A 57,671-nucleotide genomic window follows, 5' to 3' on the forward strand; every position below is an offset into this window, starting at 1 on the left:
TCTCCCTGTCAACTCAATGGCACGCACGATGGTTTGATCCGGCCCCACTTGAACAGTGACGCCGCTCTTGACCAAGAAGACCTCAAAAGCACCATCCGGCAGGTCGCGCGGGGCGGTTTCGGGGGCTTTGAAGTGTTCGCAATGCACGGCATCTTGGGGCCAATGGGCACTCGCCTGAGCGCAAGCCGACATGAAACCCGCGGGACCGCAGTAATACACATGCGTGCCGGAGGTGTGCTCTTTCAGCAAAGCTTGAATGTCTAAGCCTTTGCTGGGCTCGCCCTCATCGAAGTGAAAGTGCAAGCAACCTGTTGGAACGATGGCTTCTAAATCTTTGGCAAATGCCACATGACTGGCACTGCGCGCGCAGTAATGGAGCTCGAAAGAAGCGCCGGATGCCGCCAAGGTATGCGCCATCGGTTTGAGGGGCGTGATGCCAATACCGCCAGCCAACAGCACCGTGTGTTGGGCTTGGTCTGCCAACGCAAAGGCGTTGCGCACCGGCCCCACGTCCAACACATCCCCCACACGTAGCTTGTCGTGCATGGCCGATGAACCACCTTGGCTCTTGGGTTCGCGCAGCACACCCAACAACCAGTGCGTAGTGTCCTTCGGGTCTCCTGCCAGCGAGTAAGACCGCACCAGCCCACCCGGCAAATGCACATCCACATGCGCACCTGCCTCAACCGGTGCAAGCGCATGGCCTTGTGGGTCTGCCAGCTCGTAAGAGCACACGCCCTTGGCTTGCCAACGGATGGCCCGCACCATGAGCTTTTGGGTCATCAACGCATCACTCATGCATTGCGCTTGGCCAACACGTCTTGTTGCAAAGCTTCCATTTTGGTTTGAACAAACGCTGCGCGCTCCTTACCTTGGAGCTTGTCGGCTTCCGTGATGATCGCCACCACCTGCTTGGCCAACAGGCGGCGCAGCGTGACCTCCTCCTCAGTGGTGCGACCCACGGGCAATTCAAAGACGTTGCCTGAGCAATAGCTGTTGGGCTGGCCCGCGCAATCGCGCAACCATTGGGCGAATTGTTCAGGCCCCGCGTTGGGGTTGGAACCCCGCACAGCATCACGCAACAATTTGCGGAACATGTACAGACCGGCGTCAAACTTGGTGGGGTTCTCTAGGGCGTGCACAGCAATCGGGCGCTGGCTGATGATGGCCTCGTAGTCGCCGGGCGCATATTGGCAATCTTTGTAATTCGCGCGTGTGCGGTGGTCGGTGTGGATGGGCGGCATGTCTTTGAGTTCGTACTGACCAAAGCGCTCAGGCCGGCGCATCGACACTTGGCCTTCTAAGAAGTCAATCGTTTCATAGCCCACCATACCCTTGTCACCCACGCCACGCGTGTCAATGCCAGGGCCCATCACGCGCCAGCCCATCATCTTGCTGTTTTGGTCATCCACGGGCACGGTCCAACGAATCATGTGAAAGCGGCTGAACAGTTTTTTCTTTTTGCCGTCTTCTGAGGTGTAGGCATGCAAGCTGAAATTGGGCAGCACTTGGTGCTGCACACGGATGAACATGTGGCCATCATCTGCGCGACGCGCACCGGCCGCAGCCAAACCTCGGCCTTGATGCACGGGCATGAAGTGCATGTCGGGCGGCACCTCCATCGAGGCCGCACCCACTTCGTCAAACGTGGTGCCTTGGTAGTGCTCCCCCGTGACTTGGCGCTTGGCATGCAACGCCATGGTGTGGTAGTTGTCGGCCGAGTTGTCTTGCACCTGCAACCAGTTGCAGTGCTGGAAGTTGCTGTAGGGCACCAACTCGTCGCCTTCGGCCACCGTGAAATTGGACTCCCACTCAGGAAATGGCGGCTCTTGGTCAGGCGGCCCCATGTAGGCAAACACCAAGCCATGGCGCTCAAACGCTTTGTAAGCGCCTTGACGGATGGAGCAACGGTAACGTTCGCCCTCTTCTTCTTCGCCTTGCGGGAAGGGCACTCTCAGGCAAGTACCGTCAATGTCAAACACCATGCCGTGGTAGCAGCACGAGATGCCGTTGTGCTCGATCTTGCCGTACTCTAGGGAGGCGCCACGGTGCACACAGTGCGCATGCAACAAGCCAATGCGGCCGGCGCCATCGCGAAACGCCACCAACTCCTCACCCAAAATCTTGAGAAATCGCGGTGTATCGGTGAGCTCCATCGACATGCACACGGGATGCCAGAAACGACGCATGTACTCGCCCAGCGGTGTGCCAGGCCCGCATTCGGTGAGCTCGGGGTCATGGCCCGGCACACGGTTGGCGTAATAGCCACCAAAGGGAACGAGCTTCTTTTCTGTCGAATCTTCAGCGTGTGTTGTTTTGTCGCGCGTGTTCATAGATGTGCCTTTCAACCGAAAAATGAGGGCGCCCAAATATTGGACTCCGTATTCTGTATACAGAGATTAACGGGGAATTGATGTCATTTAAATAGGGATAACCCGTGGATGGTGCTTAAAAACTGGCTTGCAAGCCCAGCTTCAAACTACGTCCCGCCAGGGGTGGCGCGTTGGTGCCCAGGGTTTGGGTCAAGACCGAGGTGGACGAATACGCCAGCTTGTTGGTGATGTTGTCGAGCTTGGCAAACGTCAACCAATGCACGGCGCCGGTGTGCATGTGGTGGTTCAAACCCGCATTCCACAGGGTATGACCTGCGGTGGTGATGCCTGGCTCAGCGCCGTTGTTGGGCACGCGGCTTTGTGCAGCGGCATGCATGAAACCCAAACGTGCCCCCCAAGCATGGCGTGACCACACCGCATCAGCGCCCACACGCATGGGGGCGATGCGGGGCATGGGGCTGTTGTGGGTCAAGTCTTGGGCGCGCACCACATCGGCGCGCAGCTCTAAGTCCATCGCGCCGTGGGCCGCGTTGGGCGTCAGCAGCGCGTCTTGACCGCTGACGAGCCGTACTTTCGCGTTGGTTTCGACGCCATAAAAACGGGCGCGTACACCTTCGAATTGATAAGTGGGCAGGCCGCTGGTATCAAAACCCATCGATTGCAACGAGATGTAATTGGAGAACTGCGAAGCAAATCCGATGACGCCAAATTTATGCGCTCCTTGCTTCCATTCGCCGCCCACATCCAACTGCGTGCCTTTTTCTAATTGGAGATTGGGTTGACCAATTTCATAAGTGGCAGTAGCAGCATGTTCTCCGTGGGCAAACAGCTCATAGTCTTTGGGGGCACGCTGACTCGCGCTTAAGTTGCTCGTCAGCTGCCAACCATTTTGTGCGTCACCCACGCGCAAGTTGCGCATCGCACCGAACGCAACGTTGAGCGGTTTGAATTTTTTGGATCCTGCCAAATTGCCTGGATGGTCCTCCAGTGCCAACACCTCCACCGATTCAGCGCGAGCTCCTGCACTGAGTTGACCCCATGGTGTTTTCAAAGCTTGGTAGGTAAACACCCCTGTGCTGCGCGTTCGACTCGGTGGCAACAGCGTGTTGGCGCCATCGTTGGCCTTCGCTTGCAAGTTGTTGCGCTCGCTTTGAATACCAATCACACCATTCAGCTGCAAACCATGGCTCAAAGGCATGGCACGCTGGCGTCCCTCCAAACGGAAATCAGTGCCTTTGTTCTTAAACGTGGACTCTGGACTGGCGTTCGCAAACTCGGTGTGCGTGTAATGGGTTTGTCCCCATTGAAATTTCACGTTCTCAAACGCCCCGACCTCGCGCCACACACCTTCCATCACATGGTGGCGACGCAGCAAGCCAATGGCCACATCAGGCTCGGCCACCGTGCCGTACGTGCTGCGGTATTCGCTGGTGGACAGGCCAAGGTAGCCACGGTCAAACAGCAGCGTGCCGCCGACGGCACCTCCCTTGCTGTTGCTGGCCGAGTTACACACGCGCCGGCCATTCGATGGCCCCCCTTCACCGCAGGTCATGGTTTTGGGCACGCGCAAGTTTTGGGTGCTGCGCTCAAACGCGTCCACATGCAACACAAATTTGTCGCTGCCTGCCTCCACCATGGCGCCTGTGCTCCGCTCGTTGGCTGCGCCACCGGCACGTACTTCAACTTTGCCCATCACGCCGCCTTGGTCGTCAAACGTGCGCTCACGCGCAATGCGGTTGTCAATCACGTTCACCACGCCACCGATGGCACTGCCGCCGTAGAGCAAAGTGGCAGGGCCGCGCAGCACGTCAATGCGTTCGGTGGTGAGCGGGTCAATCGGCACGGCATGGTCGTTGCTCAAGCCAGACACGTCCATGTTCGCACCGCTGTTTTGCAGGATGCGAATCCGGTCGCCATCCATGCCGCGAATCGTGGGTCGCCCCACATTCGGACCAAACGAGCTGTTGGCAATGCCGGGCAAGTTGTCGAGTGTTTCGCCCAAGGTACTGCCTTGGCGCTGGGTCAGTGCTGCACCCGAGAGCCGCTGTGCGGGCACCCACACACCGCCGCCTTCTAGGTTGCGCGCGGTGACGGTGACCTCGTCCAAGCGGTGAACAGCAACGTCTTGTGCAGTGGGTGGGTTTTGAGAGGTTTGTGCCCAAGCGTTGCCAAGGGTCAGGGAAAGAAATGCATAGGCTGCAGCGGCCAAGGCGCTGCGTTGAAAAACGTCTGTCATGAGAAGGTTCCTGCGAGGCGTGTATGACGCCTCATGTGTGTTTTGCAAAGACATGCCAGCGTGCCAGCGATCAAGCTTGGCGAGCCGACTCAGAGATCAAAGCAAAACAGCAGGGGGCCCTCGGGCCGCGTAAAACCGCTCAAAGAGTGCAAAGCGTTCGTGCAACGTGGCAACCAGCCAGCGATGCGCAGGCATCACGGGCATCACCACAAGCACAGGTAGGTGCAGTACATCTGGACAGCTTTGATCAAACAGCTGACAGTCCACCGCGTTGCTGTGGTCGCCCCACAAGCGCTGCAAACCAGCCATGAGGTCTTGGCCGGAGCTTCGCGCTGTCACAGATTCAACCGTCACCGCGCTGTGCGAACCGTGCGCATGGGCCACACGGTGCAGCACGCCCACCGTTTGCACCAACACCAAAGCCGTCAGCAGCAGCAAAAGCGCACGCCGCACACTGAGCCAACCCAGCGACAGAGGCAGCCAGCGCTGCAAGTTAGGCATGCCGGACCTTGTCGGCAAACGTCTTCAAAAACTTTTGCACTTTGGGCGCCACCACAAATGCGCAATAGCCTTGATCGGGGTTGTGCTCGAAATAGTCTTGGTGGTAGGCCTCGGCGGCTGAATAATTGTGCAAGTCTTGCAACTCAGTCACGACCCGGCCATTCATGGCGGCGTTGACCTCGTTCAACACCTGCTGCGCCACCGCACGGTCGGCCTCGTCGCTGAGGTAAATGCCGCTGCGGTATTGCGTGCCCGAATCATTGCCTTGGCGGTTCAAGGTGGTGGGGTCGTGGATCACAAAGAAAATCTCGAGCACCTCATGCAAGCTGATGACCTGCGGGTCGTACACCAAGCGCACCACCTCGTTGTGCCCCGTGGTGCCCTCGCACACTTGGCGGTAAGTAGGGTTCAACACATGACCGTTGCAGTACCCTGACTCCACATCGAGCACACCCTTGACGCGCACAAAAACGGCTTCCGTGCACCAAAAACAGCCTCCCCCCAAAGTAATGACGCGGGAGGATGGCAAAGCGGCTTGGTGGGTCTGAGTCATAGTCGCGATTCTATGAGCGCTTTGTCACGAGAAAAACCGCCTCAACATGGCCGATCGGCTATATTGCTAACCGATTAGTCATTAACCACCTTGACCCTAGAAACACCCTCCCCCCTTCTCGAGTCGGCGCCCAAACGCGAGCGCCGAAAAGAAGCACGCCCACGCGAACTGCTAGACGCGGCATTGGCACTGTTTGTCGAAAAAGGCTTCACCGCCACCCGGTCGGAAGAAGTGGCGGCCCGCGCCGGCGTATCCAAAGGCACTTTGTTTTTGTACTTTCAAAGCAAAGAGGACCTGTTCAAAGCCGTCATCCGCGAAAACATTGGCAGCCTTTTCCCTGCGTGGTTTGAAGAACTTGACACCTTTGAAGGCAGCACCGCCGAGATGGTGAAGTACGCCATGAACGTCTGGTGCGAGCGCGTCGGCAACACGCCAGCCAGTGGCATCGCCAAACTGGTGATCAGCGAAGCCCAAAACTTCCCCGACGTGGCGGCGTTTTACCAAGCCGATGTGGTGGTGCCGGGCACGCAATTGCTGCAACGCATCTTGCAACGCGGCGTCGACAGCGGCGAGTTTCAGGCCATGAACACCCACAAAGCGGTGTACGCCCTCATTGCCCCCATGATTTTCTTGATGATGTGGAAGCACTCCATGGGCGCCTGTGCGGCGTCGGCCCAAATCATCGATCCCCAAGAATTTATCCACATGCACATCGACATGCTGCTCAACGGCATGCTCACGCGGAAGTCCCCATGAAACACAAAACCCGTTGGATCATCATCGCTGTGGTCGTCTTGGCTTTGGCCGCCGGCATTTGGCGTGCCTTGGCTGCCAAACGGGTACAAAAAGAAGCAGCGGCGGCCCCTGCGGTGGTGCAGAGTCACATTGAACTGGCCCGCACTGACGTGCTGAGCGTCGACCTGCGCGACATCACCCAAGGGCTGGCCATTTCAGGCACGGTCAAAGCGCTGAGCTATGCCGTCATCAAGGCCCGTGTGGCGGGTGAGGTGAAAGAAATCACGGTGCGCGAAGGCGACGTCGTAGCAGCAGGGCAAGTGCTGGCTCGCATCGACCCCACCGAGTTCCAACGCCGCTGGCAACAAGCCCAAGAGCAAGCCTTGGCCGCCAAAGCGCAAATGGACATTGCGCAACGCCAATGGGACAGCAACAAAGCCTTGGTGGAGCAAGGCTTCATCTCTAAAGCGGCCTCCGACAACTCACTCGCCAGTTACCAAGGCGCAGTGGCCAGCCACAAAGCCGCCATCGCCGGTGCCGATGTGGCACGCAAGTCGTTGGACGACGCGACCTTGGTGGCCCCGTTCTCCGGCGTGATCGCCTTGCGCGCCGCACAACTGGGTGAGCGCGTGAGCATCGATGCCAAGGTGCTGGAGTTGGTGGACTTGAGCCAACTCGAAGTCGAAGCGCCACTCAGCCCCAGCGAGTCAATCGACGTGCGCGTGGGCCAAGTGGCCAATTTGCAACTGGAAGACCGCACCACCTTCGTGAAGGCCAAGGTGCAACGCATCAGCCCCAGCGCACAAGCCGGCAGCCGAAGCGTGATGGTGTATCTGCGCCTAGATCCAGCCCAAGGTCTTCGACACGGCTTATTTGCCAAAGGCATGTTGGGCTTGGGCAGTCGCCAGGTGATCGCGGTGCCCCTGTCTGCCGTGCGCAGCGACCGCGCCCAGCCCTATGTGCAGGTGGTTGAAAAAGTGGGCGACTCCTTCCAAGTGGCGCACAAAACCGTGGTGGTGGGCGTGACGGGCACTGACTTGGCCCAGCCCGAGTCAGAGCCCCTGGTGGGCGTGACGGGGCTCGAAGCCGGTGCCACCGTGATCAAAGGCCAAGTCGGGGCCTTGCGTGCTGGGCTGGCGGTGACTTACACCACCCCGAAAACTAACTAAAGCGCACCATGTGGTTCACCAAAGTCAGCCTTAAAAACCCGGTCTTTGCGACCATGGTGATGCTCGCCTTTGTGGTGCTAGGCCTGTTCTCTTACCAGCGCCTCAAGATCGACCAGTTCCCCAACATCGACTTTCCAGTGGTGGTTATCACCACCGAGTACCCAGGCGCATCGCCTGAGATTGTGGAGAGCGAAGTCAGCAAGAAGATCGAAGAAGGTGTCAATTCGATTGCCGGTATCAGCACCCTCACCTCACGCAGCTACGAAGGCATGTCGGTGGTGGTGGTTGAGTTTCAGCTCTACATCGATGGTCGCAAAGGGGCCGAAGATGTGCGGGAAAAAGTGGCGACCTTGCGGCCCTTGCTGCGGGCCGACGTGAAAGAGCCCAAAGTGCTGCGCTTTGATCCGTCAAGCAAAGCCATTTGGTCGCTGGCCGTGGTGCCTGACGTGCCCATGACAGCAGGCGGCGCCAGCGACAAAGCCAAAGCCTTGCAAGCGGTTGAACTGACCAACTGGGCCGACCAAGTGCTGAAAAAACGTCTCGAGAACGTGCGAGGCGTGGGCTCGGTGTCATTGGTGGGGGGCACCAAGCGCGAGATCAACCTGTACCTGAACCCGCAAGCCATGGAGGCGTTGGGCATCAGCGCAGATCAAGTGGTCAATGCGGTCAGAACCGAAACCCAAGACTTGCCCGTGGGCAGCTTGCGCTCGCTGCAACAAGACCGCGTGATTCAAATCCAAGGCCGCATGCTGCGCCCCGAACAGTTCGGCGACCTCATCGTGGCGCGCAAAGGGACCACCCCCATTCGCCTGAACCAAGTCGCCACCGTCAACGATGGTGCGCAAGAGGTGGAGAGCTTGGCGCTGTACAACGGCCAACGCACGCTGTTGATGACCGTGCAAAAGTCACAAGACGAAAACACCATTGAGGTGGTGGATGGTTTGAACAAAACCGTGGCCGAGATGCAATCGCAATTGCCGCCAGGCGTTCGCTTGGAGCAGGTGCAAGATGGCTCACGCCCGATTCGCGTGGGGGTGGCCAACGTGCGTCAAACCCTCATCGAAGGTGCTGTGCTGACGGTGTTGATCGTGTTCTTGTTTTTGAACTCGTGGCGCTCCACGGTCATCACGGGCCTGACCCTGCCCATTGCCATCATCGGCACGTTTTTGTTCATGTACTTGTTTGGCTTCACCATCAACATGATCACGCTCATGGCTTTGTCGCTGTGCGTGGGCTTGCTGATCGACGACGCCATCGTGGTACGCGAGAACATCGTGCGGCACGTGCAAATGGGCAAAACACCCTACCAAGCCTCGCTGGACGGCACGCAAGAAATTGGCTTGGCGGTGCTGGCCACCACCTTGTCCATCGTGGCGGTGTTTTTACCCATTGGCTTCATGGGCGGCATCATCGGCAAGTTCTTCCACGAGTTTGGCTTGACCATCGTGGCGGCGGTGCTGATTTCGATGTTCGTCAGCTTCACGCTCGACCCCATGCTGTCGTCCATCTGGCACGACCCCACCATCCATGCCCACGGCAAGCCCAGCACCTCAAACAACTTTTATGACCGCACGATAGGCCGCGTCACCGCTTGGTTTGACCGCAGCACCGACACCTTGATCGCGCTTTACCAACAGATCTTGCGCTGGTCGCTGCATCACAAACGTGTCACTGTGGCAATGGCTGTAGGCACATTTGTGGTGAGTGTTTTCATGGTGCCGCTGCTGGGCACCGAGTTTGTCCCCAAGGCTGATTTTTCAGAAACCAGTGTGAGCTTTTACACACCGGTGGGCTCCTCGCTGGACGTGACCGAAGCCAAAGCGCAGCAAGTCGAAGCCATTGTTCGCGAGTTCCCCGAGGTGCGCTACACCCTGGCCACCATCAACACAGGCTCGGCCAACGGCAAAATTTACGCCACCATCTATGTGCGCCTGGTCGATCGCAAAGACCGCAAACGAAACGTGGACCAAATGTCCGCGGTGCTGCGCACCCGCTTGCTGGATGTGCCAGGCATCACGGTCACCCATGCAGGCTTGCTCGACGCCGTGGGAGGCAACAAACAAGTGGAGTTCTCCTTGCAAGGCCGAGACTTGCGCGAGCTCGAACGGCTGACTGTGCAAGTGATGGCGAAAATTCGCACCATCCCAGGCTTGGTCGACTTGGACTCCAGCATCAAGCCCAACAAACCCACCGTCGATGTGCAAATGCAGCGCGAAGCCGCCAGCGACTTGGGGCTGTCACTGGGTGCCGTAGGCAACCAACTGCGCACCTTGGTCGCGGGCACCACCGTGACCAACTGGCGCGCCGATGACGACCAAACTTATGACGTCAACGTGCGCTTGAACCCCAACGCCCGCAACGCCCTGCAGGACATGGAACGCCTGCCCTTCATCATCGGCACACAAGCTGACGGCAGTCCACGCGTGGTGCGTTTGAATCAATTTGCCAAAGTGGTGGAAGGCACAGGCCCCAACCAAATCAACCGGCGCGACCTCATGCGCGAAGTGGCCATCAACGGCAACGTGTTCAATCGCTCTGCAGGCGAGGTCTCGGCAGACATTCGCAAAGTGATGGAGGGCATTCAGTTGCCGCCCGGCTATCGCTACCAGTTCAGCGGCTCCACCAAAAACATGGCCGAGTCGTTTGGCTACGCCCTCTCTGCCTTGGTGCTGGCGATTGTGTTCATCTACATGATCTTGGCCAGCCAGTTCAAAAGCTTTTTGCAACCCTTGGCGCTGATGACAGCCCTGCCGCTCACGCTCATTGGCGTGGTGCTGGCTTTGTTGATGTTTGGCTCGAGCATGTCCATGTTCTCGGTCATTGGCATGGTCATGCTGATGGGCTTAGTCACCAAAAATGCCATTTTGTTGGTCGACTTTGCCATCCGCGCCCGCGAGCCCCAACCACAAGCCGACGGCACGATCAAGCCTGGCTTGGGCCGCAACGACGCCCTGCTGCTGGCCGCCGAAGTGCGTTTACGCCCTATTTTGATGACTACCCTCGCCATGATTTTTGGCATGGTGCCACTGGCATTCGCCTTTTCTGAAGGCTCAGAACAGCGCGCGCCCATGGGTCAAGCGGTGATTGGTGGCGTCATCACTTCCTCCCTTCTGACCTTGGTGGTCGTGCCCGTGGTGTATTGCTATTTGGACGATTTGGCCCAATGGCTGAGGCGCAAGTGGGCGTTAGGCGCCGACAGCACCGCCCGTTAAAATTTAGCCCAGCTTTTCCCTATCGATTTTGGAGTTTTGAGATGAATACCCAAGCACAAGCCCGCTTCAACATGGTCGAGCAACAAATTCGCCCTTGGCAAGTGCTCGACAAAGCCGCTTTGAACGTGCTGTCGCAGCTGCCTCGCGAATTGTTTGTGCCCCAGGCCTACCAAGCCCTGGCCTACACCGACACGGAAGTGCCCTTGGCCAACGGCCACAGCATGCTGCCTCCCCGCGTGGATGCCCGTTTGATGCACGACCTCGAGCTGACTGGCACCGAAAAAGTGTTGGTCATTGGCGTGGGCAGCGGCTATTTGTGCGCGCTTGTTGCAGGCCGCGCTCAACGCGTGATTGGCTTGGAGATGGACACCGAATTGGCAGCCACCGCCCGCGACAACCTGCAACGTGCGGGCGTGAGCCACGTGGATGTGCGCGTGGCCAACGGCAACCAAGGTGCTGCAGGCGATGCCCCTTTCGACGCCATCGTGCTCGGTGGCTCGGTGGCTGAAGTCCCCCAAGCTTTGCTACAACAACTCAAAGTGGGCGGCCGCCTGTTGGCCATCGTGGGCCAAGACCCTGTGATGTGCGCCACCTTGTTCACCCGCACCGGCGACGCCGCCTGGAACAGCAAGGCCTTGTGGGATACCACGGCGCCACGTTTACAAGGCTTTACAGAGCCCAGCCGTTTCCAGTTCTAAAAGTTCGGCATGATCGACCAAATTCAACCCGCCCAGCTCTCAGACTGGATCGCTGCCCACGCCGCCGACGGCCCTACCGTTGTGCTGGATGTGCGTGAACCTTGGGAAATTCAAACCGCTTGTGTGACCGCGCAAGGGTTTGAGTTGGTCAAGATGGTGATGCACACCATTCCCGCTCGGCTGGATGAACTCGACCGCGACCGCCCCATTGCTTGCCTGTGCCACCACGGTGCGCGCAGCATGCAAGTGGCCGCTTTTTTGGCCCAACAAGGCTTTGCCCATGTGGCCAACATTGCGGGCGGCATTGACGCTTGGTCGGCGCAGGTGGATGCCACCGTGCCCATGTATTGATTGACAGAAAGACACCTATGAAGCTCTCGCGCACCCTGTTTCGCACCTTGCCCCTCGCCGCTGCGGCCGCCTTGACATTCGCCAGCGCCGCGCAAGCCCAAAGCTTGGTCGACATGTACGAGGCAGCGCGTGGCTACGACGCCAGTTTCATTTCGGCCAAAGCCCAGTTTGAAGCCAACTTGGCCAAGGCCAACCAAACGCTGGGCGGCGTGCTGCCGAACATTGCGTTGTCGGCGAGTGTGTCGCGGACTTACTTTAATTTCCGCCCAGATACGCCTTTCACCCATCCGACAGACCCCACTAAATCTTTATTAGCTTCTGAGCGTTTTTACGGCACAGGTTCCGCCTCCCTCACGTTGACCCAACCTATCTACCGCCCTGCCGCTTGGGCCGCCTACAAACAGGGCGGCCGTTTGCTTGAGCAAGCCGCTGCGCAATACGAAGCCGCCGAGCAAGACCTGTTGGTCCGCGTTTCGCAAGCCTACTTTGATGTGCTGACCAGCGAAGACAGCTTAGCGTCGGTCAAAGCTCAAAAAGAAGCCGTGCAAGAGCAACTGGCCTCAGCCAAACGCAACTTTGAAGTGGGCACCTCTACCATCACCGGCGTGCGCGATGCACAGGCCCGTTTTGACCTGAGCACCGCCCAAGAAATTGCCGCTGAAAACGACCTGCGCATCAAACGCTTAGCGCTGGATTTGGCTGCAGGTGTGAGCAACGCCAAACCCAAAGGCCTTGCCAAAAATTCGACCTTGATTGCTGCGCCCGCAGAAGATGTCAGTGTTTGGGTCAGCCAGTCTGAAGCAGCCAGCCCCGCTGTGCGCCAAGCGCAGTTGGCTTTGAGTGTGGCGTCACTTGAAGTTGACAAAGCGCAGGCTGGACACAAGCCCACATTGGATGCACAACTGTCCTACTCAGGGGTGCGTAACGATGGGGGCAACGTCACCGGCACCGTGTCGTCACACATCTACAACCCCTCTGCTGCCCTCGTCTTGAACGTGCCCATCTTCGCGGGCTTCTCTACGCAATACCGCATCAAAGAAACCGTGTCTTTAGAAGACAAAGCACGTTCCGACTATGAGAACGCACGCCGCAACACCGCCCAAGCCACACGCACCGCCTACTTTGGTCTGGTCGCGGGTTTGAGCCAAGTCAAAGCGCTGGAAGCCGCCGAAGCCTCCACCCAAAGTGCGTTGGATGCCAACAAACTGGGCTACTCGGTGGGCGTGAACATCAACATCGACGTGTTGAACTCACAAAGCCAGCTTTACCAAACCAAACGTGACTTGGCCAAAGCACGCTACGACGTGTTGGTGGGTAACCTCAAACTGCGCCAAGCCAGCGGCACCTTGACGCCGAAAGACTTGCAGCCGATCAACGCTTTGCTGGCCCCTTAAACGCTCGTCTTTACGCCCCTAGTCAGCGCCCAAACCCAGCGTACAAAGCGCTGAAGCGTAATCAGGGTGCGTTGAGGTAAGGCCGTAGCGCCTGAGCCGTGCGCTGTGCTGCGCCTTTGTGCGCTTGTGAAAACGCCCAGCACGCTTGCACATGCGCGTTTTCATCAGCCGCTGACGCCACCATTTGCAAAGCCGTGACCACGGCCTCGGCCATATCGGCCACACGCAACGCTGCGCCCGCGGCCTCGGCCAACTCGGCCGCTTCGGCAAAGTTAAAGGTGTGCGGGCCCATCACCACGGGGCAGCCGCAAGCCGTGGCCTCAATCAAGTTTTGCCCACCCAAGGGCGCAAAACTGCCGCCCAAAAGCGCCGCATCGGCCAAGCCGTAATACAACGCCATTTCGCCCAAGGAATCACCCAACCAAATGGGGTCATCGGCTTGGGCCACATCGGGGCCATTCACCCAAGCACTGCGGCGTGACACCACAAACCCACGTTGTGTGATGAGCGCGGCCACCTCGTCAAAGCGCTGCGGATGACGCGGCACCACCAGCCAATGCACAGCATGAAAGTGGTGCTGTGCATCCAGCGGCGCATCTTTGAGGGCTTGCAAGGCATCCAACCACATGAGCTCTTCGCCCTCGCGTGAGCTGGTAAGCAACACCACCGGGCGCGTGAGACCTTGCTTCCAAGCCGTGGCTTGCAGCAGTTGCTGCGCATCGGGCTTGGCGTCAAATTTCAAATTGCCCAACACGCCGTCGACCTTGGCACCCAGTTGCCGCAAACGCTCAGCATCGGCTTGGGTTTGGGCAAACACCGCCGTCAAGCCTTGGTAAGCCGGACGCGACAACCAAGACAAACGCTGGGCTTGGCGCATGCTTTTCTCACTCATGCGGGCGTTCACCAAGAGCATGGGCACATCGGCTTGACGACACAGCGCCACCCAGTTGGGCCACACCTCAGTTTCTAAAACGATGGCGGCACGGGGGTGAAAATGCTGCAAAAACCGCTGCACCACCGCTGGTGTGTCCCACGGTTGCCACACCTGCACATCGCCATCTTTTATCAAACTGTGGCCTTGTGCGCGCCCCGTCGCCGTGCCGTGGGTCAGCAAAATTTTCAACTCTGGTGAGGCCGACATCGCTTCACGCAAGGATTGCAACAACACGGCGGCAGCGCGAGTCTCACCCAGCGACACCGCATGTACCCACACATAGACCATCCCACTTTGTGCCGCACTGGGCTGGGTGTAATAACCAAACCGCTCGTCGATGGCCTCTAAATAGCCAGGCTCATCCGCACCACGGCGCTTGAGTTTGCGGCGCAGCAGGGGTTGCAGGGCTTGCAACACCCAGCCGTAAACCGTGCGCGTCATAGCAGCGCGGCTCATGCTTGCAAACACTTTTGCCATGCATGCCACACCGCATCAACCGTGGGGGTGGGCGCATCGATCACACTGGTTTGACGGCGTAAACCCTCAGGGCCCGTGCGCCATGCGGTGTCAAAGTTGTAAATCTGCACATGCGGCAAGTCGAGCGCCACCGCGATGTGGCTCAAACCGCTGTCCACCCCAATCACACCGGTACACGGCGCCATCTGGCTGGTGAGTTGATCCAGAGACATGCGCGGCCAAACGATTGCGCCTGGCAACATCTCGGCCAAGGCCTCGCTGCGCAAACGCTCTTCATCGTTGCCGTGCGGTAACACCACGTCTAAGCCTGTGGCTTTCAAGCGCTGCCCCAATTCATACCAGTGGGACAAAGGCCACTCTTTGTCAGCGCGCGAGGTGCCGTGCACGAACACCACGAGGGGGTGCGTCGGCAAAGAATCGGGTGCGTTCACGTTAGCGTTGGGTTGTGCTTGCCCCAGCCCGTAATTCACCGATGCTGGCACCTCGTAACCCAAAGCTTTGGCGCACAACACACGCCCGCGATCGACCGCATGGATGTACGGCGTGATGTGTATGGCCACATCGGCCACCCAACGCGTGGGGCGTTCATAGCCTGAGCCATCGGTGCGGTTGGCCATGGCGTAGCGTTTGCCGTTGGGGGCCAGACGCGCCAGCCAAGCCACGACAGCCGATTTGGTGAGACCTTGCAAATCGATCACCACGTCATAGGCGTCGCGCTGCAAATCGGCTTTGAAGGCTTGCCACTCGGCACGGGTTTGTGCACGCGTGTTCGACTTGAAGAAGGCTTTGCGCCAACGGCGCAGCTCACACGGAATCACGCGGTGCACGGCCGCACAGCGCGCCGCCATGGGCGCAAAGCCACGCTCAACCACCCAGTCAATTTGGGCGTGGGGGAACGCAGCTTGAATGTCCATCACAGCGGGCATCGTGTGCACCACATCGCCCAAGGACGAGAGCTTGACGATGAGCACTTTCAAGGGTGCTTGACGGCCCGACAAACCAGACGAAGCGGGCGACCCTGATGTGGTGGGCAGGCCCAAGGGTTCAGTCTCGCTCAATGCGCCGCCTCTTGAAACGCCGCATCGGGCTTCACACGGCGCAACAACGCCAGCATGTCGTGCTCAATGCGGGTCAGCGCTTCTTGGGTTTGGCCTTCAAAGCGCAACACCAAGACCGGTGTGGTGTTGGAGGCACGAATCAAACCAAAGCCATCGGCCCAGTCGATGCGCAGGCCGTCAATCACACACGCTTCAGGCTTGAACTCGGGCGAAGGCAGTTCGCCCGAAGCCACCAACTGCTGCAGCTCTGCGCTCAAACGGTGGGGCTCGCCCTCGGCGCAGCCCACGTTCAACTCAGGCGTGGAGAAACTGGTGGGCAAGGCGTCTAACACCGCATTGGCATCGGGGCTGCGGCTCACGATTTCGAGCAAGCGGCAGCCTGCGTAGGTGCCATCGTCAAAGCCGTACCAACGTTCTTTGAAGAAGATGTGGCCACTCATCTCGCCGCCCAAAGGCGAATCGACTTCTTTCATCTTGGCTTTGATGAGAGAGTGGCCTGTTTTGAACATCAGCGCTTGACCGCCCGCTTCGCGAATGGCAGGGGCCAACCGCTGCGAACACTTCACGTCAAACACAATCGCGCCGCCAGGCACACGCGACAACACGTCGCGGGCGAACAAGGCCATTTGGCGGTCAGGGTAAATGTTGTTGCCGCCTTGGGTGACGATGCCCAAGCGGTCACCGTCGCCGTCAAACGCCAAGCCCAGTTCTGCGCCCGAAGTTTTCAAGGCTTGGATCAGGTCTTTCAAGTTTTCTGGCTTGCTGGGGTCGGGGTGGTGGTTGGGGAAATTGCCATCCACCTCGCTGAACAGCTCAACCACGTCGCAACCCAGCGCACGGAAGATGCCGGGTGCCGTGGCACCTGCAATGCCGTTGCCGCAGTCGACCACCACCTTCATGGGGCGGCTCAAACGCACATCACCCACGATGCGGGCCACGTAATCGGCCGTCACGTCCACCTGCTTGACGCTGCCGCCCGCTTTGAGCACCCAACTCTCCGCTTCCATGATGTGCCGCAGGCCCTGGATTTCTTCGCCGTAAATGGCACGGCCACCGAGGACCATCTTGAACCCGTTGTAGTCCTTGGGGTTGTGACTGCCCGTGACTTGAATGCCACTCTTGCACAGCGTGCTGGCTGCAAAGTACAACATGGGCGTGGTGACCGCACCCACGTCGATCACTTGCACACCCGCCGAGACCAATCCACGGATCAGGGCCTCTACCAAGGAAGGGCCACTCAAACGGCCATCGCGGCCCACGGCCACCGTGGTTTCACCCGAAGCGGCGGCGTGGGTGCCAAAGGCACGGCCCAAGGCTTCGGCGACATCGGTATTGAGGGTGGAGGGCACGACACCACGGATGTCGTAGGCTTTGAAGATGGAGGCGTTGAGTTGCATGGTTTTCATTGTAATAAGCCCGCACTATGATCAATTCCCATGAGTCACAGCGCACACCTGCCACGCATCGTTCAAACCGTGCGCACCAGCCCACTCGGGGCCATGCTGTTGGCCGCAGCCCCGCAAGGTTTATGCGGTGTTTGGTTTGTCGGCCAGCAACATTCGCCAGACAACACCCCATGGCACGACGATGACACACACCCCGTTCTGGACGCAGCGCATCAACAGTTACAGGCCTATTTCGACGGCCAACTTCAAACCTTTGCGCTGCCTTTGCAATTCATGACGGGAACGCCGTTTCAACAAACCGTATGGCGGGCACTCCAAAATATTCCCTATGGGCACACCACCACTTATGGCGACATTGCCCAGCGTATCGGCAAACCCAAAGCCGTGCGCGCCGTGGGCGCCGCCATTGGCCGCAACCCGTGGAGCGTGGTCGTACCCTGTCACCGCGTGGTGGGCGCCAACGGAGCGCTCACAGGTTATGCCGGGGGGTTGGATCGTAAAAAACACCTGTTGGCCTTAGAAGCCCGCATGAGCAGTCGAATCAACTGAATGAACGAAACCGTCTTGCCTTGGCGCCAATGGGTGCCCGAATTTGTGCTGCTCGCGCTGGTGTGGGGCACCTCGTATTTATTCATGCGCGAAGGTGCCTACGCCTTTGGCCCATGGGCCACCTCATGGGTGCGCGTCAGTTTGGCGGCGTTGATGCTCACGCCCGTGCTGTTGTGGCGGGGCGAGGCCGGATTGCTGCGCCAACATTGGCGCCCCACCTTCTTCGTGGGCTTGTTGAATGCAGGTATTCCCTTCGCGCTGTATGCGTATGCGCTGCTGCACATCAGCACGGGCTTGTCGTCGATCTTGAATGCCACCACGCCGCTGTTTGGCGCGGTGATCGCTTGGTTTTGGCTGGGCGACAAACTCAATGCACTGCGGGCCATCGGGCTGGCCTTGGGGTTTGGTGGCGTGGTGCTGCTGGCCAGTGACGTGACTGGGGACATTTCGTTCAAAGCGGGTGGCTCAGGGGTGGCAGTGGCTGCGTGTTTGCTCGCCACGTTTTGTTATGGCTTGGCAGGCAGCTTCACCAAGCGTTACTTGCAGGGCATTCCGTCGATGGTGACCACCAGCGGCAGTTTGTGGGGTGCGAGCTTGGGGTTATGCGTGCCCGCCTTGTTGACTTGGCCTGACGCGTGGCCACCTCTTCGGGCTTGGGTCGCTCTGGCCATTGCGGGCTTGCTGTGCACGGCCTTGGCCTATGTGCTGTATTTCCGCCTGATGACGCGCACCGGGCCCGCTCGCGCCATGACCGTGACCTACCTTGCGCCCGTGTTTGCCAATGTGTTGGGTGTGGTTTTTTTAGACGAGACCGTCACGCTTTGGATGATGGGCTGCGCCATGGTGATCGTGCTGGGCACCGCCTTGGCCTCGGGCTTGGTTCAACGTCGGACTTGATTCAACCCAGTCATTGACTCGTACAAGACAAACCCTAGGTCTTGGCGCGCTCGAGAAGCATTAGCATGCTAACCATTCAATTTAAACGAGGAGTTTTCTGTGCGCATTGCCACCTACCGCCATCAAGATCAACGCCATGTAGGACAAGTGTCTGCCGATGGTCAAACCGTCACCGCCTTTGACGTGCCCGCCGATGTGGCCCAGCACGGCGCGCTGCGTTTGATCGAAACCGTGATGGCCGGCGGCACCTTGCCCGCATTGAGCAGCCAAACCGTGGCGGTGGCCGATGTGAAACTCGAAGCCCCCATCCCCCTGCCCCGCCGCAACATTTGGTGCGTGGGCCGCAACTACCACGAACACGCCAAAGAGCTGTCCACCTCCGTCTTCAAAGACAGCAACACCAACACCCAAGCGTGGCCCATCGTGTTCACAAAAGTACCCGAGTGTGTGGTGGGCCCGTTTGACGACGTGGTGTTGCCAGGCGGTGCCGTGTCGGACCAAATTGACTACGAATCAGAGCTGGCCGTCATCATTGGCCATGGTGGCAAAAACATCGCTGCCGCTGACGCCATGAAGCACATCTACGGCTACACCATCGTCAACGACGTGACCGCACGCGACGTGCAAATGCGCCACCAACAATGGGACATGGGCAAGTCGTTTGACACCTTCTGCCCCATGGGCCCGTGGTTGGTAACCGCTGACGAACTCGACGGCACAAAGACCCGCGTGCGCGGCATCATCAATGGTGAACAACGCCAAGATGGCCCCACCGAAAATATGATTTTCGACATCCCCACGCTGATCGAAACCATCTCACGCGGCATCACGCTGTACCCCGGCGACATCATCGCCACGGGCACCCCCGCCGGTGTGGGCATGGGCTTGAAGCCACCCCAGTATTTGAAAGCGGGTGACGTGGTGCGCGTCGAGATTGACGGCATTGGCCATATCGAAAACAAATTCGTCTGAGCGTCCAAGTCACGCCCACAGACAACTGACAGGAGACACCCATGACCACACGCCGCCACCTCTTGCTTCGCGGATTGACCGCTGGCTTACTGAGCGCCACCGCTGCATGGCCCGCTTTGGCGCAGGAAGACTACCCATCGCGCCCCATCACCATGCTGGTGCCCTTCCCGCCCGGCGGCGTGGCCGACACCGTGGGTCGCCCTGTGGCCGAGGCCATGGGCCGCTACCTCAAACAGTCGGTGATTGTTGAGAACAAAGGCGGCGCAGGCGGCGGCATTGGCATGGCGCAAGTCGCCAAGTCCAAGGCCGATGGTTACACCGTGCTGATGGCGCTGTCGTCGCTGGTGGTTCTGCCCGAGGCTGACAAAGTGCTCAAACGCGCGCCCATGTTTCAGCTCGACCAGCTCAAACCCATCGCACGTTTCAGCGCTGACCCCACCGTGTTGGTGGTGAAGGCTGACAGCCCTTGGAAAACCTACGCCGAATTCATGGCCTACGTCAAAGCCAACCCTGCCAAGGTGTCGTTTGGTTCGTCGGGCAACTACGGCACCATGCATGTGCCGATGGAGCAGCTCAAGGCAGCAACGTCTAGCTTCATGCTGCATGTGCCCTACACCGGCGCAGGCCCTGCAGTGTTGGCCTTGCTGTCTGGGCAAATCGAAGCCTTGTCGACAGGGCCCGCGAGTGTGGGTCAACAAATCAAGGCCGGCAAACTGCGTGCCTTGGCCCATTGGGGCGATAGCCGCTTGACAGCCCTGCCCGATGTACCCAGCTTGAAAGAGTTGGGTGTGCCCATCAGCTACGCGCAATGGTCGGGCATGTTTGTGCCTGCCAACACGCCAGCTGCGGTGGTCGAGAAGTTGCGTCAAGCTGCCAAATTTGCGGCTGCTGACCCACGCGCCAACCAAGCACTGACAGCCGCAGGCACCTCGTTCATGTTTCAAGACATGCCTGAGTTTGAGCGCTACGTGCAAACCGATGCCAAAGACATGGCCGCGCTGGTGCAACGCATTGGCAAGGTGGACTGAGCCTGATACAATAGCTGATCGCTTTAGTCGACTTCTAGCCCGCACCTCTACAACGTGCGGGCAGCCCTTTCAGCAGAATGGGCCTTATTAGTAAATTCCCACTTCTTTGCGTATTTTTATTGGCCCATACACAGGGCTAATTTGTCTCGTTTTATTTTTGAGCTATCCATGATTCCAGCTATTCATTTCCAAAACCATGCCATCACATTTGGCAAATATCGCATCGCCGCTTGCCCACGCGCCCTACCCTGCGGTCGCTTTGCCGCTCAAGTGTCGGTCGCCAGCGGACGCGGCAGTGCCAGCACCGACCGCGTGATTTGTTTCACCGACGACTTTGCCACGCATGAAGCCGCCGCCAGCTTCTCGATGGCGCAAGGCCTAGATTGGGTGCAAGGCACCCACCAGCCGCATTAAGCTGCCAATCTGAAGTTAGACACTTCACGGCGCGTGGCGTCAGCGGTGCTCGACAACTCCATCACACTGGCCGTCATTTCCTCAGACGCAGCCGCATTGCTGCGTGCGATGAGGTCCAGCTCAGACAAATTGGCATTGATTTGCTCGATGGCGCTGGCCTGCTCTTCCAAAGAGGCTGACACGCGCTGCAGCAAACTGTCGGTCGCTTGGGCACTTTCACCCACATGCGCCATGTCTTCGCTGACCGCCTTGACTGCTGCGACGGCCTTGGCGGTTTCGTTGGATGCCTCTTGAACCAGCAACGCAATTTCTTGCGAACTGGCCGCGCTGCTGACCGCCAACTTGCCCACCTCATCCGCGACAACAGCAAAGCCCTTGCCGTGCTCACCCGCGCGGGCAGCTTCAATGGCAGCATTGAGGGACAACAAATTGGTTTTGTTGGCAATCTTCTCGATCACTTCCGTGATCTTGCTGATCTTTTCTGAGTTGCTCGCAATGGCGCTGACGACCTCGACCATCATCGACATCTTCTGCACGCCGGCTTGCACGATTTGCACCGACTCGCGAGACTTCTGTGACGCCATTTCCGTGTTCTTAGACACATCCGAAATCGCGAGACTGGACTGGCGAACCGCCGTGGAAACTTGGCTGATGGCCACCGTTTGACTTTGCGCACCATCGGCAATTTGTCCAATCGCGGAGGTGGTTTCATTCGAAGCCGCAGCGAGCTGACGGGTGTTGACGTTGATTTCTTTCATGGTCTTCACCAAGGCTTCCAGAGAAGCGTTGACGTTCTCGCGCAGCACATTCAAGTCGCCCGAGCCAATCGCTTGCACCCGATGGCTCAAGTCGCCGGTTGAAACATGACGCATCACCTGCCCCACATCGCCCAACATGGCTTGCAACGACGACATGGCGCGCTGCGCACTGGTCAAAGCTTTGCGGTACTCGCCTTGCGCGTCCACTTCGACTTTGAATGAGAAATCGCCCTTGTGCAGCGCCAACATGGCGCTGTTCAACGTGGCAATGGTGGCCTCCACGCTAGCCAAACTGTTATTCACCGAGTTTTTCAGGGTGTCCATGTCGCCTTTGAGCGCTGAATGGACTGGCTTAGAAAAATCGCCCTCAGCCAGAGAAGCCATCACCACGTTGACCTCGTTCAAGGCGTCAGCAATCACTTGCATCATTCGGTTGAAGGACGCCGATGTCATCGCGATTTCGTCTGAGCCACTGACACTCACCCGTTGTGACAAATCAAAGCTGGCAGAGATCTGGTTCATCGAGCTTTGCAAGGCCTGCAAAGGCATTTGGATGCTGCGTGTGATCCACACCGTCAACGTCAAAAACAAGGCACCCAGCAGCAATGTGAGTGTGATGGCGATGAAGAAACTCCGCGCAGCGGCGTCTGACAAACTGCGAGCGTTCTCGATCAAATGGCTCGACAAGTTGTCATCATGCGCTTTAAGGATGTTCATCTTCTCCGACACAGCCGCCCACCATACCGTGGGCGCAATACCGAAACTGCCTTCTGCCGCTTTGCTCAACACCTGGCCGCGCATGGCCAGAGACTCTTTCACCGCAGGCTTATCCAAAGCCAAAGTGAGGGCTTGCACATCAGCGGCGCTGGCGGTTTGGCGATACAGCACATCAAAGTTGTCTTGACGCGCGATGGTGCCAATCAGCTGCGATTGCGTAGCCGCCTCAAGTGGCTTGTCCGCTGACAAGGCCGCGTTGATGGCGGCGCGCTCGCGACCCGCGAACTCCTTCATGCTAATGAGGTAAGCGTAGGCGCGTATGCTCTGAGCAAACTCAACCGAAGGCGAAAAATCCACGGCGGTGTAAACGGTTTCCACCAAGGCGTTGATGCGCTCGGAGTACCACTTGATCGCTGCGCCGCCAGTGAGTGCTTTGGCGTCGATTTGCTGTCGCTGTGCGTCCAAGGCCTGGCGCAAAGCAGGCAACTTGGCTGCGGGTTGGGTGCCGGCGCTGGCCACAGCGCCAGAATCGGCCATCAAACGGGAGACCGTGGCGAGGGCTTGGGTGAACGTGGCATCGGTTTTGGCGCGCTGGGTTTTCAGAGCGGCGGCTGCTGCCTCACTGCCGCCAGAGGCCAAAAAGCCCCCCGACATACCGCGCTCAGACTGCAACTGGTGCACCAGTTGCCCCAACACGGCCACCTCAGACACCACCTCGGCACTGACTTCGTACTGGTTCTTTTGTGTCCAAAAGTCCCATACCTTGCTGGACGACAGAACCCCAAGCGCTATCAGCAAAGGCAACACCAAAACCATGAGCTTGGTTCTAATTTTCAAAGATTGGATCAAAGCAAACATTTGATTTCCCTATATATAAATTTCATCATAACTGTTTGCTGTGAAAGCCCTTTTTCGGGGCCTTTGATGCAATCCGCATGTTTGCGCGGGTCACTTGGCAATTTGTGACTCTGAAATTTGCACAATCGTGCGCTGGTTGCCCACCATCAACATCACCTGAACGGGCAAACCGCCTTCAGGCACAGCGCCCAAGACCAAGCCTTTTTGCTCAGGCAAATATTTGATCCACGACGGCAGGTTTGCACCATTGGCCAAAGAAACCTTGACCGTTTCTTGCGTTGCGGTTGACAAGGTGGTGGCCTCTTCCGGCAACGAAATCATCATGCCTGTGCCGCTGCTTGAGCTGCCCTTGGGCACCAACACAGCCACCACACCCGTCGTTTGGCGGTTGGCAACGCGAATGGTGTTGACCACCACACCGCTGGTGGAGGTGATCGTGCCCACATTCTCGCCACCACCTGAACTGCCACCTTTGTCGCCACCCGTGCTGGTAGCGGCAGCGGCTGCCACCACAGCCGCCGCTTGAACACTGCTGCTCACCGACGTCACAGATGGCGACGGTGTGGCTGCGATGGCTGTGGGAAGAGGTGAAACTGCAGCCTCAGGGACCGATGCAGGTGCAGGTGCAGGTGCAGGTGCAGGTGCAGGTGCAGGTGCAGGTGCTGGAATGGTTGTTGGCGTTGGCGCAATCAAAGGCGCGGGACTTGGATTCAAAGTCAAGCCAGCGGTCGCTGGCGGTGCTGTGAATGTCGGCGTCGTCACAGGTGGCACGACGGGCGTCGGCGTTGGCACAGCGGGTGGCAACACCACAGGCGGCGCGACAGGGGTCACATCATTTTTTAACAGCAAAGCCAATTGCTCAGGTGTGAAGCCACTCAATTGGCTGCCCGACAACGACGCCACTTGTGACAAGGTCATGCCAGACAACTGGCTGTTGGTGAAGCTACCCAATTGCGTGGGCGACAAACTGCCCAGCTGCTGAGCGCTCAAACTGGCCATCAACGACACAGGAATGGCCGTCAGTTGGGTCGCTGTAAAAGCCGCCAACTGCGACGGAGGCAAAGCTGCCACATTCGCGCTGGTCATCGCTGCAATTTGAGCGGGGGTTTGGTTGATGGTGGTCGTCCCTGAAACCGTCAAACTCGTATTAGGGCTTTGGTTCAAGGTTTGGGTGACAGTGAGAGTCTCCGCAAGAATGCTGCCACCTGTCTGATTCAACGTTGCCACGGTCAACCCACCCGAACCGACGGTCAGAGATCCGCCAGCAACAGTCAAGCTGCCAGGTGTGACATTAGCCGTTGTACCGCCAGACACACTGTCCACACGAACAGCGCCCACTTGCGCATTGCCAGCAACCGTCGTGTCAAACACAACCTGTGTGTTGGCGGGAATCACCACATTCGACACGTTGGACAGATCAGGCACAGCACCACCTGCCCAGTTGGCAGAATCCATCCAATTTCCGCTGGCACCACCCACCCAAGTGACCGATGCCAAACGGGTGATGTCAGCACTTAAAACAGTCGTCTGGGTCAGGCTGTAGTTGCTAACTTCAGTGCCTGCTATCGAGTTAGCTGCGGTCACCACTTTTGCGGTGCCCACGTTTTTGTCTGCAAACGTGCCCGCTTGTGTCAATGTGACGTTGGCTGCGTCAGAGCTGATCACGCCGACCAAGCTGCCACCACTCAACGTGGCGACAGTTGAGCCGTCGTAAACCTTGTTAGCGACTGTTGTGTTCGCGACTGTCAAAGCCTTGGCTGTAATGTCAGCGCTCAACGCGCTTGGTTGCGACAGGCTGTAGTTACCAGATTCAGTGCCAGCAATCGAGTTGGTCGCTGTCACCACTTTTGCGGTGCCAACGTTTTTGTCTGCAAACGTGCCCGCTAGTGTCAACGTGACGTTGGATGCGTCAGAGCTGATCACGCCGACCAGTGAGCCGTTACTCAAGGTAGCGACAGTCGTGCCGTCATAGACCTTGTTGGCGACGGATGTGTTTGCAACTGTCAAAGCCTTGGCGGTGATGTCTGCACTCAACACAGTTGGCTGCGTCAGGCTGTAGTTACCTGCTTCAGTGCCCGCAATCGTATTGGCTGCGGTTACCGCTTTCGCGGTGCCGACGTTTTTGTCGGCGAATGTGCCACCTTGTGTCAACGTGACGTTAGCTGCGTCAGCGCTGATCACGCCGACCAAGCTGCCACCACTCAATGTGGCCAAAGTTGTGCCGTCGTAAACCTTGTTCGCCACTGTGGTGTTCGCGACTGTCAAAGCCTTGGCTGTAATGTCAGCGCTCAACGCGCTTGGTTGCGTAAGGCTGTAGTTACCTGCTTCAGTGCCTGCAATCGAGTTGGCTGCGGTCACAGCTTTTGCGGTGCCCACGTTTTTGTCTGCGAATGTGCCCGCTTGTGTCAACGTGACGTTGTTTGTGTCTGCGCTGATCACGCCGACCAAGCTGCCACCACTCAACGTGGCGATAGTTGAGCCGTCGTACACCTTATTCGCCACTGTTGTGTTCGCAACCGTCAAGGCTTTAGCTGAAATGTCAGCGCTCAACGATGTAGGTTGGGTCAGGTTGTAGTTACCTGCTTCAGTGCCCGCAATCGTGTTGGCTGCGGTTACCGCTTTCGCGGTGCCGACGTTTTTGTCGGCGAATGTGCCAGCTTGAGTCAACGTGACGTTGGCTGCGTCTGCGCTGATTACGCCGACCAAGCTGCCACCACTCAACGTGGCCACAGTTGTGCCGTCGTAGACCTTATTGGCCACTGTTGTGTTCGCAACCGTCAAGGCTTTGGCTGTGATGTCGGCACTCAACGGTGCAGGTTGGGTCAAGCTGTAGTTGCCAGCTTCGGTGCCTGCAATCGAGTTGGCCGCTGTCACCGCTTTCGCGGTGCCCACGTTCTTATCTGCGAATGTGCCCGCTTGCGTCAATGTGATGTTGGCTGCGTCTGCAGTAACTACGCCGACCAGTGAGCCGTTGCTCAAGGTAGCGACAGTCGTGCCGTCATAGACCTTGTTGGCGACAGTTGTGTTCGCAACCGTCAAGGCTTTGGCGGTGATGTCAGCGCTCAACGATGCAGGTTGAGTCAAGCTGTAGTTGCCTGATTCAGTACCTGCAATTGAGTTGGATGCGTTCACCACTTTCGCAATGCCGACGTTCTTGTCTGCGAATGTGCCTGCTTGCGACAACGTGACGTTGGCTGCGTCTGTGCTGATCACGCCAACTAGCGCGCCGTTGCTCAAAGTGGCAGTAGTTGTTCCGTCGTAGACCTTGTTAGCAACCAAAGTGCCAGATACCGTTAAGGCTTTTGGCGTGATGGTGCCTGCTGCCGTGCCGCTGGCGGTGATCACGTAGTTGCTGCTCATGTCGGCATTCAAGCTATCGACCACGGTGTAGCCCGACTTCACTTGCAAGGGACTGGCTCCTGAGCCCAAAGCATTCTTGCTTGCGAACTCTTGCTGCACCGCCACCACATCTGTGCTGCCACTGGTGTTGGTCACTACCACCGCTTGCGACGAGGTTTGTGTGCCGTCATACACCTTGGTGTCCGTGACGGGCGCCAAACTCAGATTGGCTTGACTCAAGCTCACGCTGTTGTCTGCGCCGCGCGCTGTCGTGTAGCTGTAGTTCGAGGCCAAGCCACCGTTGGTGCCATCGGTCAACGTGACGCTGCTCACCCTATTGCTGGCGTTGGCCGACACGTTCTTGCTAGCAATCGCCGCCGCTGAGTAACCCAAAGTCTCTGAACCAACGCCTGTGTTGATGGTCAACTGGTTACCACTCAGCGCCGTGCTGCCGTCGTAGGTCTTGCTTGCGCTGAGTTGCACTTGCTTGGGCGTGATCGTGCCCGCCACCGTGCCGCTGGCGGAGATCACGTAGTTACTACTCACGTCGGCATTCAAGCTATCGACCACGGAGTAGCCCGACTTCACTTGCAAGGTGCTGCCACCTGCACCCAAGGCGTTCTTGCTTGCGAACTCTTGCTGCGCAACCACCACATCTGTGCTGCCACTGGTGTTGGTCACCACTACTACTTGTGAAGATGTTTTGTTGCCGTTGTACACCTTGGTGTCAGTGACTGGCGTCAACGTCAAGCTGGCTTGGCTCAAGCTCACGCTGTTGTCTGCGCCACGCGCTGTCGTGTAGCTGTAGTTCGAGGCCAAGCCACCGTTGGTGCCATCGGTCAAGGTAACGCTGCTCACTACATTGGTAGCGTTATCAGCCACGTTCTTGCTATTGATCGTCGCCGCTGAATAGCCCAAAGTCTCCGAGCCAACGCCTGTCGTGATGATCAACTGGTTACCGCTCAGTGACGTGCTGCCATCGTACGTTTTGCTTGCGCTGAGTTGCACCTGCTTGGGCGTGATGGTTGCCAGTGCCGTGGTGCTGTTGTTTTGCAAGATGTAGTTGCCCGCATCGATGCCGCTAAAGCTCAACCCGCGAACGGTGACTGTTTTGCCGAAATCGACGTTTTTGTCTGAAAACGTCGCCGCTGTTTTGTCGTAACTGAGCCAATCACCTATCAGTGCATTGCCAGAAGCCAACGTCACGCTGGCTGAGTTGTTGCCGTCATAAGCCTTGTTGGCGGCCGTGGCGTTGATGGTTAAGGCTTGTGGGGTAACGGTTTGTGTGCCCGTGACCGCCACCGTGTTGAAGCTCGCGCCACCCTGCACATTGGTCACGCTGGACGCACCAATGTTGTAGGTGCCCACCACAGCATTGCCTGAACGGCTGAGTTGCCCAGCCGTTGCCACAGGCGCCAAGGTCACCGTTGCGGCGACTCCATTGGCAACATCGGCCACGGCATAGGCGCCGCCCGTTGGCGTGACTGTCAAGCCTCCGATGACAGACCCGTAAAAGGTGCTGTAGTAACTGGCCGTCGGCGTGCCATAAGGAGACGATGTGCCATAGGCCACCGACAGGTTGTTCACACGCACCATCAATTGGTCGGCGGGCACCACCGTAAAGTCGCCCGTTTGGTAGATGGGGTTGTAGTTACCTGCGGTCACGCCAGAGGGCGTGAGCGCTCCCGCATAGGTGCCGGGCGTGGAGCGCTGCCCGCCCACGCCGGTGGTCAAACTACTGGTGATGACAGGCGCCGAGCCCGACGTGAAGCTTAAATTTGCAGCACTTTCATTTTGAATAAAACCCACGTAGCTCACGCCATTAAAAGCAGGGTTGTCTGCCACGGCAAAGAAATTGGCATCGTCGTTGGCTTTGACGATCAGGTCTTTTGGCGTGATGGTGGCGGCAATGGCAGGGTATGTTGACAAGGTGTAGTTGCCATCGCTAGCGCCCGTCAAACTCAAGCCTGCCACGTTGATGGCGTTGGCTGCTGCCACATCTTTGCTGTTGTAGGTGCCAGTGGGCGAGCCCGTCACGGTGAGTACATCACCTGTGTAGGGCAAACCGTCCACCGCCGTGCCCGCGCCAGGCGCCAGCGCTGTTTGCAAGCTGGCATTGCCCAACACCGTGGCGCTGGTGTTGCCGTCGTAGGTTTTGCTGGCAGCAGCGCTCAAACCCGTCATAACCAAAGGCTTTTTGCTGATCAACGCACTCAAACCTGTGGGCTGCACCACGCTGTAGTTGGCACCGTCAGTGCCACCCAGGGTGTAGCCCGTCACGCCCACAGCGATGGCCGAGGCGGAAGCGTTTTTGTCTGCAAATGTGGCCACGGGCGTGCCCGTGACCGTCACGTTGTCGGTCAGCAATGCCACGGCTGTGGCCGTGCCAGTCAATGTGGCAACGGGGGTGGCGTCGTAAACCTTGTCAACCGCCGTGACACCAGTCACGCTCAAGGGTGCTTTGCTGATGCTGGCTGTCAATCCATTGGGTTGAACGGGGTTGTAGTTGCCGCTGTCGGTGCCACTCAAGGTGTAGCCAATTACAGTGACGGGCTTGTTGGTACCAAAGTTTTTGTTGTTGAAGGTCGCGGTCGGGGTGCCGCTCACCGTTACGACATCGGTCAGCAACGGCACGATGCTTGGCGTGCCTGTCAGCGAGGCCACATTCGTGGCGTTGTAGGTTCGGTCGACCGCGCTCACGCCCGAGATGGACAAATCTGCTTTGCTGATGCTGGCGGTCAGCCCTGTGGGTTGCGTGAGGGTGTAGTTGTCCTTGTCCGCGCCCAACAAACTGTCGTTGGCAGTGACGGTTTTTGGTGTTGCGGAATAATTTTTGTCGGCGAAGTTTCCGGCTTGCGTGAGGGTGACAACATCGCCCAAAACGACGCCCTGCAATGCACCATTCGTCAAAGTTGCGGTGGCGGTCGCGTCATAGACCTTATTGGCCACCGTGGTGCCAGTCACGGTCAGCGCTTTGGCGGTGATGTCGGCTGTGGTGGTCAAGGTGCTGGGTAAGCTGTAATTGGCAATGTCTGCGCCGCCCAAGACGGTGCCTGAAACAGTCACAGGTTTGCCAATACCGACTGTTTTTGTGGCAAAGGCGGCCGATGCGTTGGTGCTGTCGATTTGCACATCCTCACTGCCCACGACACCCGTCAGTGCGCCGAAACTGCTGACGGTGGCCGTGAGATTGCCGTCATAGACTTTGTTGGCAGCCGTCAAACCCGAGAGGCTCAAAGCCTTTGGCGTGATGTCTGCAGTTGTCGTTGTGCTGGTGTTTTGCAAACTGTAGTTGGCAATGTTAGCCCCTGTTGCGGTAATGCCATTGACGGTGACCGTCTGCCCCGCGATGGCGTTCTTGCTGGCGAACGTGGCGCTGGTTTGAGCAACTGACACAGCATCGCCGCTCACGCGGTTGTCGGCCAAGGTCACAGTTGCCGTGTTGGAGCCGTCATAAGCTTTGTTAGCGGCTGCGGCCGTGACATTCAAGTTGCGCGGGGTGATGGTTTGCGTTCCCACCATCGTGAGTGTGTTGCTGAAGTTGGGGCTGGTGGTGGTTGCACCGCTGTAACCCACATTCCACGTGCCCACATTGGCCGCACCCGAGGTGCTCAAGCTTGGGCTGTTCAAGCCCAACGTAAACCGCGCCGTACCACTGGCACCATCATTCAAGGTGTACAAACCGCCTGCGAGAGAAAGTTGACTGGTCAGGTCGATCAGGCTGTTGTCAGGCATCACATACTGCGCACTCGTGATGTTGTAGCTGGGCGCGGCGCCGTACACGCTGGTGCCATCGGCTACGCGCACCAGCAGTTGATTGGCGGGCACGATGGTGTAACTGCCAGATGAGAAACGGATGTCGTAGTTGATGGATGTCAACCCGCCGGGGGTAAGTGTGTAGCTACCCGCTGCATTGGCACTGGGTGAGCTGCGCAAATAAGACAACGCACCGCCTAGGTCGGACGAAGTTTCGCCATGCACGAAACCCGAATAAGTTACCCCGGCGTAGCTGGGATTGTCGGTTTGCGTCACGAAACGTGCGTCGTTTTTGGCCGTGACCGTCAAGGGTGCTTGGAGAATGGTGCCCGCATAGGTGGCTGCAGACATGGTGCTGCTATAACCATTGACCACCCAACCTGCGTTGGTAGAGGTCGTGGCAACAGCCACAGTCATTGTTTTGCCAGTGCCTGCAGTGGGGGTGTCGTAAGTGGCACCCGTGGTGCTGAAGCCTATGGTGTCGCCATCTGTAGCGCTCGAAGCCGTGCCACCCGCGACCACGGCATTGGTAGCTGTGGTTGTGCCGTCGTAGGTTTTGCTGGCGCTAACGGTGGCGCCCGTGATGGTGAGTGAAGGCTGTAAGCGGTAATAAAAATTGCGCGTGCCTGCAACCACTGTGCTGAGGGAGGCGAGGTTGGCGTTGTAGGTTTTGTATTTGATGCTGCCTGTCGCACCCACCATCTTGCTACTCAGGTTCGTCGTAGATCCGTTGGCCACGGTTGCAGTGGGCGATCCTTCAAAGATAGCAATGGTGCCTGTGGCACTGGTCGTGATGGTGCTAGAGAGCGTGACATCACTGACTAGAGATGTGTTTGCAGCAGCGTTAGCGCTTGCCTCAACATAGATGGCACTGTTCGCACCAGTGAGCGTGATGGCTCGGTCAACAGTGACGGCATCTGTGGATTGCAAGGTGACGTTGCCCGTGCCGGTGATCGCGCCTCCACTGGGTGCCATTGCGCTTAATACAAAAGCACCTGAGCGATAGAAAATTAAATTTCCGTTGTCCGTGATTGCACCAGTTCCTAGCTTTGCTGTTGCATTGCTTAAGGTGCCGACTTGCAGGGTACCAGCGTTGATGCTGGTAGTGCCGCTGTAAGTGTTGGCGCCTCCCAAAGTCCATGTGCCTGCACCTGCTTTGATCAGGACGCCTGTGCCTGTCCCAATGATGCTGGCGATAGAGCCACCCGCTGCGCCATCTAAGGTCAGGCCAAAAGTCGAACCCGTGATCGTGCCTGTATTACTCAACGCAATTGAGCCAATCCCGCCTGTGATGGTGGTGGACGAGCCCAAAGTCACCAATCCAGCATAGGTAGCGCCCGTGGTACTGCTGTTGATCAAAGCGCCAGCATTGCTGATGCCATTGCCACTCAAGGTCAAGTTACCTGTGGTGTTAGCCATGCTCTGGCCATTGAGATCCAAAGCGGCACCGGCGGTCTGACTGATGGCCCCAGTGCCAAAAGCTGTGGTGCTGCCTGCTTTTAAAGTGCCTGCGGTGATGGTGGTGTTACCCGTGTAGGTGTTATTGCCCGTCAGGACCAAGGTGCCCAAACCAACCTTGTTCAAACTGCCGCCTACGCTAGTCAACTCTGAAGCCAATGACACCGTCAGACCGTTTGTGTCAAATTTGTAAGCCTGGTTGGCTGCGTTGCTCAGACGTGGCGAATAGTCTGTTGTGTTGTTGGCCGAGAACTGCAGCGTTCCGCCGCCAAAGCTGATCGTGCCAATGCTGCCTAGCGCACCGGCGGAATTCAGGGCCAAAGTTCCGTTGGTGAGCGTGGTGCCGCCGCTGTAGGTGTTGGCGCCACCTAGGGTCAGGGTTCCGATAGAGGTCTTTTCGAGGCTGCCCGTACCGGTGATCGCAGTGTTGATCGTGACTGCATCGTTGCGGTTGATGATCAGCTTACCGTCGTTGGTGATGGCGCCAGTGTTCAGCGGCCCCATGCCACCCCCGTCGCCGACTTTCAGCGTGCCAGCACTGATGGTGGTGCTGCCGCTGCTGGGGGAGTTATTGTTAGCAGTCAGCACGAGGGTGCCTGGACCCGCTTGGACCAGGGACACTGCGTTGGTCACGCTGCCAGAAAAAGTGACGATATCGGTACTGGCGCCCTGCATGAAGGTGACTGTGCCGCTGGGACCGGACGTGGCGCGCGCACCGGTCGTGACGGTGTACGAGCCGCTTCGGTTGTAAACAAGGTTACCGGCTAGGTTGACGACGCCGCTAGTCCAAGCCCCAGAGGTGCCGCCCATGCCGACCTGAAGGGTGCCGGCCTCGACCGTGGTCTGTCCGGTGAAGGTGGAATCAGCTGCAAGGATCAGCGTGCCACTGCCGTACTTGCTCAAAGCGCCCGTACCGTGTGTAAGACCGGTGGCCAAAGTCACTGTCTGGCCGTTGGTATCCAGTCCTATGAAGGGGCTGCTTGCGCTCGACATGTTGAAACGGGCCGAGTAGTCTGTGGTGTTGCTACCCGTCCACTGCAGGATGCCGCTGGGGAAAGAGATAAGGCCACTATTTCCGATGGCATTGGCCGAGCCCAAGGAAAGTCGGCCAGTCGACAGCTTGATGCCGCCGCCGAAGCTATTGTTCCCGGTTAGGGTCAGAACGTCCGTCTGCGCGCTTCCGGAAAACTGGAAACTGCCGCTGCCACTGAAGTTGTTGGCCACGGTGTAGATACCGCTACGCCGGTACTGCAGCTGGGCGTTGTTCACGACGTCCCCGCTGCCCAGACTGCCAGAAGTTCCAGACCCGACGTTTAGCAAACCTCCGCTGATCGTGGTCGTGCCGCTGTAAGTGTTGTTACCGGACAGCGTCATGGTGCCCGCGCCGGTTTTGGTGAGCGTGCCGCCGTCGCTGGTGAGAGCTCCGCCAAAGCTTTTGGTCACGCCTGCGGCGATGTCTAACTTGTAGGCCTGACCCGCAGCCGTGCTGAAGCGCGACGAATAGTCGACTATGTAGTCGTTGCCGTTGAGGAACTTCAAGGTGCCACCGGCAAAGTCGATGGTGCCGCTGGCGCCCAAGGACTTGTGACCGTTTTGGCTGCTGGACGAGGCAATCACGGTGCCAGCTTGCAAGGAAGTTCCGCCGCTGTAGGTGTTGTTGCCGCTCAGGGTGACCGCCCCGGTACCCACCAAGGTCAGTTGCCCGGTTCCAGTGATGTTGTTGCTGATGGCGATGTCGTCGCTGCGATTGAAGACGAGCGTTCCGTTGTTGGTCACGTTACCCGTGCCGCCCAAATCGCCCGTCGTTCCGCCGTTACCCACCTGCAGGGTGCCGGCGTTGATCGTGACACCGGTCAAATTGTTGGTGCCGTTCAATGTGAGGGAGCCAGTGCCACTTTTGACTAGGGTGACGTTGGAGAGGTTGGAGGCGTTCAGCGCGCCGGCCCAGGTGACGGCTTGGCCGCCAGTGTCCACCTTGTATATGCCCGAGCTGGCTATGCCAAAGCGGGCGGTGTAATCGGTAATGTTGTTGGCCGAGTATTTGAGCGTACCGTTCTGAAACGTCAGGGCGCCGGTGCTGCCCACTGCATTGGCATGGTCCAAGATGACGGTGCCAAAGAACCCTATGTTGACGCCGCCGGTGAAGCTGCTGTTGTCGCCGGACAAACTGACAGAGCCGGCTGAGCTTTGGTAGAACTTGCCCGAGCCGCTGAGGATGCCCGAGAGCGTTAGGGCTCCAGCGCCCTGGCTGTAGATCGTGCCGGTGCCGCTGATGTCGGCACTGGCGGTTAGTGCATCGCTTCGCAAGAATTTCAGGCTGCCGCTGTTAGAGACCGCGCCTGTGCCCAGCGTGCCTGTGGTGGTGTTGTTGCCCACCTGCAAAGTGCCAGCGCTGATGGTGGTGGTGCCGGTGTAGGTATTGGTGCCGGTGAGGATGACCGTGCCACCGCCCGTCATGCTGAGGTTGCCTGCACCGCTGATGTTGCCGGCCAGGGTCATCGAGCCCGTGCGGTTGATGGCGAGGGTGCCGGCATTCGCCAGCGCCCCCGAGCCCAGAGCGCCGGCGTTGACGCCATTGCCCAACTGCAGCGTAGAGCCAGACACGACCTGGCTGGAGTAGGTGGCACCGCCCAAAGTATCGGAGGTGAAGATGGTGGTGCCACCCCCCATGAACTTGACCGTCCCGGGGCCCGATAAATTGGTCAGGCTGAACGTGTCGCTGCGATTGATGACCAGGTTGCTGCCGCTGCCTATCGTGGACGCGATGCCGTTGGCGATATTGCTCAAAGCTCCCTCTCCAGACCCGCCGTTGCCGATCTGCACCGTGCCGGCCGATGACAGCAGCGTGAAGCCAAAAAAATTGCCAGAGGTGCCGCCGGTGTAGGTGAAGGTGCCGCTGCCGTATTTGTTGACAAGGACCCCACCTGTGCCGTTGCCCGCGAAGGTACCGCTGAAGGTAGTGCTCGTGTTGTTGCCACCGAGAATCAGGTTGGTGCCGGAAACGGTGAGTGAACTGGTCGTCACCGTGCCGGCACCGGCCAGGCTGCCAAGCTCAGAGTAGTCAGAGGCGTACTTAAGGATGGCGCCGGCATCCACCGTCACTGCCGAGTTGGTCAAGGAACGCCCACTGTTGAGTTCGAGCGTGCCGGCAGATACTTGGGTCGACCCCGTGTATTGCTGGTTCATGGTGCCGCCAAATTGAAGCAGCCCCGCCCCACTCTTGATGAAGTTACCCGCGCCGGAGATTGTCCCAGTGTAGATGGAGGTGCCGGAGCCAGGCGACATATTCAGAGTGCCGCCGCTGCCGATGTTGAAGTTGCAGTTGATCACGCAACTGATGGCGCCGTCTGCGGATAGCGTGAGCTTCCTGCCCGAGTTCCAGCTGAACGGAGTTGCGGTCCAGCTTAGGGTCATGTTGCCAGCGTCAGTACCGGCGCCAGTGGTGGACACGGTGACGTCGCTAGTCGCCAGCGCAGTTTGAAGGGTGGTGTAGCTCACCGTGCCGGCCGAGGGCGAAGCGGTGTAGGTGCCAGCGGAGCCGGAGGTGTTGGTATTGGTGGTGCCGATGGTGATGTTGTAAGGGTCCAGCAGCCACTGCCCGTTGGCACCACCGCCGGCCGACTGGCTGTCCACCTGCAGATCGCCCACCTGCAAGTCGTGGCCTGAGGTTTCAATCCGACCACCCGCGCCGTCGCCAGCGGCACGGGCGCTGATGTGCCCCTCGACTTGGGTCAGACCGCCAGCTTGGTGTACATCACTCCACAACACCACCTTGCCACCATCGCCCTTGTCGGTGGCACTGGCATCAATGCTGGCCCCAGACTCCATGGTCACCTTGGTGGCTTGGCGCATGTTGCCGCTGCCTTGCCAGTCACCACCCACCAGAACGGTGCCGCCGCCAGTGGCGCCTTTGGCTTCGATCTTGCTGGTGCGGGTGAGGGTGATGTCGTCACCTTCTAAAACAATCTTGCCGCCTTTGCTGACCAAGCTGTTGGCTTCTAAGGTGCCGCTGTTTTTAACCACACCGGCTTGCAGTTTGTTCAAGGCCACGGCCGACAAAATGATTTGCCCATCGGTGGCCATCACGGCGTGTTGGTTGTTCACCAGCGTGGCGAGGGTGCTGAGCGTGGTGGTGATGCTGGCGAGGGTGTGGTTGCCCGCAAAGTTGAGGGTGATGGCGTCGCCGGTGGCCATGGCCACGGTGCCGGCTTGGGCCACGACCACGCCAGCGTTTTGCACCTCGGGTGCCAGCAGCGCAATGTAGCCGGCCAAGGCGGCGTTGAGCTGGCCGTCGTTGACCACTTTGCCGACTGAGCCGTTGCGCTCAAAGCGGTAGTTGCCCGCCATGAAGTTGTCGTCGCTGATGCTGTGGGTGGTGGCGACCAGCCCGCCCACATCCACTTGCGAGGTGGGCGAAAAGTAAATGCCTTGTGCGTTGGTCAGCACCACTTGGCCTGGGGCGGTGATGCGGCCAAAGATTTGGCTGGGGTTGGCATCGTTCACGCGGTTCAACGTGACGGCTTGGGCGTTGGGCTGCGCGAAGTTAACGCGGGCGGCGCTGCCGAGGTTGAAGGTGTCCCAGTTCACCACGGCGCGTTGGCTGCTTTGAGTGACGGTGAGCGCGGCCGCTTGGGCGGTGGCGGTTTGGCTGAGGGTGGCCACGCCTTGGGCCACTTTGCCGCCCGTGGGCAACTGGGTGGGGGCAGGCGCGGGCAGCGGGGGCGCTTGCGCACTCACGCCACCGCTGACCATCAAACCCAAGGCAACGCCCGACACCATGCCGCTGGCGGATGATTTGCTCGCACTTTTTTGGGTTGAGCCCCCGCCCTTGCCTGCCGACTTGGCGGTTTCAGGTACGGCTTGCCACGACTGGGTGGCGGCAGACCAAAGGGTGCGGAAGATGCAATTCATACGTGCGTAAAACTTTTAAAACGAAACCAAGGCGTTGAGCCAAACGCGGTGGGTTTTGAGGGTGCCGTCGCTGTCCAGGCCTGCCGCATTGGCCGCTGGGTTGGTGCCCATGCGCTTGGCGACGGTGCCTTTGAGGTCGATGCCGCTGGGGCCTTGCCATGCCAGCGACAAGCCATAACCTTGCAGGTTGTAGTTGCCCACGGCGGGTGCCGCGCTGACGGGGTTGCGGTTGAGCTTGACCCAGCCGTAGTCATGAAAGCCGGTGAGCGTCAAACGGTCGCCTAAGCGCTGGCGCAGCTCGGTGGTGAGGGTGCGCCCTTCACTGCCACCTGCTTCGTTTGAGGGGTAGGCACGCACGCCACCTGCGCCACCGAGGTAGAGCTTTTCAGAGGGGTCTAGGTTTTTGCTGGCGGCTTGCCAACTGGCGGCCATGAACACACTCAGGTCGGTGTTGATGGCTTGTTGGCGACTGAGGTTGAGGTTGAGCTTGCTGTAGCGGCCTGTCAAAAGCGCATTGTTTTGGCTGGGCACGGGCTCGGCGTTGTCGGGGTGCAAGCTGCCTTGCAACACGTTGACGCTGGCCGCGTTGGCGCCGCCGCCGCCCCACGTATCAAACTGGGTGCCGCTGAGGCCCAGGTTGACCACGTGAATGCGGTAGCGCGAGGTGGGCGCGGCCAGTGCAGTGTTGCTGAAGCGCTTAACGTCAGCGCTGCCCGTGAGGCTGAGGTTTTGCACTTGGCTGCGCACCACGGGAAAGCTGGCGTCGAGACCGGCGTTATCGGCTTGACCTTGAAGACCCATGTAGGCGTTGGTGCCCACCACGTTGTAGTTCAGATGCGAGGCATGAACGCCTGCACGCGCCCCGTCGTAGCCCACAGGCAGGCTGTAGGCCAAGCGCTGGTAGTCGCTGCCTTGGGTTTTGAGCAGGTTGAGGGTGAACAAGTCGCCCAAGCCCAGAGGGCTGTTGAGGGCGAAGTTGGCACTTAAGCGCTCTTGGCCTGTGGAGAGCGAACCGCTGTTGTCGCTCGCCGCGCTGCCGGTGAGCCAAGGCTCGTTGGTGACGGTGAGGCCCACGTCGGTTTCGCCGTGCTCTTGGCCTTGCACCAAATTGCCCGCCACACTCACGCCGGGCAAGTCGTCGAGCAGCAGCAAGGCACGGTCAAGGTTGACAGCGCTGAGGGGCTGGCCTTTGGCTTGTTGGGTGTTGATGAGGCCGATCAAACGCGACGCATCCACACGAGGCGGCTCGGCACCGATGACGCTGGCTTGGCCAAACACCGCTTCGATGATGTGCACGGTGACCACGCCGTTGCTGATGTCTTGCTTAGGCAAAAAGGCACGCACGATCCAGCCCGCTTCGCGGTAGGTGTTGGCCACGGCGTCAGCCGCTTGCTGCAATTGGGCAAAGCCCAAAGGGCGAGCCAAATAAGGCGCGACCGCTTCGCTCAGCTGCGCAGCACTGAGCAAAGTGTTGCCATCAAACTGAAATGAATTGACCGTGACGATGGCCTCGCCCAACTTGAGCATGGGTGCGGGGGGCGCTTCGCGGCGCTGGCGCATGGCGGGCGGCGTCTGGCGCTGCAGCTCTTGCTCGGTTTGCCGCAAGATAGAACCGGCGTTGGGTGGGGTTTGTGCCTGCGCCGTAGAAACCCCCGCAGCGCAAACCAACGCTGCGGCACTGAGCCAACGCAACACGGGTGGTAAGAGCGATAAGGGCGTAAAAAGACAAGGTTGAAGTAAACGGTTTGACATGCGCAGCCTCAAGACTTGACGATTTCGATGGGTTCAAAAAACTGATAACCCACGTTGCGAATGGCTTCGATGACGGCACCGTGTGCCCCTGTGGTGTAGATTTTTTTGCGCAAGCGAACGATGCGTACCTGCAGACTGGACTTGGTCACTGTGTTGAGTTCAAGGCCAAAGATGTTCGCCAAGCGGTCTGCCGCCAATCGACCTTCGGGTGCCTCCGCAAAGGCGCGCATGAGCATGGCTTCTGACAGGGTCAGGCGCACGGTGCTGGACGGTCCGGCAAGTTCTAGTTTGTGGAGGGTGAACACGGGGAAAGATGACGCTGAAAGTGGCGTTGAGAGTTCTGCTTAGCTTGAATTAAATAAAACAAAATGTCAGGAAACCTACAAATTCCTTCAAATTATCAAAATCGTCAAATCAGCGAATTGATGTGTTTCTAGCTTTAGGGCGCTAGGCCGCTCGTCTACATTTCTTCCATGCGTTCACTTTTTGCCTGTTGCTTGCTGGTTTGTGCCGTCTTGGCGTCCACCCTCGCCTGCGCTGGCGATGCAGTTTTGGCCAAGGCTTACTTCGAAGATGTGTCCGCCCAAATGCGCCTAGAGGATGTGCAAAGCCAGCCGCTGACGCCATTCACAGGGGCTTTGAGCAAAGGCTACAAAGCTTCCGCGTTTTGGGTGAAATTGGTAGTTCAAGGGCACGACGATGCGGGACACGCCTCTGACCCAACACGTTATGTGGTGCGGGTACAACCCAGTTTTTTAGACGAAATAGCGCTGTATGACCCGAATGTTCGTGGCACTGTGCCGCAATGGGCGGGCGACTTGCACCCGGTTGAGGCAGGTGGCTATCAATCCCTGAACCACAACTTTTTGATCACGCTGACACCCCAAGCGCGCACGATTTGGATCAGGCTGAAAACAAACAGCACCAGCAATTTGGCGGTGGAAGTGCTGCCGCTGGACGAGGCCATGAACCGCGATCGGCAGCAAGACACGGTAATTGGCTTCTTTGTGTCTGCTTTGTTTATCTTTTTGGTGTGGGCGCTGGTGTATGGCTTCAGCGTGCAAGACCCGCTGGCCAAGGTGCTGATCATCAGCCAAGGCATCACGTTGGTGCATGCGTTGACGCTGTGGGGCTATGCGCGGTTGTGGTTCGCAGACCAGGCCTCACCTGCGGCTTTAGACACGGCCACCAGTTTGCTGGTGCTGCTGAGCGGAAGTTCCTTTTTATGGTTTCACTTGCGGTTTATTTTGGAGTTCTCGCCACCGCGCAGCATGGTGCGGGTGTTGAAGGTGTTGTTGGCGCTTCTGCCCGTTGAGTTGGTGTTGTTTGCTTTGGGTGAGGTCAGGCACGCGCTGCAACTCAACATGATCATGGGGCTTTTGGCACCACCGTCGATGGTGATCACAGCCTTGATGTGCCGCGCTTGGCATCCGCAGCAGCAAGGCGAACAAAGGCCTGTTTTTTCCAAACTCATGTTGGTGGGCTTTTATGGCGTGATGAACGTCATGGCTTTGGCACTGACGCTGCAAGCTCTGGGCGTGACCGAGAACAGCAGCGCCATTGCAACGGGCCCTCTTTTTGGCTTGTTCAGCGGTTTGGTGCTGATTACCACGCTTCAACTGCGCTCGCGACGCCTACAAAAGGTCAGTGCCGACCTGCAAATGAAATGGCAATTGGCCGAACAAAATGCGTCCCACGAAAAACGCCAGCGCGAAGAGCAAAGCCGTTTCATGGGCATGTTGACCCATGAACTCAAAACTCCGCTGGGTGTGCTGCTGATGGCGATCAACGCCACGGCGCCCTCGCAGGCCATGCGGGCACGGGCCAAGCGCGCGATCACGGACATGAACGGGGTGGTGGAACGTTGTGCCTTGGTAGACAAACTGGAAGAAGGCAGTTTGAGCCAAGACCAAGAGCGCTTCGATTTTTATGCAGAGGTAGCGCAGGTGATGCACGGCCTCGAATCGGATGCCCTTTTGTTGGCAGCATGTGATGGCCCTATTGTGGTTTTTGCAGACCGGCAATTGGTGCATGTGGTGCTGAAAAACTTGATGGAAAACGCGTTGAAGTATGCAGCGCCAAACAGCACGGTGCAGATGCAAGTTGACACCCTGCGCTTGGAGCAAGGCACAGCGATGGCACGTTTTTCGATTGCCAACACGCCCGGCGATTCAGGCTGGCCCGACACCGAGAAGCTGTTCAGCAAGTACTACCGAAGTGCTGGTGCGCACCGCACGACAGGTTCAGGCTTGGGCTTGCATTTGTCCAAACATGTGGCGGTTTATTTAGGTGGTCGCTTGCGCTATACACCCGACACACAACTCGTGAGGTTTGAATTTTGTCTGCCCGTTTGAACATCATCGTCGTCGAAGACCACGACGATTTGCGCGACTCGCTGGTGGAGTTGCTGCAAGACAAAGGCCATCACACCATCGGCCTGAGTTGCGCCGAAGACATGGATGACAAAGTCGGTAAAGTGTCGATTGATCTGCTGATCGTCGACTTGAATTTACCCGGCGAAGACGGCTACAGCTTGACACGACGGTTCAGAGCGGCACAGCCCAAGGCCGGCATCATCATGGTGACGGCTCGCCACAAACTGGCCGACAAGGTGCAGGGGTACGAGAGCGGCGCAGATATTTATTTGCCCAAACCGGTGGACCCCGAAGAACTGCTGGCCGCCGTCAACGCCGTGGCGCGCAAACTGCCGTCTCAACAAGGCCAGACCGTCGATGAGGCACAGACTTCGCTCACGCTGCATGCACTGGGCATGAAGTTGGAAGGGCCGCTGGGGGTTGAAAAACTCAATGACAACGAAGTGGTCATCGTCTCGGCACTGGCGCGAGCACCGGGGCAGCGCCTCGAAGCTTGGCAGCTTCTTCAAACCTTGGGGCAAAGCATGGACGACGCCAGCAAGTCAAGCCTAGAGGTGCGCATCGTGCGGCTGCGCAAAAAGATGGTGCAAGTGGGCGCAGAAAAAGGCTGTATCAGCAATGTGCGCAACGTGGGGTACCAGCTCTGCACCCCCGTTGCGGTTTATTAAGCTTAGTTTTTAAAATTGCTCGTCTGTGTCCAAAGGCACAGACAACCCCTGTGAGTGACACCAAACTGGTGAACACCATGTACAAATCACGCACAGACCATATCTTGGTCACCCATGAGGAGCTGGCTGCCCTGAACGGCACGGACGGCAACGCGGTGCCATGTGGCGATCAAGGCTTTAAATACCGCTTGCTTTTTTTGTTGACCGTGGTGGTCGTGCAAACCTTGAGGTTGCTGTTTTACCCACATGCGGCTGTCACCCAGTTTCAAGCCGGCGTAATGGATGAAGCGTCGCTGCACCACTACATGACAATCAGAGCGTTTTTTGTAATGGCGATCAGTGCGATTTACCTGTTCAGCTATTTGAAAGATTGGTATTTCGAAAAAGTGTCGATTCTGTATGTGGGCATTGCCATCACAGCTTTGGTGATGGATTACTTCAATGCCTACATTTATCTCAGTGATCAGCCTGCGCCAACGACAGCAGCGTTGATTGCGGTGCGATTCTTGGCGATTTACTGCTTGGTCATGAATGCACTACGCGCACGCGAGGCGCCGGACATGCCGAGGTCCCTGTGGTCGTGAAGAAATACACCACCAACAACGCTTAGCGAAGATGCAACCTTTCTGAGATTTTTTTGGCCAATAAGGGCCTCAGATTGGCATGCACAAACTTGCCGAAATAACTGTATTTAACGCCTTGTCGCAAATGAATGATTTCATTCATGTGGCGCAAGGTGTCGACCCGAGTCAGCGAACGCACCAGCTGGGTCTGGGTTATTTTGAATCCAATTTTGCTTTCAATTTTTATACTATTTCCATCGACTATTAATTTTTCATAATCATTGGCATGAATGGCGTTGTAAAAATAGGCAATCACCAATACTGCAATTTCTACAAAAGAAAAGGGAAGGACAAATGATGCACCGACCCAATAAAACCCTAAGCCAATCAATAAAGAAATAATACCCAGCGCCATAAAAACAAATGCCAAGTGCGATGGAGCAATTGAAATATTACGCTTCAGGTGCCAAACCCAGCAACCGCCATCATGCCGGCCGAGAATACTTTCAGAGGTAGGGAGATGGCTCATAAAATTATTTTTTGATTTGACAGTACCCAAGCAGGGCATCCTGTCGTCAAACAAAGTGCCTGATGTTGCATGGTCGATGCTAACGACTCTCGAAAAACCGTGTTTCTACACACTTATCCATGACATGGAATATACGGATGACCTGTTTGATTTTGCAGCGTTAGACTTGCTTGGAAAAATAATGGCTATCAAATTTGACAGCTTAATTTCAAAACAAGGAGACAGTGATGAGGAATCTGGTGACCACGTTTTTGACGGCTTGCATTGGCTTGTCTATTTTCCCAGCGGGGTCGCAGGAGGTGTATCCGGCACGCCCAGTCACCGTCATTGTCCCATTTCAGGCAGGGCATGGCGTTGATCTGATGGCACGCGCATTGGCCTCTGAGTTTTCAAAAATTTCTGGCCAACCCTTTGCCATCGTGAACCGCGAAGGGGCAGCAGCCACGATTGGTTTCACGGCTTTGGCTGCGGCCAGGCCCGACGGTTACACGGTGGCGATTTCACCCAATACGCCGTTAACGATTGCACCTCACATCATCAAGAGCGTCACTTACACCTATGACGCTTTTGTCCCTGTTTGCCAAAGCTTTGAAAACGTGATGGCTTTGTTTGTTGGCAATGCATCACCTTACAAAACATACCAAGAGTTGGCTGCAGCGGCCAAGGCACAACCCGGTAAATTCAGTTGGGGAACAACGGGTGTTGGGTCGGTCCCCCACCTGTCCGCATCGGCTTGGCTAGCCACGGCAGGGCTAGATGCCGTCCATGTGCCCTTCAGAGGCGAACCACAGATCTTGCCCCAATTGATCAGCAACGAAATCACTTTCTCAGCGGCATCCATTTCTGGCATGGCGGGTAAAGGTGTTCGCCCATTGGCAGTTTTTGCAGATCAGCGTCATTTTGCCTACCCCGACGTACCGACCATGGCTGAGCTCGGTCACGCCACAGGTGTTCCAGGTTTGAACGGCATGTTTGCACCACGCGGCACGCCTGAATCGGTGTTGGCCAGTTTGGAAAAAACCTGTGCCGAAGTGACCTCTTCAGAAGCCTTTCGTGCATCAGCTTTGCGTTTGAATCAGCGCGTGTCTTTCCTTGGTCGGCGAGATTTTGACAAGCGTTTACGCGCTGACTTTGATGAAAAAGCAAAACTGATCAAGCAACTGAATATCAAAGCGGAGTAATTCACGATGCCTGTTATCAAAATTCGCGAAGCCAACATTCACTACCGTGTTTTTGGCGAGACCGGGCCTTGGCTTGCACTCATTACTGGCGGGCGTCGCGGCTTCAATGAATTCATTCCATTTGCAGAAAAAATTGCCGCCAAGGGCTTTCAAGTCCTGCTGCATGACCGCCGCAACACGGGCGGTTCGGATGTGATCATTGCAGGGCGCGATGGCGAAGAGGAAATTTGGGCCGATGACTTGGACGTGTTGCTAGACAAACTTGGCGCATCCGCCGCCTTCATTGGGGGCACGTCATCGGGTGCACGGCTGACTATGCTTTACAACCAACGACACCCACAAAAAGTCAAAGGTCTGCTGCTGATGCGTGTGACTGGCGGTGATTTTGCTGCGGGTCGGTTGCCGGAAATGTATTACGGCCAATTCATCCGTGCTGCGCAACAAGGTGGCATGAAAGCGGTCTGTGACACCGAGCAATACCAGGAGCGGATACAAGCCAACCTTTCAAACCTGCCAAGACTTATGGCGATGGATCCTCAGGAATACATACGCGTCATGGAGCACTGGCTGTCCATCTTCTTGAAGGGCCCACGCAAGCCTGTACTAGGAATCGAAGACGATGTGTTGCGCGCCATCCAAGTGCCCACCATCGTGATACCCGGGAACGATAAAACGCACGCCTCTGCAAATGGCATTGCTGCGGTTGCCTTGATACCGAATAGCGTTTTGTACCAACTGCCCATTGAAGATCAAGACGTTGCTCTGCTCCCGTTCTCGGATTGGGAACCACACGAAGACACCTTGGCAATGGTGTTGACTGACTTTATGAACAAGGTCTTGAACAGCAGTCAGTGAACGGGACACGCTCTCTGTTGCAGAGGGATGGTCAATCAGATGCGAGCGCCTTGACCATTTCGCGTATGACGTTGTGGTTAATGGCCCTCAAGCATCGAAGCTCCCCCGCAAAAGTTGCAGCCAGTTCGGATCGTGTCTTTAGGATGGCTTGATTCTCTGCCGCAACCTCTGCGTACAAAGCATCCGTTTGCGCAACGATGCGAGAGCAGATCTGATCCAAAAGTCTTTGAGCAGTCGACTTTGAGATTTTGAGCACCGATGCTGCATCGATTAATGTTTGTCTTGTTATCTGTGCAAACTTGCTCACGCCTTCAATAGGCCAAGCCAGCGAGGTTTGATGGGGCCAAACGTTTTGATCAAACGCGATCGAGTCATAACAACCAATCGATAGCATGTCGTAATGAGGGGCCAGTTCAACGCCTTGGCTCGACACCAAAAAACTTAAATTCTTCAAATGAGCGTCACTGTTTCCAACGAGCACGTTGAACACCAACCAACTAAACAAACGGGTTCTTGCAATTGCTGTTGATCGGCAGCTGTTTGCGACCTTACTCAATGTGCTCATATCACCCTGGCTGTACTTGAAGCTTTTATCTAAGCCAAGCAACTGACAGGCGTCAATCACATGCAAACGCTGCCATTGGTCTATCTCCTGATGGCGATCAAATCTGTCAATGATGTAAACGGGCTCTGGTACATATTTCCTGTGTACTTCGGGAACAACGAGGCCTACCCTTTTCGCTAGCCGCATGACAAACCATTCGTTGATGACAGAGTGCGGATAGTCATCGCTTGGATGATTAGGCTTCAATATGTGCGTCGAAGGTGTTGCGCCGTCTGGCTCAAACAATGCGCCGTCTTGATAAACAACGGCTAATTTATGCTGAGCCCCTGCCAAAGACATACGCTTCACGGCCCCTTGCGTCAAAGGGACCTTAGGCATTCGGTGAATCCGCATTGATAGCGCTTCATCCGTTAGCGCTGCCAATGAACGCTTCTTCGAAGGTGTTTGTGCTTCATCCAACAAAGTAACCGAACCAGCAGACTCAGCACCATAAAAAGCCAGCAGTGCAAAGGCGTCTGCCATGTCTGTACGCGCTTGGCTAGCCAATAGAACTCTCTGCCCCTCTTCGGGTAGTAAGTTGTCGAAGTACCACTGGACTGGTCGGTTTGTTCCGCCGTCCAAGATACCGCCCTGCTCTAGCAGTAAATATGGACTCAGCGCATAGCGATGTGGATTGGACAACCAAGCGCTTGTGTAACGAAAGGACCAAAGTCCGCTTTCTTCTGAGAGCTCACCAATTGGGTCGTCGTTGATGTAAGCGATGAGCTTGCGGTTAGGCATCCCTTACTCCTGAAAAAGTGAGTTTTGCGACCTTATCAGCCGCAGCGTCAGGTATATCCAACACAACTCGAATTCCCAAACCATCTAGGACTTCAAAGAGCTTTCCCCATTGAACAGTCTCTCCGCCTTTTTCAACCTTGCCAAGAAAACTCTCACTCACGCCAACGCTGCCCGCAGCGTCATCTTGGCGGATGTGATGCGCCTTACGCACAGTGCGAATAATTTGCCCAATCTCAGGCGCGTTCTTTAAGGTGATCTGCATAAAAAATCCTTACGATTGAAAGGATTTTAACACCAAGACTTGTATTTGTCAATAAATCCCTGCGTTTGAAAGGATTCGTAGGGAGCAATGCTTAAAAAACAAATAATCCGTGTGATCTTAAGAATTTTTGGTGTGATCTGAAGGGAATCTGAGCGCAACATGAAACCAACAACACACCCATTAACACCCATTTAAAAGATGCCCGACCCAAAAATGGACGGAATTTGATTCACTATTTTAAAAATTTCGTGCCGAATGATGCAATCTCAAAATTTCAGCATCATCACCACGCACACGGTAGATGGCGATGTAGTTCTTGTGCAGGACCAGCTCACGCGTACCAGGGACGCGGCCTGCACGGCACATGCCTTGAATCAGGCCGCACTTTGGCGCAGAGGAGCCAATGCCCTGTTTTAAGCGGACGATAAATAGCTCACAATGGAAAGGGTTAGGTTTTCATGAAACGCTGGCCTTCGAAATAGGAGAACACCACCATGGCCCAATTGTTCGGTCGCCAAGCTTTTGTCGAGCTCTTGATCAGCGAAGGTGTAACCCACCTTTTTGGCAATCCAGGAACGACAGAGCTTCCCATCATGCAAGCCCTACCAGATTACCCGGGTTTGAAGTTTGTTCTGGGTCTACAGGAATCGGTGGTGATGGGAATGGCGGATGGCTACGCCAGAGCTTCTCGTCAACTGACTGCAGCCAATGTACATGTGGCGCCGGGACTTGGCAACGCCATGGGTGCTTTGTACAACGCCAAATTCTCTGGCGCGCCAGTGATTCTCACGGCGGGTCAGCAAGAGCAAGGCCATGGTTTGCTAGAGCCTATGCTCTACGACGATTTGACGGCCATGGCAGCTCCCTTGGTCAAATGGTCGATAGAAGTCACCAGGTTGCAAGATTTACCGCGCATCATGCGACGGGCCGCCAAGGTTGCCTTGACCCCACCCACTGGGCCTGTCTTCATTAGCCTACCCGGTGACATCCTCAATGATCTAGCAGAAATAGACTTGGGACAGCCTGTTCGCATTGATCATCGAGTGAGGCCTTCCGACGCCGCCTTGAACGAATTGGCCAACGCCCTACTTTCAGCCGCTAATCCGGTCATTATTTCTGGACAGGAGCTGTGTTCAGCGCAAGCCTTTGCGCAAGCCAGCGAGTTGGCAAGCGTACTCGGCGCCGCTGTGTTTCAAGAATCTATTCCCTACAGTGCCACTTTCCCGACAGCTCACCCGAACTATATGGGCATGCTCACGCGTAACCAAGACAACGTGCGCCAAACGCTGGACCCTTTTGATTTGGTTTTATGTTTGGGGGCTGATTTACTTCGCATGTCGGTATATAGCCCAATCGAACCTTTACCCACACACTCGCGCGTTATCCATCTGAGCGAACGCAGTTGGGAGTTGGGGAAAAATTACAGAACAGAATTGGCCGTGCAAGCCAACGTCAGTGAAACCTTGCAAGCCTTGCTGCCTTTGCTTCTCTCACGCATCGACTCGGGATACAGCGCGCAAGCGCAGTCCCGAAGCAACGCACTGACGCTGCGAAACTGGTCCGTCCATAACCGCAATTCGATCACGCAGGTGCTCACTGAGAATTCGGTGCGTCCAATGACGGCCTCCACATTTGTCATGCAAGTAACCTCTCAACTGTCGCCAGAGGTGATCGTAGTGGAGGAGGCTTTAACTTCTACACATCGCTTACCGCAATTTTTGCATCAGCACAATCACGATGGCTTTTTCGGTCTGGCCAGTGGTGGGCTTGGATTTGCAATCCCTGGCGCCGTGGGTATCAGCATGGCCAAGCCGGGTCGTCCGGTCGTCGCCATCGTGGGTGATGGCAGCGCCATGTATGGCATTCAAGGCCTTTGGACGGCTGCCCATTTCAAGCTGCCCATCACCTATGTGATCGCCAACAACAAGGGCTACCGCATCATCAAAGAACGACTCTTATCGATGCAAGGCTCAGACCAATTCGTCGGCATGGACATGAATGATCCAGCCATTGACTATTGCCAATTGGCCCAGTCCATGGGAGTGCGAGCCATTCGGGTGGAAGACCCCGCAGACTTGGGTACGATTTTGAAAGACAGCATTAGAAGTGGAAGACCCCAACTGATTGAGGTGATAGTGTCAAACGGCTTTGGTGCCTGACGCCCTGAGCCGATATACCCCTGTCCCTTATTCGGCTTGCAAGCCGGCCTCCGCAAAGGCCTTTCCCCAAGCGCCCAATTGTTCTTGAACAAACAAGCCCAACTCAGCAGGCGAAGATCCAGCCAAATCAAAGCCCAATTTATCGATACGATCTCGAATTTCAGGCTTGGCCATAACCAGATTGATTTCTTTGTTCATGCGCACCGTAATGTCCCTGGGCAACTTGGCAGGACCAAAGAGTGCCGCCCAGGTCCCCGCAGGCAATGAAGGTAGTCCTGCTTCCTGCGCTGTCGGTACGTTGGGCATTTGGCTGTACCGTGTAGGCAAAAGCATCGCCAAGGCCTTGAGCTTTCCATCCTTAATATGTTGCATCGACGAAATAGGCGTTGCAAAGGTGAGTTGAACGTGCCCCCCTAAGAGGTCAGATATGGCAGGCGCTTCACCTTTGTAATTGATCAAATTCAAATCAGCTTTGGCTCCCTGATTGATCCGGGTGTGCATAAGTTGTGTGACGCCGCTGTAGCTACCGTAATTGAGTTTGCCAGGTTGCTCACGTGCATAGCTCAGCAACTCGTTGACATTCTGTGCTGGCACGCTGGGGTTTGTTACCAACACATAGATGTACCTGCCGACCAAGGAAACGGGAGTGAAACTTTTGACTGGATCGTAGGGTGGATTCTTTTTAAGCAGTGGCACTTGCATCATGGGCGTGTTGGAGGCCAGGAAAAACGTATAGCCATCGGGTTCAGCCCTAGCTACGAAATCACCCGCTATGGCGCCATCTGCCCCAGGTCGGTTTTCAATTAAAACCATTTGCCCCAAGGAGGCAGTCAAGGATTGGGCCAAAATTCGGGCAACCGCATCGGTGGCCCCACCCGGAGGGAATTGCAAAACGATTCGAATCGGTTTGCTGGGCCAAGACTGCGCCATGCTGCTGGACGCCATCAACGTCAAACAAGCCATGAACAAGGAATGAAGAACCCATTTTTTCATAGACGTTCCTAATCTCAAAGGGTGTTTTGAAAAGTTCGGAACAATCGTCACACGCAGCCCCATTCAAAGTCAAGCAGTTTTTTCATCATCACACCGGCTGCCATTGCAATCAATCGGTCGATCTCACCGACTGACCAAGTGTGACTATGACCACGCGGAAGTGGAACCTTCCTAGTGGACTTCCCACGCAACGTTATGAAAACTGTCTAGGGATTTGGAAGAATGCCACTGAGAATGCAAAATCACACCAAACACTGATGCAGTATCTTGGCCAACTCAAGCACCCTTTATCGGAAAACGTATGAAATTTTCTAGCCTTCTTGTTTCCATCGCAATAAGCTCAACCCTCCTTGGTGCGTCTTCAGCCAACTCTCAAACATTTCCTAACAAGCCAATCAAAATTGTTGTTCCGTTTGCCGTGGGAACTGCCTTGGACATCGTTGCGCGTTCTATTGCCGATGGCATGTCGGAGGACCTTGGTGTTGCGGTGATAGTAGAAAACCGACTAGGAGCTTCCGGCGTGGTGGGAACCGACTCAGTAGCCAAAGCACCTCCAGACGGACAGACGATTCTTTTCACATCGCCAGCGCATTACCTCAACACCAGCCTGTACAAAAAACTTCCGTACGACGCGGACAAGGACTTTAGAGCTGTCACAAAAATTAACAACGCACAGTTGGTTTTACTAGTGCCTAAAAATTCATCGATCAACAACTTGAAAGATCTAATTTCTGAAGCCAAAGCAAAACCTGGCGCTCTAACCTATTCCTCAGCTGGCAGTGGCAGCACGACGCAACTTTGCTCAGCACTTTTTAACGCCATGGCCGGAACTGACATTACCCATATCCCTTATAAAAGTGGCGGACAAGCTCTGACCGACCTTATTGGCGGTCAAGTCTCCACAACATTTGTTGCAGTTGCATCAGCCATGTCTCAAGTAAAGGCGGGTTCGGTGAAGGCATTAGGTGTATCAGGCTTGAGTCGATCGCGAAGCATGCCCGATGTTCCAACCATCTCTGAAGCCGGCGTCCCTAACTACGAATTGGTATCTTGGGGCGGCGCTTTAGTTCGCGCTGGAACGCCAGACGCGATTGTTGCGCGACTTAACGCCTCTATGGTCAAAATTGCGAGTAAGCCCGAGTTTCAAACGCGACTGCAGAACCTAGGTGTTGAACCGGACCTCATGCCAACCGATGTATTCGCAGCACGTCTTGCAAAAGAGATTCCGTATTGGGCAAAAGTTGCACAAACCGCAGGCGTCACACCTGAATAAGCCATGAGGATTATTGATTTTTTCCGACGCGGTTTAGAGCATGGGCCGGATGTACCTGCCTTCATTGATGAAAATGGTGGCCTTACCTACAACCAGGTGAATGAGCTCAGTGAAGGTGTCGCTTCTGGCTTGTACGCTGCGGGCTGTTGCGGCCATAGCGTGGCTGTTTACAGCCCCAACGACCCCACTGCATTTGGCGTCATGATTGGAATTTTTCGGGCGGGCTCGCAATGGGTCCCAACCAATATGCGCAATGCAGTTGCTGTGAATGCGGCCTTGCTGCGCACCACTGAGTGCAAGCTGTTGTTTTTTCACTCATCTCTTGCCAAGCAGGCAGCTCAACTTAAGCAAGAGGTGCCCACATTAATTCATCTGGTTTGCATTGACGATAGTTCCGACATTACTGGTGCGCTAACTTTGCAAAAGTTCATGACCAGTCTAGGCCAACCTTGCCCTGAGCCGCTTGATGATCCTGATCGCATTGAAACCGTGTTTCCTACTGGGGGCACGACAGGCCTTTCGAAAGCAGCCATGTGGACTCAAAGGGTTTGGGAATCGTCAATCAAGGCGTTTTGGACTTGTTTGCCTTCTTCAGAGCCCGCTGTGCACCTTGTTGCCGCGCCCATGACCCATGCAGCTGGTGTGGTGGCATTGATGATGATGGCAAGTTCAACTAAAAATGTCATTTTGCCTTCAGCCGATGCAACTTCAATTCTTGAGGCCATCGAAAAACATAAGATCACCCACCTCTACTTGCCACCCACAGTTGTTTACAACCTGCTGGCACATCCTAGAGTTAGGCAATACAACTATTCATCCCTGCGTTGCTTGGTTATAGCCGCCTCCCCCATTGCACCAGCTAAATTGAAAGAGGCCATGGAAGTATTTGGGCCCGTTATCTGCCAATCTTTTGGTCAAGCAGAAGCGCCCATGTTCATTACATTCCTCTCAACTCAAGATCTACTGTCATCGTCACCAGAAAAATGGCCTGGACTTTGGGCAAGTTGTGGTCGTGCCACTTTGGGTCAGCGCGTTGAGATCATGGCGGAGGATGGCCAGATTCTGCCTAACGGCGAACGCGGCGAAATCGTGGTCAGAGGTGACCTTGTTTTCCCTGGCTACTTTAAAAATCCAATTGCAACGGCAGAAGCATCCGAACACGGCTGGCACCATACGGGAGATATTGGTCACAAAGATAAATCTGGGTTCATCTATATTGTGGACCGCAAGAAAGACATGATCGTCACTGGTGGATTCAATGTGTTCAGTGCAGAGGTTGAGCAAGTGATCTCTGGTCACCCAGATGTAGAGGACTGCGCCGTAGTGGCTGTGCCCGACGCCAAGTGGGGTGAGGCAGTTAAAGCCGTGGTTCAACTAAAGCCAGGACGCAACCTAGATCAAGCGGAACTGATTGCGCTTGTTCGAAGCACGCTTGGGTCTGTGCAAGCGCCCAAAACTATTGACTTCGTAGACCAGTTACCCCGCAGTTCAAATGGCAAAGTTTTGAAACGCGATGTTCGTCAAGCCTACTGGATTGGCTCTGATAGGCAAGTTGGCTAATTGGATTCAAATATTTACAAATGGTTAATCGGTTAGCAAAAGGTTTAACTCCGCTAGTGAAGAATACCGATTTGTCACTTGCAACAGGTACTAAATCCACGAAAAGTGGCTAAATGGTGGCTAGATGAGACTGAAAAGCAAAACGTCCTAGAAACCGAAAAGGTCGCTAGGACGCATGGCAATTCGGGGTGGCTGATGGGGCTCGAACCTCCATAAGACGGGTACACAGGGGCATACAGGGGCACGTAACCCCTTGATTTCATTAGAAACACAACACTTTCATGCCCCTACGTTCCCCTAAATTAGCACTGGTTTAGCACTGGGGAGCAACCTCAATCACTAATTATGCGAACCTACGGACTCAATGCCGATGCCTCGGTACGGCTAGAGGGGGCAGGTCAGTACGTCGTGCCCTGAGAAAAAACACTGAAAGTGTTAGACACTATTTGAATAGTCTCCCCTTCATCTGACACATCCATCTTCCCAAAAATACTGAACACACTCCCATCAGGGTTTTACCCCCTCGCCTCTTTCAAATCAAAGGGACTATGTACTCGAAAATAGGTAAAGCAATTGCCAACCTAAAAGCCTGGAACTTTTGAAGCAACATCAATTCCATTGGCTCCCAGTAATTGCCAATGTACTTCGGGCGCACTCAACAAAGCTTCGAACGATGGGCGAGTAATAGGTGGGATTCCACACCAACAATGCAGGCGCAATCACCGGTTGTCCTCCAATTTTCATGAATTTGACACCCTGAACCCGCGAGCGCGCCAATGATCGCGGCACAAGAGATACGCCAAGGCCATTTGCCACCATGGCCACAATCGTGAGCCATTGGCGAGCTGCATGAATCGTCTTAGGGTGTATGCCTGCGCGAAAGAAGATTGCGATCACGTTGTCATAGTTAGCCGGAGCCACATCGCGCGAAAACATCACAAACCGTTCATCCGCCAGATGTTGCAGACTGACGGTATCGCCCTGTGCTTTAGGGTGATCTTCGGGCAAACAAAGTACGAATTCATCCTCACTCATCGGCAGCGATGCCAGCTGCGGCGGCGCCGTCGTGGCATTCACAAATCCTGCATGAATCTGCCCGCGTAAAAGCTCACTCAACTGCTCTGAACTGGACATCTCCCTGAGCACCAATTCGACGTCAGCCATTTCCGTGTTGAACTGTCTGACTATGGCCGGGACATCGCGGTAAATCAGCGACCCGGTGACGCCAATTTCAAGACGTCCGCGCATTCCCTTTGCAACGATGCGCGCAACGTTAGAAGCACGAGCCACTTGCTCCAAAATTTGGCGTGCCTCTACCAAAAAGGCACTGCCAGCTTGGGTCAGCTCGACATGCTTGCTGTCGCGAATTAAAAGTTGAACCTGTAACTCCTCTTCTAAAGACTTAATTGCACTGCTTAAAGGAGGCTGGGTCATTGAAAGTTTGCTGGCCGCTCGGCCGAAATGCAGCTCTTCCGCAAGAACCACAAAATAGCGGAGAAAGTGAAGTTTCATGCGAGGTTCCTAAGACACTGGTTGTGAAGAATTATCTTTTAACGATTCATAAAAGAAATCATTCAAACCGAAAAAAATATTAGACAAGAATGATTGACATCTAGAAGATAGCTCGTGCAATGCTTTTAGGAGCGGTGCCACAACACTATGACAAACGGAGACGCGTTATGAAAATATTTACCAGTGCCTTCACTTTGGTAGCAGGACTTCTTGCCAGCTCAATGGCCTTGAGCCAAACCTACCCCTCTGCACCCGTCACTTTAGTTGTGCCATTTGCAGCGGGAAGTGGGACCGATGCTGTGGCACGCATCGTTGCCAAAAAGTTGAGTGAACGTATGAAACAGCCCGTTTTGGTTGACAACAAGGCCGGGGCCAACGCGCAAATTGGCTCGCTATTCGTCGCCATGGCAAAGCCTGATGGGTATACGCTGTTGATGACAACAAACACATCACATTCGGCCAATCCGAGCCTGGTTGTGAATCTTAAATACGACCCGATCAAAGACTTCACACCGATCGCGCGGGTAGGTGAACTTCCATTTGCGTTGGTTGTGAACAAAAACGACCCTGCCAAGACGCTAAAGGAATGGATTGACCTGGCCAAACTCAACCCAGGAAAATTTTCTTATGCAACGCCCAACAGCACGTCCTTGGTAGCATCTGAAACCATCAAGCGCATTGCAGGTTTGGACGTCGTTGGCATTCCCTACAAATCAAGCCCGCAAGCCCTTACTGACCTAATCGGCGGATCCATACAGATGTACGTGGTGGACTCGGGCTCAGGCATGGGGATGATCAAATCCGGCGGTGTTCGGGTTTTGGGCGTCACTACAAAAGAAGCTCTGAGCTCTATGCCCGGTGTTCCGCCTATCGCCAAAGTTGTTCCTGGTTTTGATTTGACTTCATGGAATGGCATCTTTGGGCCAGCAGGCATCCCCAAGCCCATTGCGAACAAATTGAACATGGAGTTACAAGAAGTTCTGGCCGATAAGGAAGTACAAAAAGCGCTTAGCCAGCTTGGCTTTGAAACTTGGCCAACCAAGACACCGGATGAGTTTGCCAAATACGTGGCTGACCAATTGGTTCAATGGGGAACCCTCATCAAGCAGGCCGGTATTAGCCCAGAATAAGTATGAGCGCTGATTATTCTGCCCCTTCCGCAGGGCCATTAGCTGGTGTGAAGATTCTCGATTTGACCTCTGTGGTGATGGGACCTTTTGCAACCCAGATCCTTGCTCAATTGGGCGCTGAGGTAATCAAGTTGGAGACCCCGGAAGGTGACAACATGCGCCACGTCGGACCCATGGCTAATCCCGGAATGGGCCATATCTTCTTGAATGCCAACGCAGGTAAAAGAAGTATCGTCTTAGATCTCAAAAATCCAGATGGCTGTGAGGCCGCCTTAAAAATTGCTGAGGGGTGTGATGTATTCGTTAGCAACGTACGCCCGCAGGCATTAATGCGTTTGGGTCTTGACTATGAATCGATGCGCCAGCGCAATCCACGCATCATCCATGTCAGTTGCTGCGGATTTGACCAAGACGGACCCGATGCTGCCCGCCCCGCCTACGATGATCTGATTCAGGGTGCAACGGGGGTGCCATGGCTCATGAAGCAATACGGAGTGCCTGAGCCCGGCTATGCCCCAACCACACTGGCTGATCGCGTGACTGGCTTGCACACGGTCTACGCCGTCACCGCGGCCCTGTATGCCCGCAGCCAATCTGGCTTAGGTCAGTCCGTGGTAGTGCCTATGTTCGAGTCCATGGCCCAATTTATTTTGGGCGATCACATGGCGGGCCTGACCTTTGAGCCGCCCCTAGGCAAGGCCGGTTACGCCCGCCTAATCACGCCCAACCGCAAACCTTACGTGACCAGCGACGGTATGTTGTGCGTCTTAATTTACAACGACAAACATTGGAAAAGCTTCTTTGAAGCCATCGGCGAGTCGAAGGGTTTGGGAACTGATCCACGCTTTGTTACACACAGCGCGCGCGCAGCCAACATCGATGAGGTTTATGCCGAAGTCGCCCGCATCCTGCGCACACGCACCACCGCGCAATGGCGCACATTGTTAGATGCGGCAGACGTGCCGAACATGCCAATGAATAGCCCCGAAGATCTGCTTGTCAACCCTCAGTTGCGAGCCACTGGATTTGTGAGCAACACCCTTCATCCGACGGAAGGACCCTTACACAGCCTTGCGCACCCGACCAAGTGGTCGGGTACCCCGCCAGCGCAAAGCTTTTCTCCCGCGCCAAGACTTGGTGAGCACACACGGCAACTCCTAAAAGAAGCCGGCTACGCCCCAGAAATTATCGAGTCCCTGATTCAACAGGGTGCTTGCCGAACTGCTTCAAAAATGGACTAACAAAATGCAAAAGAGTTACCTGGTTCGAACCGCAGATGTCCCTGCTTATCAACCCGCCAATCACCACCACACCAGCAACCAACGATTGATAGGTCCTGAAACCGTGGGAGCACAGCAGATGGAAATGCTGCTTGGGACACTGCACAGAGGTGGGGGTGCCCTGCCCCATGCACACCCTGGTATTGAGCAGGCCTGCTACCTCCTTGAAGGAACAGCCCATGTCGAAGTGGCTGGTCAGTCCTTTGAAATGGTGCCAGGCGATACCTGTTTCTTTCCTGCTGACAAGATGCACGTTTTCACAGTTACCAGTGAAACTCCGGTGAAGTTGCTTGTTTTTTACAGCCCGCCATACGGTGAATCGCCAGATAAAGTAGTTCGTCCTGCAAGCGCCATATCAAACAGTGCCGACCAATGAACTTTGCGTTATCCCCTGACCAAGAACAGATTCGCGATGCCATTGAGCGGGTCTGTGCGCCCTTTGATGCCGACTACTGGTTGCGCAAAGACCAAGAAGGCGGCTTTCCACATGAATTTCACCAAGCGTTAGCAGCATCCGGATGGTTGGGTATCGCGATGCCCGAAGCTTATGGTGGTGCGGGCCTCGGCATCAGCGAAGCCGCTTTGATGATGCACACGATTTCTGCGACAGGCGCAGGCTTATCAGGCGCATCTGCGGTGCACATGAACATATTTGGACTGCATCCTGTCGTAGTCTTCGGAAATGAAACGCAAAAAAAGCGCTGGCTGCCCCCGCTCATTGCGGGGACTGACCGGGCATGCTTCGCGGTAACGGAACCAAACACCGGGCTGAACACCTTGAAGCTGAAAACCTTCGCGGCGCGTGAAGGCGACCACTATGTGGTGCATGGCCAAAAGGTGTGGATCAGTACCGCCCTAGTGGCCAATAAGATGTTGCTATTGGCACGCACAACCCCCATAGAAAACTGCAAGGGCACAGAAGGATTGAGCCTTTTTTATACCGATCTGGACCGCAGCAAAGTTGAAGTCCGTGAAATTGAAAAGATGGGGCGTAAATGCGTAGATTCCAACCAGGTCTTCATCGACGGTCTTCACATCCCTGTTGAAGATCGCATAGGTGAAGAAGGTCAGGGCTTTAGCTACATCTTGCATGGGCTGAATCCAGAACGTATTTTGATCGCGAGTGAAGCCGTTGGTCTGGGTCGTGCGGCATTGAAACGGGCTGCAGGCTACGCCAACGAGCGCGAAGTTTTTGGTCGAACTATTGGTCAGAACCAAAGCATTCAGCACCCGCTGGCTAAATCGTGGATGGAGCTTGAGGCAGCAGATTTAATGGTTCATAAAGCCGCATGGTTGTATGACCAGAATTTGCCATGCGCCGCTGAAGCCAACAGCGCCAAGTACCTTGCGGCAGAAGCCTGCTACCACGCCTGTGAAAACGCCATCTTCACGCATGGTGGCATGGGCTACGCCAAGGAATATCACGTCGAGCGCTATTTGCGCGAGTCTTGGATACCTCGCTTGGCGCCGGTGAGCCCTCAACTCATCTTGTGCTTCATTGCCGAAAAAGTGCTCGGCCT

39 protein-coding genes and 1 pseudogene (2 of these 40 cut by a window edge) are annotated in these 57,671 nt (G+C 56.3%); 23 read left to right on the forward strand and 17 right to left on the reverse strand.

What is annotated here, in order from left to right; all coding sequences use genetic code 11:
- The 5 genes from B9Z42_RS08845 to msrA form a co-directional block, all read right to left on the reverse strand.
- Window positions 1-798, reverse strand: partial view of a PDR/VanB family oxidoreductase gene (locus tag B9Z42_RS08845; RefSeq protein ID WP_100132993.1) — the 5' portion only. It extends 168 nt beyond the left edge of the window; the window shows 798 of its 966 coding nt (coding positions 1-798); the start codon lies at window positions 796-798; the stop codon falls past the left edge of the window.
- Window positions 795-2,333, reverse strand: a complete 1,539-nt coding sequence (locus B9Z42_RS08850) for a Rieske 2Fe-2S domain-containing protein (protein WP_100132994.1) — start codon at window positions 2,331-2,333, stop codon at window positions 795-797. The genes B9Z42_RS08845 and B9Z42_RS08850 overlap by 4 nt, the downstream gene beginning before the upstream one ends.
- 115 nt (window positions 2,334-2,448) lie before the next feature.
- The gene (locus B9Z42_RS08855) at window positions 2,449-4,569 is read right to left on the reverse strand and encodes a TonB-dependent receptor (protein ID WP_100132995.1); all 2,121 of its coding nucleotides are present in this window, start codon (window positions 4,567-4,569) and stop codon (window positions 2,449-2,451) included.
- Window positions 4,570-4,665: 96 nt separating this feature from the next.
- On the reverse strand, window positions 4,666-5,070 hold the full coding sequence (locus B9Z42_RS08860; RefSeq protein WP_100132996.1) for a hypothetical protein: 405 nt from the start codon (window positions 5,068-5,070) through the stop codon (window positions 4,666-4,668).
- Window positions 5,063-5,623 (reverse strand): peptide-methionine (S)-S-oxide reductase MsrA, encoded by a 561-nt coding sequence (msrA, locus tag B9Z42_RS08865; protein ID WP_100132997.1) that lies wholly within the window; start codon window positions 5,621-5,623, stop codon window positions 5,063-5,065. Before msrA ends, B9Z42_RS08860 begins: the two co-directional genes overlap by 8 nt.
- A 90-nt stretch (window positions 5,624-5,713) precedes the next feature.
- Between msrA and B9Z42_RS08870 the strand changes: the two genes are divergently transcribed.
- Genes B9Z42_RS08870 through B9Z42_RS08895 form a run of 6 tightly spaced genes read left to right on the forward strand, consistent with a single transcriptional unit; the run spans window position 5,714 to window position 13,182 of the window.
- Window positions 5,714-6,379 (forward strand): TetR/AcrR family transcriptional regulator, encoded by a 666-nt coding sequence (locus tag B9Z42_RS08870; protein ID WP_100132998.1) that lies wholly within the window; start codon window positions 5,714-5,716, stop codon window positions 6,377-6,379.
- Entirely contained in the window at window positions 6,376-7,527 is a 1,152-nt protein-coding gene (locus B9Z42_RS08875; protein ID WP_100132999.1) for an efflux RND transporter periplasmic adaptor subunit, read from the forward strand. Before B9Z42_RS08870 ends, B9Z42_RS08875 begins: the two co-directional genes overlap by 4 nt.
- An 8-nt stretch (window positions 7,528-7,535) precedes the next feature.
- Window positions 7,536-10,739 (forward strand): efflux RND transporter permease subunit, encoded by a 3,204-nt coding sequence (locus tag B9Z42_RS08880; protein WP_100133000.1) that lies wholly within the window; start codon window positions 7,536-7,538, stop codon window positions 10,737-10,739.
- Window positions 10,740-10,780: 41 nt separating this feature from the next.
- Window positions 10,781-11,437, forward strand: a complete 657-nt coding sequence (locus B9Z42_RS08885) for a protein-L-isoaspartate O-methyltransferase (RefSeq protein ID WP_100133001.1) — start codon at window positions 10,781-10,783, stop codon at window positions 11,435-11,437.
- A 9-nt stretch (window positions 11,438-11,446) separates the two neighbouring features.
- Window positions 11,447-11,788 (forward strand): rhodanese-like domain-containing protein, encoded by a 342-nt coding sequence (locus B9Z42_RS08890; protein WP_100133002.1) that lies wholly within the window; start codon window positions 11,447-11,449, stop codon window positions 11,786-11,788.
- Between the two features lie 17 nt (window positions 11,789-11,805).
- Window positions 11,806-13,182, forward strand: a complete 1,377-nt coding sequence (locus tag B9Z42_RS08895) for a TolC family outer membrane protein (RefSeq protein ID WP_100133003.1) — start codon at window positions 11,806-11,808, stop codon at window positions 13,180-13,182.
- A 61-nt stretch (window positions 13,183-13,243) separates the two neighbouring features.
- Here the strand turns inward: B9Z42_RS08895 and B9Z42_RS08900 are convergent, their stop codons facing one another.
- From B9Z42_RS08900 to B9Z42_RS08910, 3 genes are read right to left on the reverse strand one after another with little or no spacing between them, the layout of a single operon-like run.
- Window positions 13,244-14,572 (reverse strand): 3-deoxy-D-manno-octulosonic acid transferase, encoded by a 1,329-nt coding sequence (locus tag B9Z42_RS08900; protein WP_233203578.1) that lies wholly within the window; start codon window positions 14,570-14,572, stop codon window positions 13,244-13,246.
- Window positions 14,569-15,651 carry a lipopolysaccharide heptosyltransferase I gene (gene waaC / locus B9Z42_RS08905; protein WP_233203579.1) on the reverse strand — a complete coding sequence of 361 codons (1,083 nt, stop codon included), beginning with the start codon at window positions 15,649-15,651 and terminating at the stop codon, window positions 14,569-14,571. Before waaC ends, B9Z42_RS08900 begins: the two co-directional genes overlap by 4 nt.
- A complete protein-coding gene (locus tag B9Z42_RS08910; RefSeq protein ID WP_100133071.1) occupies window positions 15,648-17,048 on the reverse strand; it encodes a phosphomannomutase/phosphoglucomutase in 1,401 nt (466 codons plus the stop codon). Before B9Z42_RS08910 ends, waaC begins: the two co-directional genes overlap by 4 nt.
- Window positions 17,049-17,087: 39 nt before the next feature.
- Here B9Z42_RS08910 and B9Z42_RS08915 point away from each other — a divergent pair, with 39 nt between their 5' ends.
- From B9Z42_RS08915 to B9Z42_RS08935, 5 genes are all read left to right on the forward strand, one after another.
- The gene (locus B9Z42_RS08915; RefSeq protein ID WP_100133004.1) at window positions 17,088-17,606 is read left to right on the forward strand and encodes a methylated-DNA--[protein]-cysteine S-methyltransferase; all 519 of its coding nucleotides are present in this window, start codon (window positions 17,088-17,090) and stop codon (window positions 17,604-17,606) included.
- On the forward strand, window positions 17,607-18,503 hold the full coding sequence (locus B9Z42_RS08920; protein WP_100133005.1) for a DMT family transporter: 897 nt from the start codon (window positions 17,607-17,609) through the stop codon (window positions 18,501-18,503).
- A gap of 99 nt (window positions 18,504-18,602) precedes the next feature.
- A complete protein-coding gene (locus B9Z42_RS08925) occupies window positions 18,603-19,475 on the forward strand; it encodes a fumarylacetoacetate hydrolase family protein (RefSeq protein ID WP_100133006.1) in 873 nt (290 codons plus the stop codon).
- Window positions 19,476-19,516: 41 nt separating this feature from the next.
- Entirely contained in the window at window positions 19,517-20,503 is a 987-nt protein-coding gene (locus B9Z42_RS08930; protein ID WP_100133007.1) for a tripartite tricarboxylate transporter substrate binding protein, read from the forward strand.
- A gap of 168 nt (window positions 20,504-20,671) precedes the next feature.
- Entirely contained in the window at window positions 20,672-20,917 is a 246-nt protein-coding gene (locus B9Z42_RS08935) for a hypothetical protein (RefSeq protein WP_233203580.1), read from the forward strand.
- On the opposite strand, the gene B9Z42_RS08940 is transcribed toward B9Z42_RS08935, so the two are convergent.
- The 4 genes from B9Z42_RS08940 to B9Z42_RS08955 form a co-directional block, all read right to left on the reverse strand.
- Window positions 20,914-23,250, reverse strand: coding sequence for a methyl-accepting chemotaxis protein (locus B9Z42_RS08940; protein WP_100133008.1), 2,337 nt, complete (start codon window positions 23,248-23,250; stop codon window positions 20,914-20,916). The two genes, B9Z42_RS08935 and B9Z42_RS08940, sit on opposite strands and share 4 nt — an antisense overlap.
- 90 nt (window positions 23,251-23,340) lie before the next feature.
- On the reverse strand, window positions 23,341-36,714 hold the full coding sequence (locus B9Z42_RS08945) for a YDG domain-containing protein (protein WP_100133009.1): 13,374 nt from the start codon (window positions 36,712-36,714) through the stop codon (window positions 23,341-23,343).
- Window positions 36,715-36,729: 15 nt separating this feature from the next.
- Window positions 36,730-38,466 (reverse strand): ShlB/FhaC/HecB family hemolysin secretion/activation protein, encoded by a 1,737-nt coding sequence (locus B9Z42_RS08950; RefSeq protein WP_100133010.1) that lies wholly within the window; start codon window positions 38,464-38,466, stop codon window positions 36,730-36,732.
- 8 nt (window positions 38,467-38,474) lie between these two features.
- On the reverse strand, window positions 38,475-38,771 hold the full coding sequence (locus tag B9Z42_RS08955) for a helix-turn-helix domain-containing protein (RefSeq protein WP_100133011.1): 297 nt from the start codon (window positions 38,769-38,771) through the stop codon (window positions 38,475-38,477).
- A 168-nt stretch (window positions 38,772-38,939) separates the two neighbouring features.
- Between B9Z42_RS08955 and B9Z42_RS08960 the strand changes: the two genes are divergently transcribed.
- From B9Z42_RS08960 to B9Z42_RS08970, 3 genes are all read left to right on the forward strand, one after another.
- Window positions 38,940-40,820 carry a 7TM-DISM domain-containing protein gene (locus B9Z42_RS08960; RefSeq protein WP_100133012.1) on the forward strand — a complete coding sequence of 627 codons (1,881 nt, stop codon included), beginning with the start codon at window positions 38,940-38,942 and terminating at the stop codon, window positions 40,818-40,820.
- On the forward strand, window positions 40,817-41,509 hold the full coding sequence (locus B9Z42_RS08965) for a response regulator transcription factor (RefSeq protein WP_199172010.1): 693 nt from the start codon (window positions 40,817-40,819) through the stop codon (window positions 41,507-41,509). The genes B9Z42_RS08960 and B9Z42_RS08965 overlap by 4 nt, the downstream gene beginning before the upstream one ends.
- Window positions 41,510-41,586: 77 nt before the next feature.
- Complete coding sequence (locus tag B9Z42_RS08970; protein WP_158235932.1) at window positions 41,587-42,093, forward strand: hypothetical protein; 507 nt, start codon at window positions 41,587-41,589, stop codon at window positions 42,091-42,093.
- A 22-nt stretch (window positions 42,094-42,115) separates the two neighbouring features.
- Here B9Z42_RS08970 and B9Z42_RS08975 read toward each other — a convergent pair whose 3' ends face one another.
- Window positions 42,116-42,631, reverse strand: a complete 516-nt coding sequence (locus B9Z42_RS08975) for a DUF2244 domain-containing protein (protein WP_158235933.1) — start codon at window positions 42,629-42,631, stop codon at window positions 42,116-42,118.
- A gap of 197 nt (window positions 42,632-42,828) precedes the next feature.
- Here B9Z42_RS08975 and B9Z42_RS08980 point away from each other — a divergent pair, with 197 nt between their 5' ends.
- A complete protein-coding gene (locus B9Z42_RS08980; protein WP_100133016.1) occupies window positions 42,829-43,782 on the forward strand; it encodes a tripartite tricarboxylate transporter substrate binding protein in 954 nt (317 codons plus the stop codon).
- A gap of 6 nt (window positions 43,783-43,788) precedes the next feature.
- Window positions 43,789-44,637 (forward strand): alpha/beta fold hydrolase, encoded by an 849-nt coding sequence (locus tag B9Z42_RS08985; RefSeq protein WP_100133017.1) that lies wholly within the window; start codon window positions 43,789-43,791, stop codon window positions 44,635-44,637.
- Window positions 44,638-44,668: 31 nt separating this feature from the next.
- Here the strand turns inward: B9Z42_RS08985 and B9Z42_RS08990 are convergent, their stop codons facing one another.
- On the reverse strand, window positions 44,669-45,982 hold the full coding sequence (locus B9Z42_RS08990) for a HipA domain-containing protein (protein WP_100133018.1): 1,314 nt from the start codon (window positions 45,980-45,982) through the stop codon (window positions 44,669-44,671).
- A gap of 34 nt (window positions 45,983-46,016) precedes the next feature.
- Window positions 46,017-46,244: pseudogene (locus B9Z42_RS08995) on the reverse strand (transcriptional regulator); the annotation flags it as partial.
- 494 nt (window positions 46,245-46,738) lie between these two features.
- Between B9Z42_RS08995 and B9Z42_RS09000 the strand changes: the two are divergent.
- Window positions 46,739-48,403: a thiamine pyrophosphate-dependent enzyme gene (locus tag B9Z42_RS09000; protein WP_100133020.1), complete on the forward strand. Its 1,665-nt coding sequence runs from the start codon at window positions 46,739-46,741 to the stop codon at window positions 48,401-48,403.
- A 27-nt stretch (window positions 48,404-48,430) separates the two neighbouring features.
- On the opposite strand, the gene B9Z42_RS09005 is transcribed toward B9Z42_RS09000, so the two are convergent.
- Window positions 48,431-49,459, reverse strand: a complete 1,029-nt coding sequence (locus B9Z42_RS09005) for a tripartite tricarboxylate transporter substrate binding protein (RefSeq protein ID WP_100133021.1) — start codon at window positions 49,457-49,459, stop codon at window positions 48,431-48,433.
- 238 nt (window positions 49,460-49,697) lie between these two features.
- Here B9Z42_RS09005 and B9Z42_RS09010 point away from each other — a divergent pair, with 238 nt between their 5' ends.
- Both B9Z42_RS09010 and B9Z42_RS09015 read left to right on the forward strand, forming a co-directional pair.
- Complete coding sequence (locus B9Z42_RS09010; protein ID WP_100133022.1) at window positions 49,698-50,669, forward strand: tripartite tricarboxylate transporter substrate binding protein; 972 nt, start codon at window positions 49,698-49,700, stop codon at window positions 50,667-50,669.
- A 3-nt stretch (window positions 50,670-50,672) separates the two neighbouring features.
- A complete protein-coding gene (locus B9Z42_RS09015; protein WP_100133023.1) occupies window positions 50,673-52,229 on the forward strand; it encodes a class I adenylate-forming enzyme family protein in 1,557 nt (518 codons plus the stop codon).
- A 609-nt stretch (window positions 52,230-52,838) separates the two neighbouring features.
- On the opposite strand, the gene B9Z42_RS09020 is transcribed toward B9Z42_RS09015, so the two are convergent.
- A complete protein-coding gene (locus B9Z42_RS09020) occupies window positions 52,839-53,741 on the reverse strand; it encodes a LysR family transcriptional regulator (RefSeq protein ID WP_100133024.1) in 903 nt (300 codons plus the stop codon).
- 167 nt (window positions 53,742-53,908) lie between these two features.
- Between B9Z42_RS09020 and B9Z42_RS09025 the strand changes: the two genes are divergently transcribed.
- The 4 genes in view from B9Z42_RS09025 to B9Z42_RS09040 are tightly spaced (at most 4 nt apart) and all read left to right on the forward strand, a layout consistent with a single transcriptional unit that may run on beyond the window.
- Window positions 53,909-54,871 (forward strand): tripartite tricarboxylate transporter substrate binding protein, encoded by a 963-nt coding sequence (locus tag B9Z42_RS09025; protein ID WP_100133073.1) that lies wholly within the window; start codon window positions 53,909-53,911, stop codon window positions 54,869-54,871.
- Between the two features lie 2 nt (window positions 54,872-54,873).
- On the forward strand, window positions 54,874-56,112 hold the full coding sequence (locus tag B9Z42_RS09030; protein ID WP_100133025.1) for a CaiB/BaiF CoA-transferase family protein: 1,239 nt from the start codon (window positions 54,874-54,876) through the stop codon (window positions 56,110-56,112).
- 4 nt (window positions 56,113-56,116) lie between these two features.
- Window positions 56,117-56,527 carry a cupin domain-containing protein gene (locus B9Z42_RS09035; protein ID WP_100133026.1) on the forward strand — a complete coding sequence of 137 codons (411 nt, stop codon included), beginning with the start codon at window positions 56,117-56,119 and terminating at the stop codon, window positions 56,525-56,527.
- A protein-coding gene (locus tag B9Z42_RS09040; RefSeq protein WP_100133027.1) for an acyl-CoA dehydrogenase family protein crosses the window boundary here: on the forward strand, window positions 56,524-57,671 show its 5' portion. The gene runs 16 nt beyond the window's last position; 1,148 of the gene's 1,164 nt are visible here — the first part of the coding sequence; its start codon is at window positions 56,524-56,526; the stop codon falls past the right edge of the window. Before B9Z42_RS09035 ends, B9Z42_RS09040 begins: the two co-directional genes overlap by 4 nt.

The sequence above is a fragment of the Limnohabitans sp. B9-3 genome, from assembly GCF_002778325.1.
GTDB classification, from domain to species: Bacteria; Pseudomonadota; Gammaproteobacteria; order Burkholderiales; family Burkholderiaceae_C; genus Limnohabitans; species Limnohabitans kasalickyi.

Excerpts from the sequence above, each read along its gene's own strand:
- B9Z42_RS08850 (WP_100132994.1), bottom strand. The coding sequence starts at position 2,333 with ATGAACACGCGCGACAAAACAACACACGCTGAAGATTCGACAGAAAAG.
- B9Z42_RS08855 (WP_100132995.1), bottom strand. The coding sequence starts at position 4,569 with ATGACAGACGTTTTTCAACGCAGCGCCTTGGCCGCTGCAGCCTATGCA.
- B9Z42_RS08860 (WP_100132996.1), bottom strand. The coding sequence starts at position 5,070 with ATGCCTAACTTGCAGCGCTGGCTGCCTCTGTCGCTGGGTTGGCTCAGT.
- msrA (WP_100132997.1), bottom strand. The coding sequence starts at position 5,623 with ATGACTCAGACCCACCAAGCCGCTTTGCCATCCTCCCGCGTCATTACT.
- B9Z42_RS08875 (WP_100132999.1), top strand. The coding sequence starts at position 6,376 with ATGAAACACAAAACCCGTTGGATCATCATCGCTGTGGTCGTCTTGGCT.
- B9Z42_RS08880 (WP_100133000.1), top strand. The coding sequence starts at position 7,536 with ATGTGGTTCACCAAAGTCAGCCTTAAAAACCCGGTCTTTGCGACCATG.
- B9Z42_RS08885 (WP_100133001.1), top strand. The coding sequence starts at position 10,781 with ATGAATACCCAAGCACAAGCCCGCTTCAACATGGTCGAGCAACAAATT.
- B9Z42_RS08890 (WP_100133002.1), top strand. The coding sequence starts at position 11,447 with ATGATCGACCAAATTCAACCCGCCCAGCTCTCAGACTGGATCGCTGCC.
- B9Z42_RS08895 (WP_100133003.1), top strand. The coding sequence starts at position 11,806 with ATGAAGCTCTCGCGCACCCTGTTTCGCACCTTGCCCCTCGCCGCTGCG.
- B9Z42_RS08900 (WP_233203578.1), bottom strand. The coding sequence starts at position 14,572 with ATGAGCCGCGCTGCTATGACGCGCACGGTTTACGGCTGGGTGTTGCAA.
- B9Z42_RS08910 (WP_100133071.1), bottom strand. The coding sequence starts at position 17,048 with ATGCAACTCAACGCCTCCATCTTCAAAGCCTACGACATCCGTGGTGTC.
- B9Z42_RS08915 (WP_100133004.1), top strand. The coding sequence starts at position 17,088 with ATGAGTCACAGCGCACACCTGCCACGCATCGTTCAAACCGTGCGCACC.
- B9Z42_RS08920 (WP_100133005.1), top strand. The coding sequence starts at position 17,607 with ATGAACGAAACCGTCTTGCCTTGGCGCCAATGGGTGCCCGAATTTGTG.
- B9Z42_RS08930 (WP_100133007.1), top strand. The coding sequence starts at position 19,517 with ATGACCACACGCCGCCACCTCTTGCTTCGCGGATTGACCGCTGGCTTA.
- B9Z42_RS08935 (WP_233203580.1), top strand. The coding sequence starts at position 20,672 with ATGATTCCAGCTATTCATTTCCAAAACCATGCCATCACATTTGGCAAA.
- B9Z42_RS08940 (WP_100133008.1), bottom strand. The coding sequence starts at position 23,250 with ATGTTTGCTTTGATCCAATCTTTGAAAATTAGAACCAAGCTCATGGTT.
- B9Z42_RS08945 (WP_100133009.1), bottom strand. The coding sequence starts at position 36,714 with ATGAATTGCATCTTCCGCACCCTTTGGTCTGCCGCCACCCAGTCGTGG.
- B9Z42_RS08950 (WP_100133010.1), bottom strand. The coding sequence starts at position 38,466 with ATGTCAAACCGTTTACTTCAACCTTGTCTTTTTACGCCCTTATCGCTC.
- B9Z42_RS08960 (WP_100133012.1), top strand. The coding sequence starts at position 38,940 with ATGCGTTCACTTTTTGCCTGTTGCTTGCTGGTTTGTGCCGTCTTGGCG.
- B9Z42_RS08970 (WP_158235932.1), top strand. The coding sequence starts at position 41,587 with ATGTACAAATCACGCACAGACCATATCTTGGTCACCCATGAGGAGCTG.
- B9Z42_RS08980 (WP_100133016.1), top strand. The coding sequence starts at position 42,829 with ATGAGGAATCTGGTGACCACGTTTTTGACGGCTTGCATTGGCTTGTCT.
- B9Z42_RS08985 (WP_100133017.1), top strand. The coding sequence starts at position 43,789 with ATGCCTGTTATCAAAATTCGCGAAGCCAACATTCACTACCGTGTTTTT.
- B9Z42_RS08990 (WP_100133018.1), bottom strand. The coding sequence starts at position 45,982 with ATGCCTAACCGCAAGCTCATCGCTTACATCAACGACGACCCAATTGGT.
- B9Z42_RS09000 (WP_100133020.1), top strand. The coding sequence starts at position 46,739 with ATGGCCCAATTGTTCGGTCGCCAAGCTTTTGTCGAGCTCTTGATCAGC.
- B9Z42_RS09005 (WP_100133021.1), bottom strand. The coding sequence starts at position 49,459 with ATGGGGCTGCGTGTGACGATTGTTCCGAACTTTTCAAAACACCCTTTG.
- B9Z42_RS09010 (WP_100133022.1), top strand. The coding sequence starts at position 49,698 with ATGAAATTTTCTAGCCTTCTTGTTTCCATCGCAATAAGCTCAACCCTC.
- B9Z42_RS09015 (WP_100133023.1), top strand. The coding sequence starts at position 50,673 with ATGAGGATTATTGATTTTTTCCGACGCGGTTTAGAGCATGGGCCGGAT.
- B9Z42_RS09020 (WP_100133024.1), bottom strand. The coding sequence starts at position 53,741 with ATGAAACTTCACTTTCTCCGCTATTTTGTGGTTCTTGCGGAAGAGCTG.
- B9Z42_RS09025 (WP_100133073.1), top strand. The coding sequence starts at position 53,909 with ATGAAAATATTTACCAGTGCCTTCACTTTGGTAGCAGGACTTCTTGCC.
- B9Z42_RS09030 (WP_100133025.1), top strand. The coding sequence starts at position 54,874 with ATGAGCGCTGATTATTCTGCCCCTTCCGCAGGGCCATTAGCTGGTGTG.
- B9Z42_RS09035 (WP_100133026.1), top strand. The coding sequence starts at position 56,117 with ATGCAAAAGAGTTACCTGGTTCGAACCGCAGATGTCCCTGCTTATCAA.